Below are 51,439 nucleotides of genomic sequence, written 5' to 3'. Positions count from 1 at the left end.
GCGCCGAGCGGGCGCGAGGCGCTTACCACCAGTGCTCCACCTGCACGCCGAAGTTGTAGCCGTGACGGGCATTGTCGAAGGCGCCGCTGTCGGACAGCGCCGAGCCGGCCGCCAACTGGCTGGCCGCCTGCTGCGCCGCGCGGTTCCAGCTGGCGTAGGTGTAGTACAGGCGAAACTCCGGACGCGCCCAGAAGCCGGGGCCGGCCGGCGACCAGGTGGGGGCGATGGTGAACTTGGTCAGCTTGCGCGTGCCGTCGGTGGCATCGACCTGATCGTGGCCCAGCTCGCCGACCAGCTTGAACTGCTCGGTGAAGGCGTAGCTGGTACGCCCGCCCACCGACAGCCAGTCCTGATCGTCGCCGTCGGGCCGGGTGTCCTTCTGGTAGACGAACTGCACCTGGCCGCCGAGGCGCGGCGTGGCCTGCCAGTCGAAGTACTCCACCAGGCGCCAGCTCTTGTTGTCGCGATCGAGGGTGACGTCGCCGGTATAGCCCAGACCGGTGCCGGGGCCGCGGCCGTACTGCAGGGCGAAGGTGTTGACGCCGCCGAAGAAATCGCTCTGCTTGTGTTGCGCGGTGATCGCCCAGCCGCTGTTGGCGCCGGTGCTGTCGGGCTTGTCGATGTAGCTGACGCCGAACTCCAGCTCGCCGCCCGGGTTGACCTTGAAGCCGGCGACGTTGAAGTCGTGGCGGTTGATGTAGGGCTCCTGGAAGTAGCTGTCCTTGCGCGAGAAGGCGTAGCTGTACTTCAGGCCGCCGTACTCGAAATCCTCGATACCGGCGCCGGTGGCGCTCTGGTTCCAGTAGTAGAAGTCGGTGATATGGATGTCGTTACGCTTGTAGAAGCGGCGGCCGGCCCACAGCGAACCGCCATTGAGCGCGGGCACCTTGCTCCACTCGGCATACATCTGGTTCATCCGCGCGAAACCATAGTCGCCGGTGAACTTCGGTGTGTGGCCGTACTGGTTGTAGAGCTGGGCCATGCCCTCGACGCTCAGCACCGAGCCGTCGTCGAGGGTCAGCAGATCCTGGCGCAGGTCCAGTTCGATGTACTGCTCGCATTCGTTGCCGAGGCGGTACTTGGACTGCGCGCCGGGCAGCTGGAAGCAGGACTGGGTGCCGCCGCTCTCCGAACCGCCGGCGCCACTGCGCATATAGCCGGTGAATTCCAGAGCCTGCACCTGGGGTGCGGCCAGGACCAATGCAAGTAGGCAGGGGGCGCCAAGCGCGCAAGGGAGGTTTTGCTGTGTGGTCTTCATCGTTGCTCCTGATTGTTTTTATTGAGCGAATGCTGCGGATAACCGCCGCAGCGCCGGTTTCTTCCATTGCCAGGGTGCGCACCCTACGGGATAAGGCGCGTCAATACCGCGGTGTGGCTCAACCTCTTTTCAACTGCGCCACCTTGTTGTCAGTGGCTTGACGCTTTCCCGGGCGCAGACGCTCACCGCTGGCCGCGTCGAACAGCAGCACACGCGCCGGATCGAACTGCAGGTCCAGGCTGGCGCCGGCCTGCGGCGCGGCGTCCGGCGCCAGGCGGCAGCACACCTTGGTCTGGTTGAGGCTGACGAACACCAGGGTGTCCGGGCCAGTCGGCTCGACCACCTCGACCTCGGCGCGCAGGCTCGGCAGCGTCGAACCGGCGCCGGCCAGCTGGATCTGCTCGGGACGCACGCCGAGGATCAGCTCGCGTCCTTCCAGTTCGGCCGCCTCGCCCAGGTGCAGCTCGCAGCGCGCCTGCCCGGAGTCGAGCAGGCCGAAGCACTGGCCATCGCGCAGCTGAGTGCGCAACGGGATGAAGTTCATCGGCGGCGATCCGATGAAGCTGGCGACGAACTGATTGGCCGGGTCGTTGTAGATTTCCTGCGGGGTACCGAACTGCTGGATGATGCCGTCCTTCATCACCGCCACCTTGTCACCCAGGGTCATGGCCTCGATCTGGTCGTGGGTGACGTACACCGTGGTGGTCTTCAGACGCTGGTGCATCAGCTTGATTTCGGTGCGCATCTCCACGCGCAGCTTGGCGTCGAGGTTCGACAGCGGTTCGTCGAACAGGTAGATCTTCGGCCGCCGCGCCAGCGCCCGGCCCATGGCCACGCGCTGCTGCTGGCCGCCGGAGAGCTGGCCGGGCTTGCGCGTCAGCAGATGCTCGATCTGCAGCAGCTTGGCCACCCGCGCCACCTCGGCCTCGATCTCGGCTGGCGGCAGCTTGCGCATCTTCAAACCGAAGGCGATGTTGTCCTTCACCGTCATGGTCGGGTACAGCGCATAGGACTGGAACACCATGGCGATGTCGCGATCCTTGGGGCTCATGCCGCTGATGTCGGCGCCGTCGACCAGGATCGCCCCGCCGCTGATGTCTTCCAGGCCGGCGATGCAGTTCATCAAGGTGGATTTGCCGCAGCCGGAGGGACCGACCAGGATCAGGAACTCGCCGGAGTCGATGGCCAGTTCGATGTTCTTCAGGGTGTCCGCCAGGCCGCTGCCGTAGGATTTGTTGACGTTGCGCAGTTCGAGGGTAGCCATGGTTATTACCTCAACCTTTGACGGCGCCGGCCGTCAGGCCGCGCAGGAAGTACTTACCGGCCAGGATGTAGACCAGCAGGGTGGGCAGCCCGGCGATCATCGCCGCGGCCATATCGACGTTGTATTCCTTGGCCCCGGTGCTGGTGTTGACCAGGTTGTTCAGCGCCACGGTGATTGGCTGGGTGTCGCCGCTGGCGAACACCACGCCGAACAGGAAGTCGTTCCAGATCTGGGTGAACTGCCAGATCAGGCAGACCATGATGATCGGCACCGACATCGGCAGCAGGATGCGTCCGAAGATGGTGAAGAACCCCGCGCCGTCGAGGCGCGCGGCGCGCACCAGCGCCTCGGGAATGCTCACGTAGAAGTTGCGGAAGAACAGCGTGGTGAAGGCCAGGCCATAGACCACATGCACCAGCACCAGGCCTTCGGTGGTGTTGGCCAGGCCGAGCTGGCCGAGGGTGAAGGACGCCGGCAGCAGGATCACCTGGAACGGCAGGAAGCAGCCGAACAGCAGCAGGCCGAAGAACAGCTGCGAGCCGCGAAAGCGCCACATGGCCAGCACGTAGCCGTTCAGCGCGCCGAGCAGCGTGGAGATCAGTACTGCCGGGATGGTGATCTTCACCGAGTTCCAGAAGTAGCCGCCGACGCCGTCCCAGGCCTTGACCCAGCCGATCACGGTGAACACGTCCGGGATCGACAGCAGGTTGCCGCTGCGGATGTCGTCGGGGGTCTTGAAGCTGGTCAGCAGCATCACCAGCAACGGTACCAGGTACACCGCGCAGGCCAGGATCAGGGTGGCGTGAATGGCCAGGCGGCTGAGGCTGAAGGCCCTCACCCGGGGTACGGGGCGCGGCGCCAGGCGCACATCGAGCACGGAATCAGTCATGGCGTTTGCCTCGCAGTTCGGAATACAGATACGGCACCAGGATCGCCAGCACTGCGCCGAGCATCAGCATCGCGCTGGCGGCGCCGAGGCCCATCTGGCCGCGGGTGAAGGTGTGGGCGTACATGAACATCGCCGGCAGGTCGGAGGCGTAGCCGGGGCCGCCGGCGGTCATCGAGGCGACCAGGTCGAAACTCTTGATGGCGATATGCGCAAGGATCATCAGCGCGCTGAAGAACACCGGGCCCAGGCTCGGCAGCACGATGCGCAGGTAGATGCTCGGCAGGCTGGCGCCATCGACCTGGGCGGCGCGGATGATCGATTGATCGACGCTGCGCAGCCCGGCGAGAAACAGCGCCATGACGAAGCCCGAGGACTGCCACACGGCAGCCATCACCAGGCAGTAGACGACGCGATCCGGGTCCACCAGCCAGTCGAAGCGAAAGCCTTCCCAGCCCCAGTCGCGCAGCAGCTTGTCCAGGCCCAGGCCGGGGTTGAGCAGCCACTTCCAGGCGGTGCCGGTGACGATCATCGACAGCGCCATGGGGTAGAGAAAGATGGTGCGAATGAAACCTTCGCGGCGGATGCGCTGATCCAGCAGCACCGCCAGCAGCACGCCGATGGCCAGGCTGATGGCGATGAACAGACCGCCGAACACCAGCAGGTTCTGGCTCGCCACCCACCAGCGGTCGTTGTCCCACAGCCGCGCGTACTGCTGCAGCCCAACGAAGTTGTAGCTGGGCATGAAGCGCGAGTTGGTGAACGAGAGCAGGAAGGTCCAGCCGATGTAGCCGTAGAAGCCCACCAGCACGATGACCATGCTCGGCGCCAGCACCAGCTTGGGCAGCCAGCGCTGCAGGGCATCCAGCGGTGAGGCTTTGGCGAAGACTGCGTTTGAACTCATGGATCACTCCGTTGTTGCAGGTTGCGCGGTCGGCCCGTTGCCCCTGAGAGAGGGAAACGCGGCGCGGCCGATCCCATGGCGCCGGCCTGAGGGCATGCGCCAGGGATCGAAGGCTTGAAACCGGCGGGTTACACCCGCCTACGGCAAGGGCCGCCTAGACGGCCCGAACGCTCACTGCACCGCCTGAATCGCCGCCGCCAACTGCTGGGCGGCGCGCTTGGGGTCGGCCTTGGGGTCGTTGAAGAAGTTGGTCACCACGTCGAACACCGCGCCCTGCACGTAGCTGGAAGCGGCCATGCCATGGGCCAGGCTCGGCTGCAGACCGCCACCGGCGGCGGCGTCCTTGAAGTCGGCCATGGACTTCTGCGCGCAGGCGTCGAAGCTGCTCATGTCCTGGTCCATGCGCACCGGGATCGAACCCTTGTTCTGGTTGAAGAACTCCTGGAACTCGTTGCCCATCACCGTGCGCGCCAGGTCTTCCTGGGCCTTGCGGTTCTCGGCGTTGCTCAGCTTGAACATGGCCAGCGAGTCGATGTTGAAGGCGAAGCTGCCTTGGGTGCCGGGGAAGGCCAGGCATTCGTAGTCCTTGCCGGCGACCTTGCCGGCGGCGGTCCACTCGCTCTTGGCCCAGTCGCCCATGATCTGCATGCCGGCCTTGCCGTCGATCACCATGCCGGTGGCGCTATTCCAGTCGCGCCCGGCGGCGTCGGCGTCGATGTAGCCGCGCAGCTTCTGCAGGGCGGCGAACACCTCGACCATCTTGTCGCCGGTCAGGGTGGCGCGGTCCTGCTCGACGAAGGCCTTGCGAAAGCCCTCGGCGCCGAGAATGCTGAAGGCCAGGTCCTCGAACACGGTGCCGTCCTGCCAGGGCTGGCCGCCGTGGGCGATGGCGATGAAGCCGGCCGCCTTGAGCTTGTCGGCGGCGGCGAAGAATTCGTCGAGGGTGGTCGGCGGCGTGGCACCCGCCTTCTCGAACACTTGTGGGTTGATCCACAGCCAGTTGACCCGGTGCACGTTGACCGGTACCGCCACGTAGTCGCCCTGGTACTTCATCACCTCGACCACCTGCGGTGGCAGCAGGGCATCCCATTTCTGCTCGGCGGCGACGCCATTGAGATCGGCGAGCAGGCCCAGCTCGCCCCACTCCTGGATGTCCGGGCCCTTGATCTGCGCGGCGGCGGGCGGGTTGCCGGACACGGCGCGGGTCTTCAGCACGGTCATGGCCGCTTCGCCACCGCCACCGGCAACGGCGAAGTCCTTCCATTTGTGGCCCTGGGCTTCGACCAGCTTCTGCAGGGTATCGGCGGCGCGTTTTTCACCACCGGACGTCCACCAGTGCAGTACTTCGACTTCACCGGCGGTGGCGGACAGGGGCAACAGGACAGCGAGGGAGATGGCGGTGGACAGGCGAGAGATCGCTTTCATGGGATGAGACACCTTGTTGTTGTTATTCGCGAGCAAGTCGTGGTGCTTGCCTGGCGAACGAGTCTACCCAGCCCCACGGACGGTGGGGGTAACAAAGGGTACGGGAAAGTCACCAGACCGTTACAAAGCGGAGCTGGCAGGTTATCCGGGGCACAGCGGCGCAGGCCCCAGGGCACTGCGACCGCTCGCGACGGCAGAGGGTTCAACTGGTATGGCGCGGCAGCCAGAGGGTGACGCGCAACCCGCCTTCACGCAGATTGCGCAGGCTCAGCTCGCCGCCGTGGCTGTGCGCCAGGTTGCGCGCGATGCCCAGGCCCATGCCGTAGCCCTGCTGCTGGCTGGCCAGGCGAAAATGCGGCTCGAACACCTGCTCGAGCTTCTGCTCGGGCACACCCGGCCCCTCGTCATCGACATGCAGGACGAACGCCTCGGCGTCGTCCTCGATGTGCAGGTGCGCGCGCTCGCCATACTTCAGCGCGTTGTCCAGCAGGTTGCCGATGCAACGGCGCAGGGCCAGCGGCTTGCCGGGATAAGGGTAGCGGGCGGCGCCATCGACGGTGACCCGGCCCGTGCCGAGGTAGGGTTCGATCAGCCCGTGCAGCAGGTGATTGAGGTCGACCGGCTCGATGTTCTCGTGGATGTCGGTGTCCTTGACGCACTGCAGGGCGCCCTTGACCAGCACCTCCAGCTCGTCGAGGTCGCGGCTGAACTTGGCCTGCAGCGCTTCGTCGTCGAGCAGTTCGACGCGCAGACGCAGGCGGGTGATGGGCGTGCGCAGATCGTGGGAAATCGCGCTGAACAGCTGACTGCGTTCGCTGAGATAGCGGCTGATGCGCTCGCGCATGCTGTTGAACGCGCGGCGCACCTCCACCACCTCGCTGCCGCCCACCTCGGCCAGCGGCTCGACATCGGCGCCCAGCGACATTTCCCGCGCCGCCAGCGCCAGGCGTTTGAGCGGCTGGCTCTGCCAGTGCACCAGCAGGCCGACGAACAGCAGCAGAAACCCGCTGGTCAGCAGGATGAACCACAGCTGCTGGTGCGGCAGGCCCTGGTCCTCGAGGTTGACATAGGGCTCGGGCAGCAGCGAGGCCAGATACAGCCACTCGCCTTCGCCGATGCGGATCTGGGTGACCAGGATCGGCGGGTTGAGCGGCTCCAGGCTCAGCGCGTAATAGGCCCAGGAACGCGGCAGCTCGTTGAGCAGCAGGCCGCTGTTGAACACCCGCAGATGGTCCGGGCTGACGAAGTGCACCGACAGCTCCAGCTGGCTGCCAAGGCGCTCGCGCAGCACGGCGTCGACCTCGCTGATGACCGCGCGCTTGCGCGGCGTCTCGGCGAGCACCGGCATCTGAAGCGGCTTGTCGTTGAGCGAAACGAAGAAGCGCGTGCCGCCCATGCTGCGCAGCTGGTCGAGCACCAGCGGGCGGTAGCCCACCGGCAGCGAGCGAAAGTAACTGACGCTGGCCACCATCGACTGCGCCAGGCTGCGAGCGGTACTGACCAGCCCCTCCATCTGGCTGGCGCGCAGCTGCGACAGCCAGATCAGGCTGGACAGCACCTGCGCCAGCAGCACCGCCAGCAGGGTCAGCAGCAGCATGCGCCCGAGCAGCGAGCGCGGCACCAGCGAGCGGCGCTTAGCCATGGCTGCCAGGCGTGACGTGGGCCGCCAGCAGGTAACCGGCGCCGCGCACGGTGCGGATCAGCCGCGGCGGTTTGTCGGTGTCACGCAGACGCTGACGCAGCCGGCTGACCGCCATGTCGACGATGCGCTCCAGCGGCATCACCTCGCGACCACGGGTGACGCTGGCGATGGTGTCGCGATCGAGAATCTGCTGGGGGCGGTCGAGAAACAGCTTGAGCAGGGCAAAGTCGGCGCCGGAGAGAATCACTTCCTCGCCGTCCTGGTGAAAGAGGCGGTGGCTGATCATGTCCAGGCGCCACTCGCCGAACGCCAGCACCTCGCTGGCGGCCGGCTCCTTGGCGAAGCTGGCGCGGCGCAGCAGCGCCTTGATCCGCGCCAGCAGCTCGCGCGGGCTGAACGGCTTGCCGAGATAATCGTCGGCGCCCAGCTCCAGGCCGATCACCCGGTCGGCCTCATCGGAGCTGGCGGTGAGCATGATCACCGGTACCGCGGCGAAGCGCTGATGCTCGCGTATCCAGCGGCACAGGCTGAAACCGTCCTCGTCCGGCAGCATCACGTCGAGAATCACCAGATCCGCCGGCTCCTCCACCAGCGCGGCGCGCAGACCTTCACCGTCCGCCACGGCGCGCACGGCGAAGCCCGCGCGGCTCAGGTAGGTGTCGAGCAGTTCGCGAATTTCCTGGTCGTCGTCCACCAGCAGAATGGATTTTCCGGCCTGACTCAAGATGCCTTCCTTCTCGTCTGACGTGCATGGCACGCTCCTGACCGGCAGCGAGCCTCCTAGGTTCTCTCTTGCAAGGCTACCCCCGCGCCCTCCAGGCCGGGATACTCGGCAGTCACCAACCATACCGGCACGCCGTCCAGATAACGGCTCATGCTGCCCTTCTCGGCAAAGCCACGGGCGAAGCCGCTGCTGCGGAAGAAATCGGCGAAGCGCGGCACCACGCCGCCGACGATGTACACCCCACCTCGCGCGCCCAGCGTCAGCACGCAGTTGCCGGCCGCGCGGCCGAGCCAGACGCAGAACTGTTCGAGCACGCTGCTGGCCAGCGCATCGCCCGCCAGCGCGGCGGCGGTAACCTGCGCCGGGGAGCTTAGCAGCGCTGAGTGTCCATCCACAGTGCAGAGCGCACGATACAGGCGCAGCAGGCCGCTGCCACTGAGTACGTCTTCGGCGCGCACATGGCCGAGCTGGGCATGCAGTGCCTGCCACAGCTGCGCCTCGCGCGGGGTGGCGATGGGCAGGTCGACATGCCCGCCCTCGCCCGGCAGCGCGCGCCAGTGCCCGCCACCGAGGGGCAGCAGGGTACCCACGCCCAGACCGGTGCCCGGCCCGATGACCACCGCCGGACAGTCCTCCTCCACCACGCCCGGGCAGATCTCGAGCCGCTCCTGCGGGCGCAGGCGGGTCATGCCCAGGGCCATGGCGGTGAAATCGTTGATCACCAGCAGGTCGGCAGGCTGCAGATGCAGGAAAGCGGCCAGCTCGCTGCGGACGAACTGCCAGTGGTTATTGGTGAAGCGGAAATGCTCGCCCTTCACCGGCCCGGCCACCGCCAGGCAGAGTGCGGCGATGTCGCCCGGGGCCAGGCCCTGTTCGGCCAGATAATGGGCGATGGCCAGTTGCGGATCGGCGAAGTCGGCGGTGACCAGCACCCGCACCGCCTCCAGACGTTCGTCGCGCCACAGCGCGAAGCGTGCATTGGTGCCGCCGATATCCCCTACCAGAGACGGTTTCACGACGATATCTCCAGAGCGAGGCTGAGGCATTGGCAGAAGGGGCGACGGCGTTGCAGCCGTCTTCCGGCGAGCTCGAGCGCACGAGGATGCATGGGTTCAACTCCAGAAATATCTTGTTTTTCTAAAAAATAGCCGTGACATGATCAGCCAACCCACAACCATTATCAATATTTGTTGTTATAAAAAACAACAAACGCCGACCACCCGCCAGCAGCCCGAACAACCACGGGCCTGGCAGTAGAGCAAAGTTCGGCGCTGGCCGAAACCGCGCAGGGACGATCGGCCCGGCAGCGCCAGGCCCGACCATCGGCGCCACCGCAAAAGCACAAGACTTCCCCGGCAAAAGCCGGATAATGGCGCCCCTCGTTTTTTGCTCGCAATGCCGGTAAGCCTCATGGAAATCAAGGTCAACTTTCTCGACAACCTCCGACTCGAAGCCAAGTTCGATGACTTCACGGTGGTGGCCGACCAGCCGATCCGCTACAAGGGCGACGGTTCGGCCCCGGGTCCGTTCGACTATTTCCTGGCCTCCTCGGCGCTGTGCGCGGCCTACTTCGTCAAGCTGTACTGCCAGACACGCGACATTCCCACCGAGAACATCCGCCTGTCGCAGAACAACATCGTCGACCCGGAAAATCGCTACGCGCAGATCTTCAAAATCCAGGTCGAGCTGCCGGCGGACATTTCCGAGAAGGACCGTCAGGGCATCCTGCGCTCCATCGACCGCTGCACCGTGAAGAAGGTGGTGCAGCAGGGCCCCGAGTTCATCATCGAGGAAGTCGACAACCTCGACGCCGATGCCCAGGCGCTGCTGATGCCGGTGAGTGACACCACCACCTACATCCCGGGCAAGGACCTGCCGCTGGAGCAGACCATCGCCAACATGTCGGGCATCCTCGCCGAGCTGGGGATGAAGATCGAGATCGCCTCCTGGCGCAACATCGTGCCCAACGTCTGGTCGCTGCATATCCGCGACGCGCAGTCGAACCTGTGCTTCACCAACGGCAAGGGCGCGACCAAGGAGGCCGCACTGGCCTCGGCCCTCGGCGAGTTCATCGAGCGGCTGAACTGCAACTTCTTCTACAACGACCAGTTCTGGGGCGAGGACATCGCGGGCGCCGAGTTCGTCCACTACCCCAACGAGCGCTGGTTCAAGCCGGGGCCGAAGGATGCGCTGCCCGAGGAGATCCTCGACGAGCACTGCCGGGCCATCTTCGATCCGGACGGCGAGCTGCGCGCCTCGCACCTGTTCGACACCAACTCGGGCAACACCGCGCGCGGCATCTGCTCGCTGCCGTTCGTGCGCCAGAGCGATGGCCAGACGGTGTACTTCCCCAGCAACCTGATCGAGAACCTGTACCTGTCCAACGGCATGAGCGCCGGCAACACCCTGGCCGAAGCGCAGGTGCAGTGCCTGTCGGAGATCTTCGAACGGGCGGTCAAGCGCGAGATTCTGGAGAACGAGCTGTGTCTGCCGGACGTGCCGCAGGACGTACTGGCCAAGTACCCGGGCATCGTCGCCGGCATCCAGGGCCTGGAGGAACAGGGCTTCCCGGTGCTGGTCAAGGATGCCTCGCTCGGGGGCGAATTCCCGGTGATGTGCGTGACCCTGATGAACCCGCGCACCGGTGGCGTGTTCGCCTCCTTCGGCGCCCACCCGAGCTTCGAGGTGGCGCTGGAGCGCAGCCTTACCGAACTGCTCCAGGGCCGCAGTTTCGAGGGCCTCAACGACCTGCCGCAGCCCACCTTCGACAGCCTGGCGCTGACCGAGCCGAACAACTTCGTCGAGCACTTCATCGACTCCAGCGGCGTGGTGTCCTGGCGCTTCTTCAGTGCCAAGGCCGACTTCGAATTCGTCGAGTGGGACTTCTCCGGCGAAGGGGCAGACTCCAACGAGCAGGAAGCCGCGACCCTGTTCGGCATCCTCGAGAACATGGGCAAGGAAGTCTACGTGGCCACCTATGACGACCTCGGCGCCAACGCCTGCCGCATCCTGGTGCCGGGCTACTCGGAGATCTACCCGGTCGAGGACCTGATCTGGGACAACACCAACAAGGCGCTGCTGTTTCGCAAGGACATCCTCAACCTGCACAGCCTGAGCGACCGCGAGCTGAAGTCGCTGCTGCGCAACCTCAACAACACCGAGGTCGACGACTACACCGACATCACCACGCTGATCGGTATCGAGTTTGACGACAACACGGTGTGGGGCCAGCTGACCATTCTCGAGCTGAAGCTCTTGATCAACCTGGCGCTGAAGAAATACGACGACGCCAAGGAGTTGGTCGAGGCCTTCCTGCAGTACAACGACAACACCGTCGAGCGCGGCCTGTTCTACCAGGCGGTCAACGCCGTGCTGGAGATCCAGCTGGACGACGAGCTGGAGCTGGCCGACTACGAGCACAACCTGCGGCGCATGTTCGGCAACGAGCGCATGGACGCGGTGATCGGTTCGGTGGAGGGCAGCGTTCGCTTCCATGGCCTGACGCCGACCAGCATGAAGCTCGAAGGCCTGGACAAGCACCTGCGCCTGATCGACAGCTACAAGAAACTGCACGCCGCCCGCGCCAGGGCGGCGGGCTTGGCCGGCTGAGCAATCGCCCCAACCGAATCGCGGGCCTTCGTTCTAGTCCGCCGCCTGCGCGACTGCCTGCACCTGGCGGCGGAACCAGCTGCGCAACGGGTCGGCGTGGGTGCGTTCGTGCCAGATCTGCATCACCTCGACACGCGGCAACTCCAGCGGTAGCGGATGCATGCGCAGCTCAGGGTCCCGGGCGACCGCCTCCTGCGCCAGCGAGCGCAGGCAGGTGAGCAACAGGTCGCTGCCGCGCAGCAGGCGCGGCGGGGCAACGAAGCTGGACAGCCCGGCAGCGATCCGCCGCTGCAGCCCCAGTTGCTGCAACGCCCTGTCCACCAGTCCCTCGAGATCCCCCGTCAGCGTGGTGATCAGATGCTCGCAGGCGACGAAACTCTGCAGATCCAGGCCGCGCGCGAGGCGTGGGTTGTCATGCGCGGCGAGCACGACGAAGTCCTCGCTGAGCAGACGCTGCTGATGGAAAGTGCCCGGCAGGTCCTTGTAGAAGCCGGCGATGGCCAGGTCGCAGGTGCCCTTCTCCAGCTCGTCACGCGGTAGCTGGCCACGGGTGTTGTGGGTGACCAGCACCAGGTTCGGTGCCTGCTGGCGCAGAATCGGCAGCAGCCTGGGCAGCAGGGTCTGCTCGATGTAGTCGGTGCTGTACAGATGCAAGCGCTCGACGCGCCCGAGAAAGTCCTGCCCATCGCAGCGCTCGTAGAACCCCTCCAGCTCCCCCACCAGGCGCTGAACCTGCGGCGCCAGCTCATGGGCCCGCGGCGTCGGTGTCAACCCTCGCGGCGCGCGCACGAACAGCGGGTCACCGAACTGATGCCGCAGCTTGTTCAGCTTGTGGCTCAGGGCTGGCTGACTCAGCGCCATGCGTTCGGCCGCCAGCGAGGCGTTGCGCTCCTGATAGAGCACATGGAAGACCAGCAGCAGATTCAGGTCCTTCTTGGCGATATTCATTTTTTGAATTCCTGAAATAAGCGCTTTCGAATTTTCGAATCATATCGCCTTGCCTAGGATGGTGCCTGAAAACCCGTTGCCCCATGGAGATCAGCATGACGATCGGCATCTTCGCCACCATCACGCCCCAACCCCAGCACCGTGCAGCGGTGGAGCAGGCGCTGCGCCTGATGGTGCAGCACTCGAGGGCCGAGGCCGGCAACCTGCGTTACGACCTGTTCCTGCGCGACGACGGCCAGGCCTTCGACCTGTTCGAACTCTACGTCGACCAGGCCGCCGTCGATGCCCATCGCCAGAGCGCCCACTACCAGCACTATCGCGCCGCCACAGCCGACTGGCTGAGCGCCCCCACCCAGGTGCGCGTGGTTCACGCCCTGGACCTGGCCCCCTTTTCCCAATCAGGAGAACGATCATGAGCAAGAAGACCACCCTCGCCGTCGCCGTTGCCGGCTCCCTGCTGGCAGGCAGCGCCCTGGCTGCCGGCAAGGGCGAAGTACTGGTGCTGTTGTCGAGCGAAACGCAACTGCCACTCAAGGATGGCAAGCAGTACACCACCGGGTTCTACCTCAACGAGTTCGGCGTCCCCGCCGACCATCTGCTCAAGGCGGGCTACGAACTGGTGCTGGTCACACCCAAGGGCAATGCCCCGCGTGTCGATGAGAACTCGGTAACCCCGCAGTACTTCGGCGGCGACGAGCAGGAGATGCAGCGCATCCGCAGCCTGGTGGAAAACCTGCCGGGCATCGACGACACGCTGTCGCTCAAGGAAGTGCTCGAGGGCGATCTGCAGCGCTACGCCGGCCTGCTGATTCCCGGCGGTCATGCGCCGCTGATCGACCTGGCCAACAACCCCGAGGTCGGCGCCCTGCTGCGTCACTTCCACCAGGCCGGCAAGCCCACTGCCGCCATCTGCCACGGCCCGATCGCCCTGCTCTCGGCGCAGCGCGACCCGGCGGCCTACCAGGCGGCCTTGGCCAATGGCGAAACACCGGCAGCGGCCGACTGGATCTATCAGGGCTACCGCATGACCATCTTCTCCACCCCGGAGGAGCAGGTTTTCGAACAGTCGCTGCAAGGTGAACGCATCCTGTTCTACCCGGCCACCGCGATGGAAAGCGCGGGCGGCGAGCTGAGCTACGCCGAGGCCTGGGCGCCCAACGTGGTCGTGGATCGCGAGCTGATCACCGGGCAGAACCCCTTCTCCGACCATGCGCTGGGGAAGAAGCTGGTGCAGATGCTCGACGCCAAAGGCCAGCAGGCGCAGTGAAGTCCGAACCGCCAGGACGGCGTCGCCGTGCGTCGTCCTAGCGGTTCGCAGATCGCCTCACCGCAAACCGAATTAGTCCTTACAATCGGCGGCATTCACATCCTTCACAGGCGTGACATGCAACCGAACCAGCCGTCCCCCCCCATCGCCGCGCTGATGCTCGCCGCGGGTTACAGCCGCCGCTTCGGTGCCGACAAGCGCCGGCTCGTGCTCGCCGACGGCCGCTCGCTGCTGGCCGCCAGCCTGGCCCTGCCCTGTTCGATGCTCGAAGACGTCTGGCTGGTGCTGCGTCCGGACGAAGCGCTGACAGAGCTTGAGCTGCCACAGGGCGTGCATATCGTGCAGAACCCGGCCACCGCCGAGGGCATGGGCCATAGCCTGGCCGCAGGGGCCGAGCGCCTGCTGGCCGAATCGCGCGCTGACGCCGTGGCGATCTTTCTTGCCGATATGCCGTCGATTCGTCGCCACAGCCTCGAGGCGCTGATGGCCTGCGCCGCCCCGGACCGCATCGTGCTGCCCAGCCATCAGGGCAAACGCGGTCACCCGGTACTGTTCGGCCGCCGCTTCTGGGCGCAGCTCGCCGAGCTGAGCGGCGACACGGGCGCCAGGCCGGTGATCCAGCGCAACCCCGACGCCGTGCAGATCCTCGAACTGGACGACCCCGGCCTGCTGCTGGACGTCGATACCGCCGAGGACTGGCAGCGGCTCTAGTGTGCCGCCTCGGATCGATACTCGTAGGGTGTCGCGGGGCCGCCTAGGCCGTGCGCACCACGCATCCACCTTGCCAGCGGTGCGCACGGCGCACCCTACACAGGCCAGATGCAGCCGCTTGAAGTTCCTCCTAGAGCGGGTGCTGCCCGCCTCCACGCCAGCGGTGGGTTTCACCCGCCCTACGCCTGATAACGCTCTGCCTGACGTAACAGCGTGTCGCTCAACGCCTGCGCCGCGCTGGACAGCTGATGCCCGGCCTGGTGCAGCAGGCCGACACGCCGCGTGACCTGCGGCTCGCCCAGCGGCAGGCAGCGCGCGCCCAACTCCTCCATCTGCTGCCGACACAGCTGCGGCACCGCGCTGACGCCGAGGCCTTCGGCGACCATGCGCCCGACCGTCACCAGCTGATGACTCTCGAACGCCACCGGCAGCCTGCCGTGGCTGGCGATCACGCTGTCTTCCAGCAGCAGGCGCACCGCCGAGGGCCGCTGCAGGGTGATGAAGGGCCGGTCGAGCAGATCCACCCAGCTCAGGGCCTCGCGCTCGGCCAGCTCGCTGTCGGCCGGCACCACGGCGACGAAACGATCCTCGTACAGCGGGGTGAACTGCAGACCATCGAGGGTTGCCGGCTCGAAGGCGATGCCCAGCTCGACGCGGCCGTCGCGGACCATTTCCATCACCTGTTCGTTGATCACGTCGTGCACCGCCACGTTGACCCGTGGGTAGGCGTCGCGAAAGGCACGCAGCGCCGCCGGCAGTCGGTTGCCGGCGAACGACGGCATGGCTGCCACCGCCACCTTGCCCATCTGCAGGGTGAAGTGCTGGCGCAGCAGGTCCTCGGCGTTGTCCCAGTCGGCGAGCAGACGCACGGCGATCGGCAACAGCGTCTCGCCCTCCGGCGTCAGCGCCACGCTGCGGGTGGTGCGCACCAGCAGCTGGCCACCGAGGGATTGCTCGAGGTTCTTGATCGCCAGGCTCAGCGCCGGCTGCGACAGATGCAGGCGCTCGCAGGCCTGGGCGAAGCTCAGGCTTTGCGCCACGGCGAGAAAGGCGCGTAGCTGCTTGACGGTCATTAATTTATTTCTCTGATCAATCGAGAGGAAAAACAAACTTAACAAATAAGCTCGTAGCGCAGAAGCTTGGCCTCACCCCAGATAACAACAAGAGGCAGCCTCGAATGAGCGGACTCGACAAACGCGTCGGCAGCTATGCAGAAGCCCTGGACGGCCTGCAGGACGGCATGACCGTACTGGCCGGCGGTTTCGGCCTGTGCGGCATCCCCGAGAACCTGATCAAGGAGATCCGCCGCCGTGGCGTGCGCGATCTGACCGTGGTGTCCAACAACTGCGGCGTCGATGGCTTCGGCCTCGGCGTGCTGCTGGAAGACCGGCAGATCCGCAAGATGATCGCCTCCTACGTCGGCGAGAACGCCCTGTTCGAGCAGCAACTGCTCTCCGGTGAGCTGGAAGTCGAACTGACCCCGCAGGGCACCCTGGCCGAGAAGCTGCGCGCCGGCGGCGCCGGTATTCCCGCCTTCTTCACCGCCACCGGCTACGGCACCCCGGTCGCCGAGGGCAAGGAGGCCCGCGAGATCAACGGCCGCCACTACATTCTCGAGCCGGCCATCACCGGCGACTTCGCCATCGTCAAGGGCTGGAAGGCCGACCACTTCGGCAACGTGGTCTACCGCCACACCGCGCAGAACTTCAATCCGGTGGTGGCCACCGCCGGGCGCATCACCGTGGTCGAGGTCGAGGAGATCGTCGAGCCCGGTGAACTCGACCCGACGCAGATTCACACCCCCGGCATCTATGTCGACCGGCTGATCTGCGGCAGCTTCGAGAAACGCATCGAAAAACGCACCCTGCGCAGCTGAGGACAAGAGCATGGCACTGACCCGTGAACAAATGGCCCAGCGCGTGGCCCGCGAACTGCAGGACGGCTTCTACGTCAACCTCGGCATCGGCATCCCTACCCTGGTCGCCAACTACGTACCCGAAGGCATGCAGGTGATGCTGCAGTCGGAGAATGGCCTGCTCGGCATGGGCGCCTTCCCCACCGAGGAAGAAGTGGACGCCGACATGATCAACGCCGGCAAGCAGACCGTCACCGCGATCAAGGGCGCAGCGATCTTCGACTCGTCGCAATCCTTCGCCATGATCCGTGGCGGCCACGTCGACCTCACCGTGCTCGGCGCCTTCGAGGTGGACGTGCGCGGCAACATCGCCTCGTGGATGATCCCCGGCAAGCTGATCAAGGGCATGGGCGGCGCCATGGACCTGGTGGCCGGTGCCGACAACATCATCGTCACCATGACCCACGCCTCCAAGGACGGCGAATCCAAGCTGCTGGAGCATTGCAGCCTGCCGCTGACCGGCTGTGGCTGCATCCGCAAGGTGCTGACCGACCTGGCCTACCTGGAGATCGAGAACAACGCCTTCATCCTGCGCGAACGGGCGCCGGGTGTAAGCGTCGAGGAAATCGTGGCCAAGACCGCCGGCAAGCTGATCGTCCCCAAACACGTCCCGGAAATGAGCTTCTAAGTTGTCTACCGTCTCGAAGGCGCCACCACGCACGGCGTCTTCGGGACGTTTTTAGTTCGGCCAGATGGGGCTTGTGGCAGAGGCTTTAGCCGCGACTGGAAACTCGCCGCTAACGCGCCTCCCACGGCTCTGGTATCGCACTGCAGCGTGGAGCGATTCGCTCTCGCCTAGGAGTCAAGCATGCAAGACGTCGTCATCGTCGCCGCCACCCGCACCGCCATCGGCAGCTTCCAGGGCAGCCTGGCGGAGATTCCCGCGCCCGAACTTGGCGCCATCGTCATCAAGCGCCTGCTGGAGCAGACCGGCCTCGATGCCGCCCAGGTCGATGAAGTCATCCTCGGCCAGGTGCTCACTGCTGGCTCCGGGCAGAACCCCGCACGCCAGGCCGCCATCCGCGCCGGCCTGCCCCATGCCGTGCCGGCCATGACCCTGAACAAGGTCTGCGGCTCGGGTTTGAAAGCCCTGCACCTGGCCACCCAGGCCATTCGCTGCGGCGATGCCGAGGTGATCATCGCCGGCGGCATGGAGAACATGAGCCTGGCGCCCTACGTGCTGCCGAAAGCCCGCACCGGCCTGCGCATGGGCCACGCCCAGTTGCAGGACAGCATGATCCTCGACGGCCTGTGGGATGCCTTCAACGACTACCACATGGGCATCACCGCCGAGAACCTGGTGGAGAAATACGGCATCAGCCGTGAAGCCCAGGACGCCTTCGCTGCCGTCTCGCAGCAGAAGGCCGTGGCCGCCATCGAGTCCGGTCGTTTCGACACAGAAATCACCCCGGTGCTGATTCCACAGCGCAAGGGCGACCCCGTCGCCTTCGCCCGTGACGAACAGCCACGCGCCGGCACCACCGCCGAATCCCTGGCCAAGCTCAAGCCGGCGTTCAAAAAGGACGGCAGCGTCACCGCCGGCAACGCCTCCAGCCTCAACGACGGCGCCGCTGCCGTGCTGCTGATGAGCGCGAGCAAGGCGCAATCGCTGGGCCTGCCGGTGCTGGCGAAGATTGCCGGCTACGCCAATGCCGGCGTCGACCCGGCGATCATGGGTATCGCCCCGGTGTCGGCCACCCGCCGCTGCCTGGACAAGGCCGGCTGGAGCCTGGCCGATCTGGACCTGATCGAAGCCAACGAGGCCTTCGCCGCCCAGGCGCTGTCGGTCGGCCAAGAGCTGGGTTGGGATACCGACAAGGTCAACGTCAACGGCGGCGCCATTGCCCTGGGCCATCCCATCGGCGCCTCGGGCTGCCGCGTGCTGGTGACCCTGCTGCACGAGATGATCCGCCGCGACGCCAAGAAAGGTCTGGCCACGCTGTGCATCGGTGGCGGTCAGGGTGTGGCGCTGGCCATCGAGCGCAATTAAGCAACCCGAACACCGTAGCCCGGATGCAATCCGGGGAAACCTGCCACGGAACTCCCGGATTGCATCCGGGCTACGCCAAACAGCTCGGCCTCGTGCCGGGCTTTGTCATTTGTGCTGCAACGGCCAGGCGAAGCCAACCCTCGAATGCCTGGTCAAAGCCCTTACAACCATAAAAAAAGAGGCATCCCCCATGTTCAACACACTCACCCGCATGAGCGTGGGCCTGGTACAGAAGTACCTGCCCTCGCCCTTCGTCTTTTCCACCCTGCTCACCCTGGGCGTGCTGATCGCCGGCATGACCGCCACCGGCCAGTCGCTGCCGGCCATGGTCCAGCACTGGAGCGGCGGCTTCTGGACACTGCTCGGCTTCGCCATGCAGATGGCGCTGATCTTCGTCACCGGCCACGCCCTGGCCAGCGCGCCGATCATCAACCGCCAACTCGACCGCCTGGCCGCGATCGCGCGCACGCCGGGCCAGGCGATCATCATGGTCACCCTGGTGGCGTTGGTGGGCTGCTGGGTCAACTGGGGCTTCGGCCTGGTGATCGGCGCAGTGTTCGCCCGCGCCCTGGCGCGCAAGGTCGCAGGCGTCGACTACCCGTTGCTGGTGGCCTCGGCCTACTCGGGCTTTCTGGTCTGGCACGGCGGCCTCGCCGGTTCGGTGCCGCTGTCCATGGCCACCGGCGGCCCCGATCTGGCACGCATCACCGCCGGTGTACTGACCGAACCGGTGAGCATCACCCAGACCCTGTTCAGCCCGCTGAACCTGACCATCGTCGCGCTTCTGGTGATTGGCCTGCCACTGCTCAACCGCGCCATGCATCCGCGTCAGGGCGCCAAGGTGGCCGACCCGGCCAAGCTGGTGGAATCGCACGCCGAGCTGCCGGCCCGTGACACCCCGGCGCAGCGCCTGGACGACAGCCGCATCCTGGGTCTGGCGCTGGTGGCCATGGCCGGCATCTACCTGTTCAACCACTTCGCCAGCAAGGGCTTCGTGCTCGGCCTGGACGTGGTCATCGCCATCTTCCTGTTCAGCGGCCTGCTGATGCATGGCACCCCGGAGCGCTACATGCGCGCGGTGGACGAGAGCGTGCGCGGCATCGGCGGTATCGTCCTGCTGTTCCCCTTCTATGCCGGGATCATGGGCATGATGATGGGCGCCAACGCCGACGGCGTCTCCCTCGGTCGGCAGATCACCGAGTCCTTCATTTCCTGGTCGTCGGCCGACACCTTCCCGCTGCTGGCCTTCCTCAGCGCCGGTGTGGTCAACGTGTTCGTGCCCTCCGGTGGCGGCCAGTGGGCCGTACAGGGCCCGATCATGCTGCCGGCTGCCCAGGCTCTGGGCGTATCGCCCACCGTCACCGCCATGGCAATCGCCTGGGGCGACGCCTGGACCAACATGATCCAGCCGTTCTGGGCGCTGCCGCTGCTGGGCATCGTCGGCCTTGGCGCGCGAGACATCATGGGCTACTGCCTGATCATGCTGCTGTACTCGGGCGTGGTGATCTGCGGCGCGTTCTATCTGCTCGGCTGAGCGAGCAACGAAGCCTGGTAGGGTGGGCCGGGCAGCGATCTGCTTCGGCCCACACGGACCAACCCGGTGGGCTAAAGCCCACCCTACAAACTGAAGCTAACACCTAGCCGTAGGGTGGGCTTCAGCCCACCAGCAGTCCGACAGCGGCGGCCCATAGAGCTCGCCCCTGAAAGAGCGGGGACCGGCCCATCCGAACATCGCCGGTTCAATCCCCCATCAGACCATACGCCTTGGCCATGGCCACCGCCTGTGTGCGCCGCTGCACGCCGAGCTTGACGTTGATCCGCCGCGCATGGGTCTTGACCGTGTGCAGGGAGATGAACAGGCGATCGGCGATCTCCTGATTGGAACAGCCCTGAGCGATCAGCTGCAGCACCGCCAGCTCACGCGAGCTGAGCAGCGCGGTGCCGGCGCTGGCCGGCTCGTCCAGCGTCGGTGGCGGCTGGAACAGACGCTGGTGCAGGCTCTGCCCGGCCTCCCCCGGCAGCAACCGTTCCAGCCACTGCGGTTGACGCTGCTGCAGCTCCAGCAGCGGACGCAGCAGGCGCAACTGGCGTGCTTCGCCAAGGGCCTGTTGCAGCAGCGTCTCGGCCTGCTCGTCATGCCCCTGCAGCAACAGGCTTTCGGCCAGCGCGACACGGCACTCGCAGCTGAGGCTGCGATGTCCGGCCATCTGGCATTCGTCCAGCAACAGGCGCAGGGCATGCTCGGCAGCGGCATGATGACCGAGCAGCAGGTCGCTGACGGCCAGGTAGCGACGCAGACGCGGCAGCAGGTCATAGAAGCCCGAGGGCGCCAGTTGCTGGCGTTGCTGCAACTGCTGCAGGGTCTGGGCGAACACCTCGCGGGCACGGCCGTACTGTTCCTGGCGCAGCAGCAAGCGCCCGGCCTGCAGCTGCAGCACACCGCGATAACGCACCTCCGGCACGTGCGAGCACTGCATCACCCGCTCGGCCTTCTGCAACCACTGGTAGGCCTCGTCGAGATCGCCGCACGCCTCGGCCAGCTCCACCTGCCCCAGGTAGCCGGAGATGGTGTAGGCATCCTCGCAGAACTCGGCCTCCTGCAACCCCTGGCGATAGGCCTGCCGCGCCGTCTCGTCCAGGCCCTGGCGCGCCAGCAGGCTGGCACGCAGCAGCAGCAGGCGACCGACCACCGGGCTGTGGCTGACCCGCCCACGCAGCAGCGCCAGCGATTGCTCGGCCAGCTCCGCGGCGCGTCCGGCCTCGCCCTGCATCTCCAGCAGCAGGCAGCGGTCGGTGTTGAGCAGCGCCTCGTAGATCAGGCTGCCGTGCAGGCGCGACAGCCGCAGCCCTTCATCCAGCGCCTGCTGCGCCTGGCCCAGGGCGTTTTCCGCCAGGTACTGCTGGGCCAGGGCCTGATAGCAGAGGATGCGCTGCGACCAGCCGCTGTCGTCCAGTGCCTGCAGCGCCTCCAGGCAGTGCTGGCGTGCGTCGCGGCGCCCGCACTGGCGCGCCAGCACGCCGCTGAGCGCCTGCCAGTGAGCGAGCAGCTTGCGCTGGCGGCGGGCATCGGGCTGAGGCAGAAAGTGCGTCAGCGCCTCGGTGCAGGCGCGCGCCTCGTCGAAACGTGCACAGATGATCAGCGCCCAGGCCTGCAATACGACCAGCCGCGGCGAGCTGGCGAACAGCCAGGCCGGCAGCTCTTCGCGCCATTGCAGGAGCTGCGCGACCGAATGCCCCTGTAGCAGCTGCTCCTGGCTGAAGCGCTGCAGGTAGTTGACCGCCACCTCCACCTGCCCCGCCTGCAGGGCGTGCTCGACCGCCTCACGAATATCGCCGTGGCGGGCGAACCATTGGCAGGCACGCACGTGTATCGGCGCAGGCATCGGTCCACTGGGCAGGCTGCGCAGCACGTTGGCCAACGGCCGCCACAGACGGAACCAGGTACCACTGCTGTCGAGACTGCGCACGAACAGTTGGCGTCGCTGCAGCTCGCTCAGCAGCTCGGCGCCGCGGCCTTCCAGCAGGTGCTCACAGAGCGACAGGGCGAACCGTGGCAGCAGAGCCAGCGCATGCAGATCGCTGCGCAGTTCGTTATCCAGATCGGCCAGCACCTCGCGCTGCACGTAGTCGCGCAGCAGCGGGCAGCCGGCCTGCAGGCGCTGGCGCAACGCATCCTCGTCGGCATCGAGCAGCAGCAGGCGAATCGCCGCCAGCCAACCTTCGCTGCTTTGCAACAATCGCTGCCCGAGGTCCTCACCCAGGTTCAGCTGCAGCGCCGTCAGCAGCTCGGCCAGCCCCGCCTCGTCCAGCGCCAGGTCCTGCCCTTCGAGCTCCAGCAGATCGCCCTGCAGCAGCAGGCGCGGCAGGTTCCAGGCCGGCGTGCGGCGGCTGGCCACCCACCAGGTGATCTGCGCCGGCGCCGCAGCGAACAGGCGGTCGAGGCAGGCATCGAGTTCGCCATCGGGCTGGCGCGGGTAATCGTCGAGAAAGATCCACAGCCGCCCCGAATGCGCCTGCAGCATTTCCAGCAGGGCCGCCTCGTTCACTTCCGTCGCAGGCTGCTGCAAGGCCGCCGCCAGACGCGTGCAGAGCTGCGCCGGGGTCAGGCTGCGCCCGCCCAGATCCAGCCACAGCCGCGCCACGGCGGCAGGCGTCTGGCGCGCGCACTGACCAAGCAGCACGCTCTTGCCGGCACCGGCCGGCGCGCAGAGCAGGCGCAAACGGGCATCGCTGGCGAGCAGGCGCTGCTCGAGCGGCAATCGCGCAATCACCGCGGGCGGCAGCCGCGGCAGGTCGGCAGACGGTGCCGGAACCGCATTGGAGCGGGCAAGGGCAAGGGTCGGCATGGCAGCGGTTCTCTCTGCTTGTCATTGTTGAAAACCACCGTTCGATGGTAGCCCGCCAGCAGAGCGCCCGCACCCCGTCGGGCTTATGCCTGAAGATTCACAAGACCATGGCGGCCAGACAGCACGACGCCGCCCGCAGGCGGCGCCGTTGACAAGCACGAGACTCAGCGCACGCCGGCGTTACGCAAGGCGGCCGGGGTGAAGTCCTTGGCCGAGGCCTGGGTGCCGTACTCGATGGAGCGCTTCTCCTCGTTGGCCATGCCGATGGCCAGGTAGCGCCCGGCGATGATGTCGTACAGCGCCTCGAAGGCATACACCGGCACCTTCTGCGCGTACTGCTGCATCAGCATCGCCTCGCCGACCCGCCACAACTGGCCACGGCCATCGTAGTGCTCGGACAGGGCGATCTGCCAGGAGTCCTCGTCGACGTAGAAGCGGCGCTTGGCGTAGATGTTGCGCTCGCCGGACTTCAGCGTCGCCTCCACTTCCCAGACGCGATGCAGCTCGTAGCGCAGCAGGTCCTGATTGACGTGACCGGCCTTGAGGATGTCGGCGTACTTCACCTGCGGCGAGGCCACGCGGTAGTTGTTGTAGGGAATGAACAGCTCGCGCTTGCCCACCAGCTTCCAGTCGTAACGATCCGGCGCGCCGTTGAACATGTCGAAGTTGTCCGAGGTGCGCAGGCCGTCGGCCGCGGTGCCCGGGCCGTCGTAGGCCACCTGCGGGGCGCGACGTACGCGACGCTGGCCGGCATTGTAGAGCCAGGCCATGCGCGGCTCCTTGACCTGATCGAGCGAGTCATGCACCAGCAACACGTTGCCCGCCAGGCGCGACGGCGCGGTGACCCGCTGCTTGAAGAACAGCAGCGCGTTCTCCGCCTTGGCCGGATCGACGTCCGGCATGTTGTCGGGGAACGCCACCTCGTCCTCGAAATGCACCAGGGTGTAGGCGCCGTTGGTCTGCGGCGAGGCCTGCACGATGCTGCGCCTGAGGTTGCCGCCGCGGTAACGGGTGATGTGGTTCCACACCACCTCCAGACCGTTCTGCGGAATGGGGAAGGCGTAGTAGCGACTGTCGGTGAAGTTGGTCAGGCCGTTGCCGCCGGGCATCAGGCCGGTGTTCAGCGCGCTGGTCTTGGCCGCGGCGTAGATGGCGTCCGGCACCGCGGTGCTGCGATGGGTCGGATAGACCGCCATGCGATAGCTTTCCGGGTAGCGCTGGAACATCGCCAGTTGCCCGGCCGACAGTTGGTCGCGGTACTGCGCCAGGTTCTGTGCGGTGATGGTGAACAGCGGCTGCTCGCCCGCGAAGGGGTCACTGAGAAAACCGCGTGCATCGACCTGCCCGGCGTTGGCCGCCAGGCCGCCGGTCCAGGCCGGAATGGTGCCCGCGGCATTGCCTTCCATCTGCGCCCCCAGCGGGGTCAGGCTGGTGCCCAGCTTGGCCGCTTCCTCGGCGCTCACCGCCGCCAGCACGCTGCCGGCCAGCAGGCTCAGGGACAGCGCGCCAAGCATCTTAAGGGTTGTATTCATCTGCATTCCTCAACTGATCCTGATGACCTAGAAGCTCACGCCGAAGCTGAGCGCCAGAAAGTCGCGGTCGACCGCGGTGTTGTACTTGCCGCCGAAGAAGTCGGTGTACGACAGGCTGGCGGTGTAGGTATTGCGGTAGTCGGCATCGACCCCGAAGCTCACCGCCTTGGCACCCTCGTTGAACAGGCCGTTGGGGCCATAGCCGTCGACGTCATGCGACCAGGAGACGTTCGGCCGCAGGTTCACCCCGGCGAACACGTTGCTGTATTCCCAGATGCCGCGCACCCGGTAGCCCCAGGAAGTGCTGGTGACGAAGCCGTGGGTGTCGCCACGGAAGCCGTAGGCTCCGAACAGCGAATCGCGGCCATAGCGCAGGTCCTCGCGGCTCTCCAGCCCACCGACATGGGCCATGCCGATCTCGCCCACCAGGGTGAAGCGCCCGGCGCCCATCACCTGATCGAAGAAATGGGTGAAGGTGGTCTGCACCTGGGTGACTTCCTTGCGCCGGTAGCCGACGTTGTCCTGGCCCGGGCCGGCCGCAACCGGCGCGGTGCCGGGAGCGATGGGATTGAGCAGGCTCAGGGTCATGTCGGTGGTGTTGATCTGCAGCGGCAGGTTCGGCCGGTAGCTGACCTCACCCGCCCAGGCGGTGCCGGTGGGCAGCGTGGTGGAGAAGCTCAGGCCGTAGAGACGGATGTCCTCGGGGTATTCCAGGTAGTAGCGGCCATTGCCGAGCATCACGCTCTGCGCCAGGCCGGCGCCGCTGCCTGGGGCGATGCCGTTGGCGGTGCCGATGATCCCCGGCAGCGCCGCCAGGGTCGCCAGGCCGGCGTTCTGCGTGCTGACGATGGGCGTGCGGCTGTGGTAGTTGATGAAGTAGGCGCCGTACTCGGTCTCGTCACCCAGCCAGCGCAGGGCCAGGCCCCACTGGCCGCTATCACGCGCATCACGATCACCGGCACGCGGCAGGATCACCCCTTCGCTGTCGACCCGGAAACCCTGGCCGAACGCGGCGGCGATCGGCTGCAACGGCGCGATGGCCGGCGAGCCGATGTGGTAGCCGTTGTCGCAGCCATCGGCGGCCACGTCGGCGGTGGAGAAGAAGGTGCCGCAGTTGTCGAGGATGGTCTGGTCCCACTCCAGCTGGTAGAAGGCCTCCATGCTCAGGCGGTCGGTGAGGCTCTGCGACAGGTAGAGCATGTTCACCGGAATCAGGCCTTCCTTGATCTCCGCGCCGGGGCGGCGGAAGGCGGCCACATCGATAGGGTTGATGGCGTTGATGCTGTTGCCGATGAAGGTGCTCTCGCCCCAGCTCACCACCTGCTTGCCGACCCGCACCGTGCCCGGCAGATCGCCAATGGCGTAGTTGTGGTAGAGGAAGGCATCGAGAATTTCCGCCCCCGAAGACTTGGCGCCCTCCTTGCGATTGCTGTCGTCGATATCCTTGAACAGGCGGCTCTCGTCCTTGAGCTCGAAGTCGTACCAGTACTTGCCGCGCACGAAGGCGCCGGTGTCGCCGTACTTCAGCTCCAGATCGTGGATGCCCTTGAAGATCTTCGAGAAGGTCTCGCCCTTCTTGAAGTTCAAGCGCCCATCGTCGCCGGTCTGCGCCTGGCCCTGGCCGCCATTGTTCGGCCCGATCAGGTCGCGGTCCGGGCTGCGCATCGACCAGCTGGCCCCGATCGACAGCGAGCTGTCGAACTGGCCCTCGATCTCGCCGATGTTGAAGTTGATGGCCTGCGCCGGAGCGCTGATGCCAAGGGCGATGGCCAAGGCCAAGGTATGCGGCTGGAATAGTCCGGGCCCTGTTGTTCTTGTCATGCGGGTCTCCTGAGTTGGGGTGCAGCTGTCGTGCCCGTCTGCCGCGTTCGCAACACGGAACGAGGCAGCAGGCCAACTGCACCCTACGCAGCGCCCGACACCGGGATAAGCGCACCAAGGAGGGATTTCACCTGTCGCCCGAAAGGATGAACGACGCCCTGCCACGGGCGGCAGGCCGCGACACTCAGCGTGCTGAATGACGGGGTATCAGGTGGATGGGGAACTTTCTCCGGCGCGTGCGGGTTTCAGCGCCAGCGATCGAGCAGGTTCACCGCCAGCCGGTCCAGCCAGCCCCACAGGCGTTGCTGCGCGCGGCGCCACCAGGGGCGCTGGTGCCAGTCCTGCAGGGTGACTTCGCGACTGTGGCCGAAGTCCTCGATGAAGCTGGCGGCCACCGCCCGGGTGAAGGCCGGGTCGAGCGCTTCGACGTTGGCGTCGAGGTTGAAGCGCAGGTTCCAGTGGTCGAAATTGCACGAGCCGACGCTGACCCAGTCGTCCACCAGCACCATCTTCAGGTGCAGGAAACGCGGCTGGTACTCGAAGATGCGCACGCCGGCCTTGAGCAGCCTGGGGTAGTAGCGCTGCCCGGCGAAGCGCACCGGTGGATGATCGGTGTTGCGCCCGGCCAGCAGCAGGCGCACCTCCACACCCCGTGCGGCGGCCTGGCGCAGGGCGCGGCGGATCTTCCAGGTGGGCAGGAAGTACGGCGTGGCCAGCCACACGCGCTGCCTGGCGCCACGCAGCGCGCGCACCAGCGACAGCAGGATGTCGCGGTGCTGCGCCGCATCGGCATAGGCCACACGGCCCAAGCCCAGCCCCGCGGGCGGACAATCGGGCAGGCGCAGCGGCATGGGCTGGTGACTCGGGCGCCAGGAAAAGCGCGCCAGCCACTGGTGCTCGAACAGCTGCTGCCAGTCACCCACCAGCGGTCCCTCGATCTCCACCATGGCTTCGTGCCAGGGACTGCTCGCCTCGTCCGGCAACCAGAATTCATCGGTCGAACCGGTGCCGCCGACATAGGCCAGACGCCGATCCACCAGCAGCAGCTTGCGATGATCGCGGTGAAAGTTGCGCACGCCGCGGCGCCAGCGCACCGGGTTGTACCAGCGCAGTTGCACACCGGCACCCAGCAGCTGCTGGCGCAGCGCGCTGCCCAGCCCGGCAGCGCCAAAGGCATCGAACAGCCCGCGCACCAGAACGCCACGGGCGCTGGCCCGGCACAGCGCGTCCACCAGGCGTTCGCTGCAGCCTCCGTCCTCGATCAGGTACAGCTCCAGCTCGACCTGGCGCTCGGCGCTGTCGATGGCCGCCAGCATGCGCGGAAAGAACGCCGCCCCATCGAGCAGCAGCTCGAAACGATTGCCCGCACGCCAGGGGAAGATGGTGCCGCGCACGGTCCGCTCAGCGCGCCGTGAAGATCAGCACGGCGCCGACCGGCACCGACAGGCTGATGGCAGGCAGTTCGGCGATCTTGCGCAGCGCCTCGATGCCGCTGGCCAGGCCGAAGTCCTCGGCGTGCAGCACCAGCGGCGCCAGCGTCACCACCTGGAAGCGCCGATCGTCGAGACGGGTGACCAGCAGTTCGGCATTCAGCTCGCGCCTGTGTTCGTTGAGCACCAGTTGCAGCGGCAGGCGCAGTTCCAGCTGGGCACCGGGCGCCAGGTCGGTGAGTTGCGCCAGGTTGACCTGCGCGTTGATACGCGCCTCGGGCAGGCGCGCGGTGTCGAACAGCATGGCGCGCAGGCGCTCGTCACGCAGCGCAATGCCGGTGCTCAGCGAATCCAGGTCGACCCGCAGGCGCGCGCGGCCATCGGCGGCGATCTGTCCGTGCAGGGTGAGAAAGCGATGCACCTCCGACTGGCTGCCGGAATGAGTGGAGATGAACGACAGCCGTGAGGACTCGTTGTCCAGGTACCAGTCGGCGTGAACGGGGAAGGCGACAGCAAGCAGCAGGGCAAACAGCGAACGGCGCATGAGGACTCGAAAACGGCATGACCAGGCGGCAACGATAGTCGCCATGGCCTGCATTGCAAAGCCCGGCGCGCGCAGCACCGTAGGACAGGTGCAACCCGCCGCTTCCGAGGTGGCGGGTTTCACCCGCCCTACTTGCTCGGCAATAACTGACAGCCCTGGCGCTGTCCCAGCCAGACCGCGCTGTGCGTGCGCCCCAGCCCGCTGGCGGTGACGCGTTTGGCGCCTTCGTCATCGTGCAGGCTGCTGATCGGCACGTACTGCTTCACATAGCCTTCGCAGTAGGCCGCCGGGTTGCCGCTGACGTAGCGGCAGGAGCAGTACTCCTTGGCCGTGTAGGCACCGATGATGTCGGGGAAGGCGGCCAGATGGGCGCGATTCGGCCAGGCCCAGGCCAGCAGCAGGACCAACAGCAGTACCAGCACGCTGAGGATCGGATGGCGACGGATCATGGCTGCACCTCTTCGGCGAAGGCCGCACGCACGCGCTTGAGCAGTTCGTTGTGGTTGAAGCTGGCATCGCGGTCATCGGCATAGCGCACCACCACCAGTTTTTCCTCGGGCAGCACGTACAGGCCCTGGCCCCAGTGTCCCAGCGCCGCAATGGTCGCGGCCGGTGCGTCCGGCCAGGGGCGCCGGCTGCCCGGCAGTTCGGCGTTGAGCCACCAATGCCCACCCGGCACGGCATCGCCCGGCTTGGCCAGTTGCGGCTGGTAGCCGGCAAAGGGGGTGCTGACGAACGCCACCCAGGCCTCGGGCAGCAGCTGGCGCTCGCCCCAGCGCCCGCCGCGCTGCATCAGCAGGCCCACGCGGGCCAGATCGCGAGCGCTCATGTAAGCGTAGGAGGAGCCGACGAAGGTACCGGCGCCGTCGCGCTCCCACACCGCACTGTCGATACCCAGCGGCTCGAACAGTGCCGTCCAGGGGTAGTCGGCGTAGGCCTGCTCGCCGACCATGCCGCGCAAGGCCGCCGCCAGCACATTGCTGTCGCCGCTGGAATAACGAAAGCGCGTGCCGGGCGCGGCATCGGCCGCATGCGCGGCGGTAAAGGCCGCCATGTCGCCGCGGCCGCGGGTGTAGAGCATGGCCACCACCGAGGACTTCAGCGGCGCGTATTCGTAGTCTTCTTCCCAAGCCAGGCCCGAGGCCCAATTGAGCAGGTGGCCGATCTTGATCTGCGGATGCCCGGCCATCGCCGGGTAGTACTTGGCCACCGGCGCATCGAGCTTGAAGCGCCCTTCGCCGTAGGCCACACCCAGGGTGGTGGCCAGCAGGCTCTTGGCCATCGACCAGGCCAGGTGCGCGGTTTGCGCCGTGGTCGGCGCCGCGTAGCGCTCGTAGACGATCTGGCCGTCACGCACCACCAGCAGCGCATCGCTGCGCACGCCGATGCGCTGCACCTCATCGCGCGGGGCAAAGGCATAGGCTTCCAGCTCGGCAACGGCGGCAGTCCGGCTGGCGGGCAGCGTCTGCCAATCCGGTTGCGGCCAACTCTCGGCCCGGGCAAGGCCGGCCAGCAGGCCAAGGCCGAGCAGCAGACTCGTATGGCGAAGGGAAAGGATGCTCATGGGCGACCTCGACGGGAAATCGAGGCGCACCCTAGCACGGAGTGGATGACGCCTTGAAGCGGCAGAACAGGGGAGCACCGCGCCCTCGTTCAATGGTGCGCACGGCGCACCCTACCGGTGGTAGCGCCGCCTAGGGTGTCGCGGGGTCACCTAGGTCGTACGTACCAATCCGAGCGACGGGGTCCCGGTATGCGCAGCCCTAGTTCGGCAGGCGGTAATCGTCGGGGCCCATCAGGTCGAGACCGCACTCCAGGTTCTCGATCCAGTAGAGGAAGGCGCTGATCATCTCGGCGCCAACGAAGGGGCGGCCGTGCTGCGGCACGATCATCGCCACGTCCATTTCGCGCACCATCGCCGCCCACAGGCGACAGGCTTTGTTGCCGGCCATGTAGCGGCGGTGGAACCCCTCCATGTTCGGCACGTGGTTGACGAAGTCGCGCACCGGCGAAGCGTCGTCGACCATCGAGGCGCCCATGTCGCCGGAGAAGAGGATCTTGCTCACCGGGTCGTAGACCTGGAAGTTGCCCACCGAGTGCAGGAAGTGCGCCGGCACCGCCTTGAGCGAGCACTTGCCCAGCGGGATGCTCTGGCCGCGGTCGGGCAGCGCGATGATGCGGTCGTAGGTGTTGATGCCGCGGCTCAGCGCCAGGTAGTTGGCCGTCAGATGCGGCAGAAAGCGCGCCCACAACTTGGAGCAGATCACCCGCGCGCGGGTGTGCAGCAGCCACTTATCCAGCGAGGCAATGATGTCCGGGTCCTGGTGCGAGGCGAAGATGTAGGTCATGTCCTGCACCGGGATGTGCTTGGACAGCTCCAGCGACAGCGGCGTATAGGTCAGGTCGCCACCCGGGTCGAGCAGCAGGTACTGCTCGTGGTCGGTGATCAGGAACTGGTTGGATTGCACGCCCTCGCCGCTGACCAGGTCATCGAACATCAGGCATTGGTGGCTGCCGTTATCGAACAGCACGATGGGCTCGCGGCGCATGGAAACCTCGTAGATGAATCGCGAGGTAACCTTATGCGCAGGCGGGCCAGCCGGTACTGATATGGGTCAACGCGCGGCGACAATCTGCCGCGCTTTCTCCAGGCGCTTGGTGCGCGCCGTCTCGGCGATGCGCAGCAGGCCCTGGTCGCGTTGCCACAGCTCGGCCCAGTGCGCCGGGCCGGCGGCGAAGGCCGCCTGCAGCTCGCCGCTCAGTGCCTGCTGCTGGGCGAACAGGCCGGCCAGCAGCAGGTGCGTGGTCGGTGCATTGGGCGCCTGCCGCGCCACCTCCGCACAACCGGCCAGCAGCGCCTGCAGGCGCAACAGCAGAGCGTCCGGCCAGGCACATTCGCGGCCCACGCCGAACTGCCAGGCACAGACCGCCGCAAGCACGTGCACATCCTCCAGGGTGCGGAAGGGCTTCACGTAATCGTCCCAGCCGTCGCCGGCCAGGCGCTCGCCGTGCGCCTGATCCAGATGCAGGCGGGCATGACCGATATCCGGCATCAACGGCAGTGCCGGCAGCGGCTCGATGCGCACGCCCGGCGCGCCCTGGCGCACCACACCCAGGGCCAGGCGCGGCGCCTCGTGCGCCTGCTCCTCGCGCGCCGCCACCAGCAGCCAGTCGGCGCATTCGGCGGCGGTGACGAAATCCTTGCGGCCGCTGATCTGCAGACCATTGATGCGCGTGCTCATGTCGGCCGGGCGGGTGCTGCGATTTTCCGTCACGCACAGCGCACCGGCCGTCCAGGGCGCCGCCGGCCACAGCATGCGCAGCGCCGCCTGGTAACCGGCGAGAAAGGCCAGCCCCGGCGTGGCCGCCTGCAGGCCGCCCGCCAGCGCCAGTTCGAAGGGGTACGGCGCGCCGCCCAGACGCGCCAGCAGGCGGGCGTACCAGTCTTCCAGCCCCGCCTCGGCAGTCAGGCGCTCGATGGGCTGAAACAGGCTCGACCAGGGCATCGCAGACCTCCTCGCGGCAGCGGCGCAGGCGCCGTCACATAAGCATCAAAAAAACGTCACGGTGGTGACACCGCGCGAACCTAGCCTGAGCTTGCCCAACAAGATCGACCGGCTGCAAGCATTCAGCCGGCACACGGAGGATCTGGCATGACTCAACCCGCTCGCCGTCTGCAGGCCGAACGCCTGCAAGGCCCCGCCGCCCTGCGTGAAGCCCAGGCCTTGCGCTACCGCGTATTCAGCGCGGAATTCGACGCCAAGCTCAATGGCGCCGAACTGGGTCTGGACATGGACGACTACGACATTCACTGCCGCCATATCGGCGTCCGCGACATGAACAGCGGCGAGCTGGTAGCCACCACCCGCCTGCTCGACCACCAGGCTGCCGCCGGTCTCGGTCGCTACTACAGCGAAGAGGAATTCGCCCTGCACGGCCTGGCCAAACTCGAAGGCCCGGTGCTGGAGATCGGCCGCACCTGCGTCGATGCCGCCTACCGCAACGGCGCCACCATCGCCGTGCTCTGGGGCGAACTGGCCGAGGTCCTCAACGAGGGCGGCTACCGCTACCTGATGGGCTGCGCCAGCATTTCCATGCGGGACGGCGGCATCCAGGCCCAAGCCATCATGCAGCGCCTGCGCGAACGCTACCTGTGCACCGAGCACCTGCGCGCCGAGCCCAGGCACCCGCTGCCGCCGCTGGACGTACCGGGCAACGTCATCGCCGAAATGCCGCCGCTGCTCAAGGCCTACATGCGCCTGGGCGCGAAGATCTGCGGCGAACCCTGCTGGGACAAGGACTTCCAGGTGGCCGACGTGTTCATCCTGCTCAAGCGCGACGAGCTGTGCCCGCGCTATGCCCGGCACTTCAAGGCCGCGGTCTGAAGGTAGGAGCGCGCTCTGCTCGCGAACGAGACCGCTCGCCATTGGCGAGCAGAGTCGCTTCTGTACAACGCACGACGGCCAGGCATCGCCAAACGCCGCTATCCATGGATAATGCCGGCACTCGTCCACAAGCGGAGGCCTCGATGGCCAAACTGCGTCTATCCCTGCGCCTCTTTCATCTGGCCCTGGTGATCGCCTTCGGCGCACTGCTGGCCGCCATCGTCAGCCTCTGCGAACGAGTGGCCCGGCATGACCTGATGTCCCTGCGTCAGCGCCTGACGCGCTGGTTCCTCGCGCGTCTCGGCGGCGCCCTGCCCTTTCGCGTGCGGGTCGAAGGCGAGTTGCCCGAACAGCCGATGCTCTGGGTCGCCAACCACGTGTCCTGGACCGACATCCCGCTGCTCGGTGCGCTACAGCCGATCTCCTTTCTGTCCAAGGCCGAGGTACGCGCCTGGCCGCTGGCCGGCTGGCTGGCGCACAAGGCCGGGACCCTGTTCATCCGCCGCGGCGCGGGCGACAGCAACCTGGTCGGCCAGCAACTGACCCGCCATCTGCAACTCGGCCGCCACCTGCTGATCTTCCCGGAAGGCACCACTACCGACGGCCTGACCCTGCGCACCTTCCACGGCCGCCTGCTGGCGAGCGCCATCGACAGCGGCGTGGCCGTGCAGCCGGTGGCCATTCGTTACCTGCGCGGTGGCCAGCCCTGCCCGGTGGCGCCCTTCGTCGGCGACGACGACATGCTCTCGCACCTGCTGCGCCTGCTCTCCAGCCCGGCCGGCGAGGTGGAGATACGCCTGCTCTCGCCGATCCCCAGCGAATCGCGCAGCCGCAACGAACTGGCCCGACACAGCCAGGCGATCATCGCCAGCGCCCTGCAGCTGCACGCGCCGCAGGAGCAAGCAGAGGCGGCGTAAAGCACCTCGAGGCTGGGCGTGTTTAGAGGCAGTCGAAGTTGCCCTAAGCTGCCGCCGAACAGCATGGTCCAGCCTCAGAATGGGGGCATCTAAGCAAGGACGCGCTCTTCAATTCATCGATACGCCTGCAAAGCCGAACAAAGCATGGGAAAATCCCGCGCCCGACTCGCCGATGCCCGTTCATGCCCCAGCCGCCGAAACGCCCGCGCAAACCCGCTCCCGCCGCCGTGAAGACCGCACCGGCAAAGGGCGAGCTGCATCCACGCAACCGTCACCAGGGCCGCTACGACTTTCCTGCGCTGATCAAGGTCAGCCCGGAACTGGGCGATTTCGTCATCACCAATCCCTATGGCAAGCCGAGCATCGACTTCGCCAACCCGGCGGCGGTCAAGGTGTTCAATCGCGCGCTGCTGGCGCAGTACTACGGCATCCGGCATTGGGACATTCCAGAGGGCTATCTGTGCCCACCGATTCCCGGCCGCGCCGATTACCTGCACAACCTCGCCGACCTGCTGGCCACTGACAACGACGGGCAGATACCCCGCGGCGCCGGCATCCGCGCGCTGGACATCGGCGTCGGTGCCAACTGCATCTACCCGCTGATCGGCCATTGCGAATACGGCTGGCACTTCATCGGCGCCGATATCGCCCCGGCAGCGCTGGCCTCGGCGCGCGCCATCGTCGCGGCCAATCCGCTGCTGGCCGGCGGTATCGAGCTGCGCCAGCAGGCGAATGCCGAGCATATCTTCCTCGGCCTGTTGCAGGCGGACGAACGCGTCGACCTCACCCTGTGCAACCCGCCCTTCCATGCCAGCGCCGACGAAGCCACCCGTGGCAGCACGCGCAAGTGGCGCAACCTCGGCAAGCTCGACCCCAGGCGCAAGCTGCCGGTGCTCAACTTCGGTGGCCAGGCGGCCGAGCTGTGGTGCCCGGGTGGCGAGGCCGCCTTTCTCAAGCGCATGGCCAGCGAGAGCGCGCAGGTGGCAGGGCAGGTCTTGTGGTTCAGCAGCCTGGTGTCCAAGGGCAGCAACGTCGAGCTGCTGCAGGGCTGGCTGGCCAAGGCCGGCGCGGCGGAGGTACGCATCCTCGGCATGTCCCAGGGGCAGAAGCAGAGCCGCCTGGTGGCCTGGACGTTCAAGGATGGCGAAGCGCGGGGTGCCTGGCGGCAAAACCGTTGGCGCTAGACCAACCGGCCGGAGAACCATTGGTGCGCAGGGCGCACCCTACATGTTGGTCCAGCGCGCCGGGCCGTAGGGTGCGCCGCGCGCCCCGATCGAGCTACCAGGGCAGCCAGCCGCCCAGGCCCAGCCAGAGTCCGGCCAGCGTCATGCTCAGCAGCGTCACCGGCACGCCGCTGCGGGCATAGTCGACGAAGCCGATGCGCACGCCCTGACGCTTCGCCCCTTCGGCGACGATCAGGTTGACCACGCTACCGATCAGCAGCAGGTTGCCGGCCAGCGTCGACATCACCGCCAGACCGATCAGCACGGCGTGCGACAGCTCCGGCATCAGCCCCAGCAGCAGCACCACGAAGGGCACGTTGCCGATCAGGTTGCTCGCCAGCAGCGACGAGGTCGCCAGCGAAATCACGCCCTGCGGCAACAGCCCATGCTCGGCCAGCCACGCCGCGCCCTGCGCCAGCTGCGGCAACTGCAGCGCGGCGCCGCTGACCAGAAACAGCCCGACGAACAGCAGCAGCAGGTTCCAGTCCACCTTGTTCACGTAGTCGCGGCTGTCCACCCGCCGCGACACCATCACCAGCACCGCGATCAGCAGCGCCGACAACTCGCGCGGCAACGCCGTGGCGAACAGCGCCAGCAGCGCCAGGCTGGCCAGCAGCGGTTTCAGATAGCTGTGCGCGCCGTAGATGCGCTCCACCGGCATGTCATCCGCTGGCAGTGGCCTGGGCTCGCCCCAGCGATGTCGCCACTGCAGCCAGATCACCGCATAGACGATGGCCATCGCCGCCAGCGCAGGCATCCCGGCCACGGCGACATAACCCCAGAAATCCAGCCCGCCGGCCTGGCCGATCAGAATGTTCTGCGGATTGCCGATCAGGCTGGCCGCCGAGCCGGCATTGCAGGACAACGCCAGCGCCAGCAGAAACGGTCGGGCATCAAGGCCGCGTAGCTGCAGGCTGCGGCACAGCAGCGGGGTCAGGGCGAAGGCGACGATATCGTTGACCAGAATGGCCGACAGCAGGCCGCCCAGCAGCACCACGCCGGCCAGCAGCACGGCCGGGCGCTCGGCATGATGGGTCAGGTATTCGTTGAGCCAGGCATAGACGCCGGAGAAATCGAACTGGGCGGAAATCAGCATCAGCGCCAGCAGCAGCAACAGCGCACCGGGATCGAGGTGATGGGCGGCGTCCTGCATGCTCAGCGCGCCGCTGACCAGCAGCAGTACCGCCGCGCTGCAGGCGATCCAGCTGCGGTCGATGCGCAGGCCGCGAATACCGCCGGCCGCCATGCCCGCATAGGTGATAACGAACAGGCCGATGGTCAGCCAGGAAGCGAAGGTCATGCTATGCCCGCCAGAACAGACGCGATTTGAGGATGCGGACTCTAGCGAGCATGACGCCACACGGGAATAGTCCGCCGCGGTTTTCCCGCCCCGCTCAGGGACGCGCCAGGTAGGCCGCCACCCGCGCCTGATACTCGGACGACTCGCGCTGGCGCCGCACCTCATCCCAGATCGCTTCGGCAAGGTTCGCTTCGCGCGCCAGCAGGTCCTTGGAAAGCATCAGGTAATAGGCCTTCTCCTCCAGGGGCTGGGGCAACTTCTCCAGCCGCTGCGCCAGCTGCGGATGGGCCTTGAGCAGAAAGTCGCCACGCTGGGTCTGCAACGCCACAGCATCCACGCGCCCGTGAATCAGCATGCGCAGCAAGGCCAGCGGATCGCGACTGGACTCGTCCACTTCCAGACCGTGGGCCAGCAACAGATCACGGATGGAAAATCCGCTCAGCGAGCCGACACGCCGGGTGAAATGGCTGAAACGCTGACCGTCCCAAGCCGCCGCGCTGCCGATACGGCGGTACAGCGCATAGCGGGAGGTGTGCAGTCGCCTAAACTCGTCCACCTGTCCGGCGCCGTCGCTCGGGTAATGCCCCATACTCAGGCGTTCCTGCTTGAAGCTGGCGGCGAAGGCACCGTCGTACAGGCCATGCTCCAGCCCGGCCAGGCAACGCTTCCAGGGCACCGCGACGTAGACGAAGTGCAGCGCCAGGGCGCGCTCCACCAGCCCCAGCAGCTCGAAGTTCAGCCCGGTACCGTCGGTCATCACCCAGGGAAAGGAGTCCTGATCCTCGTGGCACAGGGTCAGGCCCGGCTCCGCCCCGTGACTGGCACAGGCCACCAGCCAGAGCAGACAGCAACACAGAACTTGGCGCAACGACGACGCTCCATGAGCCAGAGCCAGAGCCAGTGCGGCCTGGCCGCAAGCTGTCGGCAGTAATTGACGGGTTATACCTATGCTGCCATCAAGCATAGGCCGGTTCCGCCGATGCGATAGCCACTAGCCATCGCCCCTGCTGCGCCGTCCGTCTCGGGCCGCGCGGCAACAGGGACTTCAGCGAATGAATTCGCGGCTGATCTGGCGGAACAGGTCGTTGCCAGCCTGTTCGAGCCATTCGAAGGCGACCATCTCGCGCGACACGATCACCGCCCCGGCGCGTTCCATCCGCGCCAGGCCCAGGGCCTTGTCGCGTGGCCGACGCGAGCCGACGGCCTCGTCCACCACGAACACCTCGCGCCCGGCCGCCAGCAGACCGAGCACCGTCTGCAGCACGCAGACATGGGTTTCCGTGCCGCAGACGATGAACTGCCGGCGCTCGCCGCCCGGCAGATCGAACAGCCCGGCGCCGGCGGTGGCCGAAAAATGAATCTTCTCGCGCAGCCCCGCGCGCGGCAGCAGCGCACGCAGACCGGCCTCGGTCGCGCCGAGGCCCTTGGGATATTGCTCGGTGGCAATCACCGGCACCTGCAGGTGCTGCGCCACCTGCACCAGCCAGGCGGCCTGCTCGACCACCGCCGCGCCGTCGTCGATGGCCGGCAGCAGCCGCTCCTGCAGGTCGATCACCAGCAGGGTGGAATCCTTCGCTCGCATCAGCATCGCTACGCTCCTTCCTTCACTGCAAAACGCGCGTCGAGCCGGCTGTAGCCGAGGCCGACGCCCTTGTGCACCCGCAGCTGCACGGGAATGCGTTCTTTCATCGCCTCGACGTGACTGATCACGCCGATGGTCTTGCCGCTGGCGTTGAGGTTGTCCAGAGCATCGAGCGCCACCTCCAGGGTTTCGCCATCGAGCGTACCGAAGCCTTCGTCGAGAAACAGCGAGTCGATGCTGGTCTTGTGGCTGACCAGATCCGACAGCGCCAGGGCCAGCGCCAGGCTGACCAGGAAGCTCTCGCCACCGGACAGCGTGCGGCAGTCGCGCGCCACGTCGGCCTGCCAGGTGTCGCACACCTCCAGCTCCAGTTCGCCGCTGCTCTTGCGCGCCAGCTGGTAGCGACCGTGCAGGCGCGTCAGTTGGCGATTGGCCAGGTGGATCAGATGATCGAGAGTCAGGCCCTGGGCGAACTTGCGGAACTTGGCGCCATCGGCCGAACCGATCAGGCCGTTGAGCTGCTGCCACAACGCGTGCTCGCTCTCCTGTGCAGCGATCTCGGCGAACAGCGCCTGCTGGCTGCTGCGCCGCGCATCGTCAGCCTGTAACTGGGCGCGCAGCTCGCCCTGGCGCTGGCTCAGCTCGCGCAAGGTCAGCTGCAGCGCCTGCAGCTGCTCGTCCAGCTCGATCAGCGTCAGCTCGGTCTGCGGTGTCGTGCTCAGTTGCTGCCATTGCGCGTCGGCGGCGGCCAACAATGTCGTGGCCTCGGTAAGGGCTTGCTGCAGACGCGCCTGCAAACTCGTCAGACGCTCACGTTCGTCATCGTCCAGCAGCGCGTCGAGAAATGCCTGCAGGTCAGTGAAGGGGCTGACCGCCAGCGCCTGCTGCCAGCGCTGCTCGGCTTCGCTCAGGCGCTGCTGCAATTGCTGCAGCAGGCTCTGCTGGCTCTGCTGCCGGCCACGCAGGGCATCGCTTTCGCGCTGCGCGCTGGCCAGGCTGTCGATGGCACCTTGCAGGGCCTGCTCGGGCTGCGCCACTGCCTCGGGCTCGATCAGTGCCGGCGCCTGTTCGGCCTGCCAGCGCTGTTGCCATTGCTCGGTCCGGGCCTCGGCTTCGGCGAGCAGACGCTCGGTTGCGCGCAGCTGCTCCTGCAACTGCTGGTCCTGCGCCTGAGCCTGCTGCCAGTCGCGCCAGGCGCTGGCCTGCTTGGCTAGCCAGGTGTCGGCGTCGGCCGGCAACTCCGAGGCGAAGCCATCGAGACTGGCCAGCAGCGCCTGATCGTGATGCCGCAGTTCCTGCTCCAGCCCTTGCAGACGCTCGCCCTGTTCGCGTTGACGCGCCTGCAGGTTTTCTTCATCGCGCGCCTGCAGCGCCAGGCGTTGCTGCATATCGGCCAGCGCTCGTTCGGCAATCTCACGAGCACTGCGCGCCTGCGTCAGCTCGGCCTGACGGGTTTCGACCTGGGCGAGACGCTGCTGCAGCTGCCCCAGATGCTGCTCATGCTCACGCTGCAACTGACGCAGCGCTGCACCATCGGCGATCTGCAGGGCCTGCTCGGCCAGTTGCTGCTGCCACTGCGCGTCCTGTTGGGCGACGCGCTGTTGTGCCTGTTCCAGTTGCTGCTGCAACTGGGCGATCTGCGTGGCCAGACGGGTCAGTTCGTCGCGCAGGGTGCCGCCCTGGCTTTCCAGCTGCGCCAGGTCGCTGCGGCACTGCTCCAGCGCCTGGCGCGTGGCGGAGACATCCAGCGCCTGGTACTGGCTGACCGCCGGATGCTCGTGCGAGCCGCACAATGGGCAGGCTTCGCCCGGCTGCAGCTGGGCACGATAGGCTTCCAGATCCTGAATGCGCTGCTCCTGCTCCAGCAGCTTTTCCTTGTCGGCAACCTGCTGCTTGAGCACTTTGTAGCGCTCGCGCAGGGCGGTGATTTCATCGTTCTTGGCGGCATGCTGCGTTTGCAGCTGCGCCAGGTGCGGGGTCAGCTCGGCGATCTGTTCGGCCGTCTGCTCGCGGCTCTGCACCAGTTGTTCCAGGCGATCCAGCGCCCTTCCCTGCACCTGCAGCTGCTGCCAGCGCTGCCGCAGCCCGGCCTCGTCGTCCGCGCCGAGCAACGCCTGCAGCTCGCTGTGCTGTCCGGCTTCGAGGGCTTGCGCCTGCACCAGCCGCGTCGCCGCGTCCGTCTGCTGCGCGGCGAGCTGATCACGCTGCTGTTCCAAGGCAGCGAGCTGCTCGCGCTCTCGCACCATGCTCTCGCGCAGCGTCTGCTGCCGCATGAGCTGTTGCCCGCGCTGATCGAACTGCGCGCGCCAGCCGCCAAGCAACTCGCCCAGGCGGGCACGTTGCGGGGTAGCACTCAAACGCGCTTGCAGCGTTTCACGCTGCTCGGTCAGACGCTGCTGTTCGCTCTGGTGCAGGCTCAGGCATTGCCGGGCGTAGCGGCTGGCCAGCCAGAGTTGCTGGTGCTCGCGCTCGCTGCTGTGGCGCTGCTGCGCCTGCAGATCGTCCAGCACCTGCTGCGCCTGCTGTCGATCCTGCTGCAGCTGCTGCCAGCTCTGATACAACGGCTGCAGGCGCGCGGCCGGTTCACTGGCGGCCAGACGCTGCAGCTCGCCGGCCGCCTCGTTGCGCGCCTGCTGCGCCTGCTCCAGTCCCATTCGCGCGCGCTCGCATTGCTGCTCGGCCTGTTGCAGGGCTTCGCGCCAGCGGCGCTGGCCTTGCAGGGCCTGTTGCTGCGCCAACAGCGGCGCCTCCTCCTGGTTCAGGCGCTGATGCTCGGCCTGCAATTCGGCACGCTGCGCCTCGTCCAGCAGCTCCATACCCTGAGCGCGGCTCTTCAGCAGATTCAGCGCCTGTTCCGACGCCTTGGTGCGCTCGTAGACCTGCTGCGAGATCAGTCCGTACACCTCGGTACCGGTCAGTTCCTCCAGCAGCTCGGCGCGCTGGTTGGCGTTGGCCTCGAGAAAGGCCGCGAAGCCGCCCTGGGCCAGCAGCATGGATTTGGTGAAACGCTCGAAGTCCAGGCCGGTCAGTTCGGCGGTGAGATGTTCCTTCTCGCGAATCTTGTCGGTGAGGATTTCGCCGTCGGCAATACGCGCCAGCTCGACCTTGGGCGCCTGCAGCGCGCCTTCGACCTTGTCCCGCGCGCGGCGCTGGCTCCAGAAGGCGCGATAGCCCTGTCCTTTCACCTCGAATTCCACCTCGGCCAGGCAGTCGGCAGTGTGCCGGGTCATCAGCTCGTTGCCACTGGCCGACAGCGTGCTCATTCGCGGTGTGCGGTGGTACAGGGCCAGGCAGATGGCATCGAGCAAAGTGGTCTTGCCCGCGCCGGTCGGCCCGGTGATGGCGAACAGGCCGCTGCCGGCGAAGGGCTCGGCGGCAAAATCGATCTTCCATTCGCCCTTGAGCGAGTTGAGGTTCTTGAGGCGCAGGCTGAGGATTTTCATGCACAGGTCGTAAGCCGTTGAAGGCGTTCATTCTGGCATATCCGTGTGGCGTAACGGCTCAATCGCGGCAGTAGCCCTCGCCGCTGCGCACGGTCAGGCAGTTCTGTTTGTCCAGCAGCCATTTCATGCCAGTGGCCCCACCGTCGGTGGCGCGAATGCGCTCCACCACGCCATCGCGCACGAAGACGATCTGCGCTCCCTGCGCACGGCCGACGAAGCGTCGCGGGCCGTCGAGGTTGGCGATGGTCAGCCGGTAGTCGGCGGGCGTTCCGCTGATCTCCAGGTAGGTGCCCTCCGGCCCCGTCCAGCGCCCCAGCCACTGCTCGGTCACGGCGGCATTGGGCGCCGGCGAGCTGCCGCAACCGACCAGACCGGCAAACACGGCCACTGCCGCAATGGGAAGAAAGAAAACTCGCTGCATATCCGACTCCGTTGTCGTGCGCTCAAGGGTGGGGGTTGGCCAGGGTTCGACCGTCGCGCTGCGGTGGCGGTTCAGGCGTGCCCGTGCCCATCAGAGCGCCTCGATGCGGTCGCGGCCACTGGCCTTGGCGCGATACATCGCCTGATCGGCGCGCTCCAGCAGGCTATCAAGGCTCTCGCCCGGGCGATACTCGGCAATGCCGAAGCTGGCCGTCTTGCGCTGCACCCTGTCGAAAGCGAACCCGTTGATGCGCTGCTGCAGCGCCTGTACGGCCTGCTTCGCCTGCGCGGCATCGTTCTCCGGCAGGACGATCAGAAACTCCTCACCGCCCAGCCGCCCCACCTTGTCCAATACCCGCACGCTGTCGCGCAGCAAGGTCGCGAACTGGCGCAGCACGCTGTCACCCACCGCATGGCCGTGGGTATCGTTGACGCTCTTGAAATGGTCGATATCGATCAGCACCACGGAAAACGGCGTGCCATACCGGTTGGCCCTGGCGATTTCCTCGGCCAGGAAGCGCTCCATGCGCGAGCGGTTCCACAGCCCCGTCAGCCCGTCCAGGCTGGCGCTCAGGGCCAGCCGGTCCTGATGCAGGAACATGCGCTTATGCGCTCGCTCCAGCAGGAACGCACTGAGCAGCCCGAAGGAAAACGACGCCAGGATCCAGATCAGGTGAAGCCGCTGCATGCCCGGCTCCAGCGAATGGTCGAGGGTGACGACGAGAATCACCAGTACCGATGCCGAGGCCGTAGCCAGGGCCTGACGCAGGGTGAGGCCGGAGACGGCGAAGGTCCACATCAGGTTGAGGTAGATTTCCGGCGCGAAATGGACGAACAGCGGCGTGCCGAAATTGAAATGGAGATTGGCCGCCGCCGTGCATACGGGCGCCACCGTGAGAATCGTGAACATCGTGCGCTGGCGGCTCGGCTGAAAGCTCAGCACCCCCACCGCCAGCAGCGCCCCGGGCACCATCAGGCCATGAACGATGAAACGGGCCAGCACCTGCTCGCTCGTCACGTTCTGCTCGATGGCGGCGTAGATCAGATACAACGCCATGGTCAGAAAGGCGACGTAACGAATCTGCGGAATCTTCGCCTGACGATACCAGTGGTCGAACGCCTGCCGAGTGGCAGCCTGCACCCCGTGCAACGGATCCAGCGATCGCGCCAATGCATTGAATAACGGCACTTTCGCACCTCTGCCAAATGGCCATCACCCACAGCATAGAACGCCTGCGGCAGGACGGACCACAAGACGAGGCGTCAGGGCTGCGAGGAAGGGAGGAGCGTAGTAAGCCGAATCCAGGCCCCGGCAACTCAAACAGCAACCGGATTGGCCACGACAAAGCGACCGTGGCACTGGCCAGACGGGGCAAAACAGGAGAAAAAAGCGGAGTTCACTACCGGCAATCTGCTTTGATTTAACCGTTGGCCCAAGGTCAGCGATATGGAACAAATGTTGGCGAAGAAAGCGGATTGCCGCCTGCACGGAACGGGTTTCACGGCTTGATGACGATACGTCCGAGCGGCTTCTCCTTCTCGGCATATTCATGGGCTGCGGCAGCCTCCGACAATTTAAACGTCCGGTCAATGACGCTGCGAACACTGCCCGTAGCGACGGCCTTCAACATGTCGTCGACATTCGACCGTATGGCGGATCTTTCGAAAAGCGTCCCCATAAACACTCCCAAGAGTGTTTGGTTGGCCTGCATCGGCGGCCACAGGTCAGCTGTCAGGCTACCGCCACCCGCATTACCGACAAAGACAAGACGGCCCTCATGCGCGAGCGAAGAGAGGGAGGCCTGCAGAGTCTTTCCGACCGGATCGATAACGAGGTCAACGCCTGCGCCCTTTGTGAGTGCATGAACGGTTTCCACCACATCACAGTCAGCGCGGTCTATTACGTGGTGAGCGCCGAGCTCAAGCAGGCGACCTCTGCGTTGCGCGCCGCTTGCTACCGCGATTACCGTCGCCCCCGATTGTGCAGCGAGCTGAAGAGCAGCCACCCCTACTCCGCCGGCAGCCGCCTGGATGAGAACAGTCTCTCCCCGTTCAAGCGCGCCTCGCGTGAAAAGACAGTGGTAAGCGGTTCCAAATGAGATCGGCACAACTGCAGCATCCGACGCATCCAGGCCATCAGGTATGCGCCATGTTCGCGCCTCCGGCACCGACCAGAGTTCCGCGTGCGATCCCTGCATATTGAACGCTACGACCCTGTCCCCGACCTTGCGGCTTGTAACGCCCGAGCCGATCTCCATCACGGTGCCGGCTGCCGCATAACCGACGACCCATGATGGATGGGGCGGCGGGGTAGAGCGACGGTTTATCAGATCGCCACCCTCAAGCGAAATGGCCTCGACGGCAATCAGCACATCGCCTGGTTCAATAGCGGGTGTTGGAAGATCGATGTACTTCAGAACACTAGGGGCGCCGGCTGTATCGTAGACTGCTGCTTTCACAATTTATCTACTCCTCGTCCGCATCAAGCTGTGGATTGGTGCGCCCAACTTGCGTCGACTGAGGCAATTTATCGGCACGAAGTCGGTCTCAAGATCTGCTCCAGCCCCCGCATTCCCGGGAGCGAAACGACAATGATTGAGAGCGTCGATCTATCGGCGTTGTTCCATCGAATTCGCCAAGGGCTGCGCTGGAGGAGATCCGTCGATTTGAAGCGGCGGTCTGATCAGAAAAGGTGGGCAAATGTCTCCCACTGCACCGAATTCTTCGCCAAACGCACGGAAGTGCGTCGGCGCATCTGGCGTTTGATCACCCGGAACGGGGGCTCACCCTGGCACCGAACCGCGCCATGGTCTTCTCAATCTTGCGCTTGGCTTTGATAGGCGCATGTACCTAGTCATAAGCGCATTGTGGGCACCTAGGCTCTTGGCAGCGTTTCCAGCACCTGCCGATACAGGTCCTGCAAGCGCTGGCTATCGTCCTCATCCAGCGTTTCCTGTTGCAGCCTGCGTGAAAAGACGTCCTCCACCGACAGCTCATCCAGGGTTTCCCGTGCTTCGCTGGCCAGACTTGCGCTGGCCGCGCCGCGCTCGCGGCGAATGCGTAGCACCTCGACAGGCAGCCCCTCGCACAGGGCATTGATGCGGCTTTGCAGATCACTCAGGTAATCGTCGCTGCTGACCTGTACCTCGAGCCACACAGGCCGCTCGGGCGTGCCCTGGGCGGCCTGTTCGGCGATGGCGCCGGCCAGTTCCTTGAGCGAGCCGCGCAGGCTGGCCATGGGCTGGAACACCGGCACGGGCAGGGGGGTGATCGATTGCAGCGAGCCATCGCCGAAGGTCAGGAGTAGCACTTCCTTCTGCTGCCGCGCTTCATCGAAGGACAGCGCGATGGGCGAGCCGCTGTAGCGTATGTGCTCCAGACCGCCGACCTTCTGCGGCCTGTGGATATGACCGAGGGCGATGTAATCGGCGGGCGGGAAGGCGCTGGTGGGGAAGGCCTCCAGGCTGCCGACGTAGATTTCCCGCACCGACTCGCTGGCACTGGCGCCCACGGTGGTCAGGTGACCGGTGGCGATGATCGGCAGCCCCAGGCCCAGCTCGTCGCGCTTGCGCTGCGCCAGCTCGTGAAGGGCTCGGTAGTGCTCGGCGATGGCCTGCTGCAGCGACTGCTGCTTGTCCTGCGCGCTCTGCCCGGCCTGGCTGGCCGTGACATCACGCGGGCGGATGAAGGGTACCGCGCAGAGAATGGCGCCAGGCACACCCTCGCGGTCATGCAGCACCCGCACCTGCTCGGCGAGATCGACACCGACACCCGGCACCACCTGGGTACCCAGTTGCGCCAGCAGGCTGCGGCTCTCGCCGAGCATGGCCGGCGAGTCGTGATTGCCGCCGAGTACCACCAGCGCGCAGCCGGCGTCGCGCAGCTCCACCACCAGGCGGTAGTACTGCTCACGGGCATAGCTGGGCGGCGCACCGGTGTCGAACACGTCGCCGGCTATCAGCAGCACATCCACGGCATGGCTGCGGACCTGCTCCAGCAGCCAGGCGCAGAAGGCCTGATGCTCGGCCTGACGGGTCTTGCCCATGAAGTGCTGGCCCAGATGCCAGTCGGAGGTGTGCAGGATGCGCATGGAGGGAATTCTCGAAAAGCCGGGCCTTTAATCCCGGATGCCTGTGGAACGCAGAAAATCAAAGCAATAATTTCAAATGGCCACTACTCCAAGCCCTACTCCTTCTCTATGATGCTTTCGCCCGGAATGGGCACACACATAGGACCAACTACTTGGAAGTAGTAACGGAATGAATAATAAGTTTGCCATCCCTCTAGCTCCGCTTGCTTTGATCCTCGGCATCAGCGGGTGCGCCAGCATCGTGAGTGACTCGTCCTACCCGGTAAGCGTAACTAGCGCGCCGGAAGGGGCAGATTTCGAGATCCGCAATCGCTCGGGAAAGGTTGTACATACCGGTATGACGCCTGGCACCGTGTCACTGAGAGCAGGTGCCGGCTACTTTAAGGGCGAACAGTACACCGTCAGCTACAAGAAGGATGGTTATACCTCGCAGGTCTCCACCTTGGACAGCAGCCTGGACGGTTGGTACTGGGGCAACATTCTGTTTGGCGGCCTTATCGGCCTTTTCGCAGTCGACCCAGCTACCGGGGCAATGTTCAAACTGCCGGAAAGTGCGTCGGTTTCGCTGCCTGCAGCAATCACTGAGCAAAAATCGCCAGCGGTACCACTGACTAGCCAAGCTGAGTAGTCAAACCCCTGGCTTGATGGGATGGCAGAGCGATTGCCATCCCTGCATGACTTCTTAGCCATCAAGTGCTGCAGGGAATTTTTCAACCTCAATCCCCAAGCTACCTAAGCGCGCCTCTGGAATATCTCGATATCACTGCGGGCGACCCCGTGATTAGCAGAGCGAATATGCTCGCCTCACAAAGCGCTCTACGAGCACGTGCGGCTTCGCCCAAGTAGCCAGGTCAAACGAGGCGTAGACAAGTCTTGCCCATGAAGTGCTGGCCCAGATGCCAGTCGGAGGTGTGCAGGATGCGCATGCGGGAAACGACCAAAGCGGATAACCCGCCTACAGTGCCTGCGCGCCTGCGCCAAGGCAACGTCGGCGCTTGCGCGGCGTGCGTTAACATCCGCTTACACAGCCACAGGCAAGGCCGCCACTGGCCTGCCGGGCATTCTTGCCCAATCCCGCAAGGCCTCAGTACGAACCTTGGCCAGCCCCGTCAGTCGGACCAAAATCGCCCCCCTGTGAGGAGATTCCACCGATGAGCGCTGCATCCGTTCGTACCTTCTCGTCCCTCACCCTGTCCGCCGGGCTGCTGGCCGGACTGCTGATCGACACGGCGCAGGCGCAACCGCCGCGACTCGACGTGCCCTACGTGCCAACCCCCGAACCGGTGGTGGCGCACATGCTGGAACTGGCCGAGATCGGCCCGGACGACTACGTCATCGACCTCGGTTCGGGCGATGGGCGCATCGCCATTTCCGCCGTGCAGGATCACGGCGCCCGAGCGGCCTATGGCATCGACCTGGACCCCGAGCGCGTCAGCGCGGCGCGGGAGAACGCCGAACGCGAAGGCGTGGCGGACAGGGTCACCTTCGAGCAGGGCGATCTGTTCGAGAAGGACATTTCCCAGGCCGACGTGCTGACCATGTATCTGCTCTCCACCGTCAACATGCGCCTGCGACCGGTCATCTTCGACACCCTCAAGCCAGGCACCCGCGTGGTGTCGCATGCCTTCAACCTGGGCGACTGGGAGCCGGATCGCAGCGATGTGATCAACGGCAACGCGGTGTTCCTGTGGATAGTGCCGGCCAAGGTCGCCGGCCAGTGGACCATCGAGGCGGACGGTCAGCGCTATCAGGTGGAGCTGGACCAGCACTTCCAGAAGGTGGTGGGCAGCGTGGACGGTCAGTACGGCGGGTTGAGCGGCCAGCTCAGGGGCAACGAGCTGAGCTTTACCCTCAATGACCGGCTGTACGTGGGCCAGGTCAATGGCCGCAGCATCGAGGCGGTACCGGGCAAGGGGGCGGTGCAGGACTGGGTCGCCCGCAGGAGCTGAGCCATGACTGCGCAGGCCTCATCGCGGGCCGGCCTGTCGGTCGTCGATGGCGTGGCCATGCTCGCCGGCGTGGTGATCGGGGTGGGCATCTTCGGCCTGCCGCCCCTGGTCGCCCAGCATGCCAGCAGCGCCGAACTGTATCTGGCGCTGTGGCTGGCCGGAGGCCTGGTCATGCTGATCGGCGCGCTGTGCTACGGCGAGCTGGGCGCCGCGCACCCGGATCAGGGCGGCGAATACCACTATCTGAGTCTGGCCTGGGGGCCGCAGGTCGGCCTGCTGTTCGCCTGGGCGCGCGGCACGGTGATCCAGACCGGCGCCATCGCCGTGGTCGCCTTCATCTATGGCGACTATGCCCAGCGCCTGCTGCCCCTCGAGCCGTACGGCAGTGCCTGGCATGCCGCCTCGGTGGTGGTGGCGCTGACCCTGCTCAACCTGCTCGGCACCCGTGAATCGCGCCGCGCCCAGGTGTTCTTCAGCGCGGCCACGGTGGCGTCGATCCTGCTGGTGATACTGGCCGGCCTGGCCCTGGCCGAGCCACAGCAGGCAGCGGCCGCGCCGCCGCAGGCGAGCGGCAGTACGGCGGCCATGCTCGGCATGGGCATGGTGTTCGTGCTGCTCACCTATGGCGGCTGGAACGAGGCGGCCTACCTCTCCGGCGAACTGCGCGATCCGGCGCGCAACATGAGCCGCGTGCTGCTGATCGGCACGGCGCTGGTGACCGCCCTGTACCTGCTGGCGAACCTGGTGTTCCTCGATATCTTCGGCCTCGACGGCCTGCGCCAGACCGATGCGGTTGCCGCCGACCTGATGCACATGGTCGCCGGGCCGCGGGCCGAGGCCATGCTCGCGCTGTTCGTCTGCCTGACTGCCCTGAGCACGCTCAACGCCACCATCTTCACCGGCTCGCGGGTGTACTACGCGCTGGGCCGCGATGTACCGCAGCTGGCCTTTCTCGGTCGCTGGAACGAACGTGGCGCCACGCCTCTGCGCGCGCTGCTGCTGCAATGCGCGATCACCCTGCCGCTGATTCTGTTCGGCGCGCTGAGCGAGAACGGCGTGCAGACCATGGTGGCCTACACCGCGCCGGTATTCTGGTTGTTCATGTCGCTCACCGCCCTGGCGCTGATCCGCCTGCGCCGCAGCCAGCCCTGGGTACGGCGCCCGTTCAGCGTGCCGCTGTATCCCCTGACGCCGATCCTGTTCGCCCTGACCTGCCTGGGCCTGTTCTATTCCAGCACCCTGTATGCCGGCAGCGGCGCGCTGCTCGGCCTGCTGGTGCTGGCAGCCGGAGCGCCACTGCTGCTGTTGCAGCGCACGGCCCTGCAGGAGCAGCCCGACACGGCGGAGTGAAGGCGCCGACTCACATGGCCCAGTCGGTCACCACCACATGGGTCTTGACCTTCTGCATGCCGGGAAACTGCTCGATGGCGCCGCGCACCTCGCTCAGGCGCGCCATGCTCGGCGCCTCGACCAGCACCAGCATGTCGGTCTCGCCGCTGATCCCACTGCAATGGCGCACCTCGGGAAAGGCCCGCATGCGTTCGACGAACTCCTCGCAGCGACGCCCCTGATAGAAGAGTTCGAGAAAGGCCTTCACCCCACCCTCGCCCGGCTCGGCAACCCGGGCGTGATAGCCGCGAATCACCCCGCTGCTCTCCAGTTGGCGAATGCGCTCGCTGACCGCCGAACGCGACAGGTTGATCTCGCGGGCAATCTGGCTGACGGTGGTACGCGCATCGGCGCGCAGCAGGGCGAGGATCTGGCGATCGAACTTGTCCACGGGGTTCTCGGGCACTAGGCAGTTTGACGGGAAGAACCGCCATTTCGACGGCAAAAGGCGACAGCCTGAACCTGGCCTGCGCCCTTACCATGGCGGTTCGTGCAACGGCGTGAGCATACCCCATGAGTCGACTGAACAAGGAATTGGGCCTGCTGCAGGGCATCGCCCTGCTCAGCACCTCGCTGCTGGGCACCGGCATCTTCGTGGTGCCGGCACTGGCCGCCACCGCCGCCGGGGCGGCCTCGCTGTGGGCCTGGCTGCTGCTGATCGCCCTGGTGCTGCCGGTGGCCTTCACCTTCGCCCAGCTGGGCCGACGCTTTCCCCACGCCGGCGGCGCCCCGCACCTGATCGGGCGCGCCTTCGGCCTGCGCCTGGAAGGCGTCAGCGCCCTGCTGTTTCTCGCCGTGCTGCCGGTCGGTCTGCCCGCCGCGCTGCACATCGCCAGCGGCTTCTGGCTGGCGCTGTTCGATCTCGACGCCACTGGCCTGCTGCTGATCCAGCTGGCCACGCTGGCCGCCATCCTTCTGCTCGGCCAGCGTCCGGCGCGTGCCTCCGGCGTGCTGCAGGGGGTCATCGCCCTGGCCATCGTCGGCAGCGTGGCGCTGATCTGGTGGATCGGCGATCTGCCGCGCGCCAGCCAGCCGTTGCTGCCGCCCATGACGGGCCAGTGGCACTTGCTGCCGGCTGCGCTGGGGGTGATGTTCTGGTGCTTCGTCGGCATCGAGGCCTTCACCCACCTGGGCGAGGAGTTCAGGCGCCCCGAGCGCGACTTCCCCCTGGCCCTGCTGCTCGGGGTGCTGCTGGCCGGCCTGGTGTACTGGGCCTGCTCGGTCGCGGTGCTGACCTTCGCCACCTATGGCGACATCCACAGCGACGCCACCGCCCTGCCGCGGCTGTTCGAAGTGCTGCTGGGGGACAAGGCCCGCGTGCTGGTGGCGGTGCTCGGCTACCTGGCCTGCTTCGCCTCGATGAACGTCTACATCCAGGGCTTCGCCAGGCTGATCTGGAGCCTCGCCGACGAAGGCCGCCTGCCGGCGCCGCTGGCGGTGCGCAATGGCCATGGCGTACCGGGACGCGCCTTGCTCCTGGTGGTGATCAGTTGCGCCGTCTGCGCGCTGCTGACCGGGGCGCTGACGCTCTCGGTGGATGATCTGATCCGCTACGCCAATGGCAACTTCGTGCTCATCTACCTGCTCAGCATGGCCGCGGGCGCGGTACTGCTGCATGGCATCTGGCGCTGGCTGGCTGCACTGGCGACGCTGCTGTGCGCGGCGGTGCTGGTCATGCTCGGTGGCGATGCGCTGTATGCCCTGGGCCTGCTCGGCCTGCTGCTGGCGCTGGATCAGCTGCGGGTCAGGCACAAGGCCCTCACCTAGCAGGCCGGCGACGGCTGCATGGAGGCAGGAAGCCAAAGCCGAGGTTTTCAACGGCCGGCTGAGCGCGACCATCGGAGGTGCCAATGCGCCATCGGTGACCCCAACGGCGATGGGGTTCTATCCTTGCTATGAACCCGTCTGCCCCGATCCGGCGCTGCGCGCCAGGCTCTCCCATGCGGGAGAGGGAAAGGGCAGACGTCGCTTCGCATTTTTCATCGCCAAGGAAGCCTCATGCGCCGCGTACTGCACGACCTGAAGATCATGATCCTGGCCAACCTGTGGATAGTTCCGGTGGTGGCCGCCCTGGTCTGGGCACTGTTCCAGTTTGTCGCTCCGCCACCGCCGATGAGCGCCAGCATGGCCACCGGCACCCAGGGCGGCGCCTACCGGATGTTTGCCGAGCGCCTGAAGGAGGAGCTGGCCAAGGAAGGCTTCGAGCTGAACCTGGTGCCGACCTCCGGCTCGCGCGACAACCTGCAGCGCCTGCTGGCAGACGACCCCGATGTGCAGATCGCCCTGGTGCAGAGCGGGCTGGAACGTCAGCTCGCGCCTGACCAGCAGGCGCGCCTGCAGAGCCTCGGGGCGATCTATCAGGAACCGCTGTGGCTGTTCTACCGGCGCGAGGTCAGCCTCGACCGCATCGCCGATCTGCTGCCGCTGCGCCTCGGCCTGGGCGGCGAAGGCAGCGGAACCCGCGCCGCCAGCGAGGCCATCCTCGAAGCCAACGGCATCGCTGCCGAGCAGTATCCACCCGCCTG

At 66.3% G+C, this 51,439-nt stretch carries 44 protein-coding genes; 16 read left to right on the top strand and 28 right to left on the bottom strand.

Features of this window, described 5'->3' with window-relative positions:
• Positions 1-22: 22 nt before the first annotated feature.
• The 8 genes from N7333_RS13675 to N7333_RS13640 all read right to left on the bottom strand — a co-directional run bounded on the left by N7333_RS13675 (position 23) and on the right by N7333_RS13640 (position 9,119).
• Positions 23-1,153 carry a carbohydrate porin gene (locus tag N7333_RS13675; RefSeq protein ID WP_252576773.1) on the bottom strand — a complete coding sequence of 377 codons (1,131 nt, stop codon included), beginning with the start codon at positions 1,151-1,153 and terminating at the stop codon, positions 23-25.
• A 223-nt stretch (positions 1,154-1,376) separates the two neighbouring features.
• Positions 1,377-2,522 carry an ABC transporter ATP-binding protein gene (locus tag N7333_RS13670; RefSeq protein ID WP_129484190.1) on the bottom strand — a complete coding sequence of 382 codons (1,146 nt, stop codon included), beginning with the start codon at positions 2,520-2,522 and terminating at the stop codon, positions 1,377-1,379.
• A gap of 10 nt (positions 2,523-2,532) precedes the next feature.
• A complete protein-coding gene (locus N7333_RS13665; protein ID WP_129484192.1) occupies positions 2,533-3,411 on the bottom strand; it encodes a carbohydrate ABC transporter permease in 879 nt (292 codons plus the stop codon).
• Entirely contained in the window at positions 3,404-4,312 is a 909-nt protein-coding gene (locus N7333_RS13660; protein WP_003241451.1) for a sugar ABC transporter permease, read from the bottom strand. The genes N7333_RS13665 and N7333_RS13660 overlap by 8 nt, the downstream gene beginning before the upstream one ends.
• Before the next feature lie 171 nt (positions 4,313-4,483).
• A complete protein-coding gene (locus N7333_RS13655; RefSeq protein WP_003241449.1) occupies positions 4,484-5,737 on the bottom strand; it encodes an ABC transporter substrate-binding protein in 1,254 nt (417 codons plus the stop codon).
• 202 nt (positions 5,738-5,939) lie between these two features.
• Entirely contained in the window at positions 5,940-7,379 is a 1,440-nt protein-coding gene (locus N7333_RS13650) for an ATP-binding protein (protein WP_129484194.1), read from the bottom strand.
• Positions 7,372-8,103: a response regulator transcription factor gene (locus N7333_RS13645; protein ID WP_003241445.1), complete on the bottom strand. Its 732-nt coding sequence runs from the start codon at positions 8,101-8,103 to the stop codon at positions 7,372-7,374. Before N7333_RS13645 ends, N7333_RS13650 begins: the two co-directional genes overlap by 8 nt.
• A 56-nt stretch (positions 8,104-8,159) precedes the next feature.
• The gene (locus N7333_RS13640) at positions 8,160-9,119 is read right to left on the bottom strand and encodes a glucokinase (protein WP_129484195.1); all 960 of its coding nucleotides are present in this window, start codon (positions 9,117-9,119) and stop codon (positions 8,160-8,162) included.
• Positions 9,120-9,513: 394 nt separating this feature from the next.
• Here N7333_RS13640 and N7333_RS13635 point away from each other — a divergent pair, with 394 nt between their 5' ends.
• Complete coding sequence (locus N7333_RS13635) at positions 9,514-11,712, top strand: OsmC domain/YcaO domain-containing protein (RefSeq protein ID WP_129484196.1); 2,199 nt, start codon at positions 9,514-9,516, stop codon at positions 11,710-11,712.
• A 33-nt stretch (positions 11,713-11,745) separates the two neighbouring features.
• Here the strand turns inward: N7333_RS13635 and N7333_RS13630 are convergent, their stop codons facing one another.
• Positions 11,746-12,660 carry a LysR family transcriptional regulator gene (locus N7333_RS13630; RefSeq protein WP_129484197.1) on the bottom strand — a complete coding sequence of 305 codons (915 nt, stop codon included), beginning with the start codon at positions 12,658-12,660 and terminating at the stop codon, positions 11,746-11,748.
• 95 nt (positions 12,661-12,755) lie between these two features.
• On the opposite strand from N7333_RS13630, the gene N7333_RS13625 reads away from it, so the two are divergent.
• From N7333_RS13625 to N7333_RS13615, 3 genes are all read left to right on the top strand, one after another.
• Positions 12,756-13,076 (top strand): putative quinol monooxygenase, encoded by a 321-nt coding sequence (locus N7333_RS13625; protein ID WP_036986939.1) that lies wholly within the window; start codon positions 12,756-12,758, stop codon positions 13,074-13,076.
• Positions 13,073-13,927, top strand: coding sequence for a type 1 glutamine amidotransferase domain-containing protein (locus N7333_RS13620; RefSeq protein WP_129484198.1), 855 nt, complete (start codon positions 13,073-13,075; stop codon positions 13,925-13,927). The genes N7333_RS13625 and N7333_RS13620 overlap by 4 nt, the downstream gene beginning before the upstream one ends.
• Positions 13,928-14,044: 117 nt before the next feature.
• Positions 14,045-14,638 carry a nucleotidyltransferase family protein gene (locus N7333_RS13615; protein ID WP_129484199.1) on the top strand — a complete coding sequence of 198 codons (594 nt, stop codon included), beginning with the start codon at positions 14,045-14,047 and terminating at the stop codon, positions 14,636-14,638.
• A gap of 179 nt (positions 14,639-14,817) precedes the next feature.
• Here N7333_RS13615 and N7333_RS13610 read toward each other — a convergent pair whose 3' ends face one another.
• Positions 14,818-15,711, bottom strand: coding sequence for a LysR family transcriptional regulator (locus N7333_RS13610; RefSeq protein ID WP_129484200.1), 894 nt, complete (start codon positions 15,709-15,711; stop codon positions 14,818-14,820).
• Positions 15,712-15,815: 104 nt separating this feature from the next.
• On the opposite strand from N7333_RS13610, the gene N7333_RS13605 reads away from it, so the two are divergent.
• From N7333_RS13605 to N7333_RS13590, 4 genes are all read left to right on the top strand, one after another.
• Positions 15,816-16,514: a CoA transferase subunit A gene (locus tag N7333_RS13605; RefSeq protein WP_129484201.1), complete on the top strand. Its 699-nt coding sequence runs from the start codon at positions 15,816-15,818 to the stop codon at positions 16,512-16,514.
• Between the two features lie 10 nt (positions 16,515-16,524).
• Entirely contained in the window at positions 16,525-17,181 is a 657-nt protein-coding gene (locus N7333_RS13600; protein WP_129484202.1) for a CoA transferase subunit B, read from the top strand.
• Positions 17,182-17,361: 180 nt separating this feature from the next.
• Positions 17,362-18,543, top strand: a complete 1,182-nt coding sequence (locus N7333_RS13595; protein WP_252576737.1) for an acetyl-CoA C-acetyltransferase — start codon at positions 17,362-17,364, stop codon at positions 18,541-18,543.
• Positions 18,544-18,733: 190 nt separating this feature from the next.
• Positions 18,734-20,077 (top strand): short-chain fatty acid transporter, encoded by a 1,344-nt coding sequence (locus N7333_RS13590; protein ID WP_041772821.1) that lies wholly within the window; start codon positions 18,734-18,736, stop codon positions 20,075-20,077.
• A gap of 205 nt (positions 20,078-20,282) precedes the next feature.
• Here N7333_RS13590 and N7333_RS13585 read toward each other — a convergent pair whose 3' ends face one another.
• The 9 genes from N7333_RS13585 to N7333_RS13545 all read right to left on the bottom strand — a co-directional run bounded on the left by N7333_RS13585 (position 20,283) and on the right by N7333_RS13545 (position 31,722).
• Positions 20,283-22,889, bottom strand: coding sequence for a LuxR C-terminal-related transcriptional regulator (locus tag N7333_RS13585; RefSeq protein ID WP_129483919.1), 2,607 nt, complete (start codon positions 22,887-22,889; stop codon positions 20,283-20,285).
• Positions 22,890-23,053: 164 nt separating this feature from the next.
• Positions 23,054-24,421, bottom strand: coding sequence for a DUF1329 domain-containing protein (locus N7333_RS13580; RefSeq protein WP_036987346.1), 1,368 nt, complete (start codon positions 24,419-24,421; stop codon positions 23,054-23,056).
• Between the two features lie 27 nt (positions 24,422-24,448).
• Positions 24,449-26,242: a DUF1302 domain-containing protein gene (locus N7333_RS13575; protein ID WP_129483918.1), complete on the bottom strand. Its 1,794-nt coding sequence runs from the start codon at positions 26,240-26,242 to the stop codon at positions 24,449-24,451.
• A 245-nt stretch (positions 26,243-26,487) separates the two neighbouring features.
• Positions 26,488-27,636, bottom strand: a complete 1,149-nt coding sequence (locus N7333_RS13570; RefSeq protein ID WP_129483917.1) for a phosphatidylserine/phosphatidylglycerophosphate/cardiolipin synthase family protein — start codon at positions 27,634-27,636, stop codon at positions 26,488-26,490.
• Positions 27,637-27,643: 7 nt separating this feature from the next.
• Positions 27,644-28,216, bottom strand: a complete 573-nt coding sequence (locus tag N7333_RS13565) for a YceI family protein (protein ID WP_129483916.1) — start codon at positions 28,214-28,216, stop codon at positions 27,644-27,646.
• A 128-nt stretch (positions 28,217-28,344) separates the two neighbouring features.
• The gene (locus N7333_RS13560) at positions 28,345-28,665 is read right to left on the bottom strand and encodes a hypothetical protein (protein WP_012017806.1); all 321 of its coding nucleotides are present in this window, start codon (positions 28,663-28,665) and stop codon (positions 28,345-28,347) included.
• Complete coding sequence (locus N7333_RS13555; RefSeq protein ID WP_129483915.1) at positions 28,662-29,780, bottom strand: serine hydrolase; 1,119 nt, start codon at positions 29,778-29,780, stop codon at positions 28,662-28,664. The genes N7333_RS13560 and N7333_RS13555 overlap by 4 nt, the downstream gene beginning before the upstream one ends.
• A gap of 199 nt (positions 29,781-29,979) precedes the next feature.
• Positions 29,980-30,765: an MBL fold metallo-hydrolase gene (locus N7333_RS13550; RefSeq protein WP_129483914.1), complete on the bottom strand. Its 786-nt coding sequence runs from the start codon at positions 30,763-30,765 to the stop codon at positions 29,980-29,982.
• Between the two features lie 66 nt (positions 30,766-30,831).
• Complete coding sequence (locus N7333_RS13545) at positions 30,832-31,722, bottom strand: acyl-CoA dehydrogenase family protein (protein WP_096827222.1); 891 nt, start codon at positions 31,720-31,722, stop codon at positions 30,832-30,834.
• Positions 31,723-31,869: 147 nt separating this feature from the next.
• Between N7333_RS13545 and olsB the strand changes: the two genes are divergently transcribed.
• The 3 genes from olsB to rlmF all read left to right on the top strand — a co-directional run bounded on the left by olsB (position 31,870) and on the right by rlmF (position 34,702).
• The gene (gene olsB, locus N7333_RS13540) at positions 31,870-32,601 is read left to right on the top strand and encodes an L-ornithine N(alpha)-acyltransferase (protein WP_129483913.1); all 732 of its coding nucleotides are present in this window, start codon (positions 31,870-31,872) and stop codon (positions 32,599-32,601) included.
• 143 nt (positions 32,602-32,744) lie between these two features.
• Positions 32,745-33,518 (top strand): lysophospholipid acyltransferase family protein, encoded by a 774-nt coding sequence (locus N7333_RS13535; RefSeq protein WP_003246474.1) that lies wholly within the window; start codon positions 32,745-32,747, stop codon positions 33,516-33,518.
• A gap of 182 nt (positions 33,519-33,700) precedes the next feature.
• Positions 33,701-34,702, top strand: coding sequence for a 23S rRNA (adenine(1618)-N(6))-methyltransferase RlmF (rlmF, locus tag N7333_RS13530; RefSeq protein ID WP_129483912.1), 1,002 nt, complete (start codon positions 33,701-33,703; stop codon positions 34,700-34,702).
• Between the two features lie 94 nt (positions 34,703-34,796).
• On the opposite strand, the gene N7333_RS13525 is transcribed toward rlmF, so the two are convergent.
• The 8 genes from N7333_RS13525 to sbcD form a co-directional block, all read right to left on the bottom strand.
• Positions 34,797-36,041: an SLC13 family permease gene (locus tag N7333_RS13525; RefSeq protein WP_129483911.1), complete on the bottom strand. Its 1,245-nt coding sequence runs from the start codon at positions 36,039-36,041 to the stop codon at positions 34,797-34,799.
• Positions 36,042-36,135: 94 nt separating this feature from the next.
• Complete coding sequence (locus tag N7333_RS13520) at positions 36,136-36,909, bottom strand: transporter substrate-binding domain-containing protein (protein ID WP_129483910.1); 774 nt, start codon at positions 36,907-36,909, stop codon at positions 36,136-36,138.
• Positions 36,910-37,086: 177 nt separating this feature from the next.
• A complete protein-coding gene (locus N7333_RS13515) occupies positions 37,087-37,629 on the bottom strand; it encodes a hydrolase (protein WP_129483909.1) in 543 nt (180 codons plus the stop codon).
• A 2-nt stretch (positions 37,630-37,631) separates the two neighbouring features.
• Positions 37,632-41,066, bottom strand: a complete 3,435-nt coding sequence (locus N7333_RS13510; protein ID WP_129483908.1) for an AAA family ATPase — start codon at positions 41,064-41,066, stop codon at positions 37,632-37,634.
• A 58-nt stretch (positions 41,067-41,124) separates the two neighbouring features.
• Entirely contained in the window at positions 41,125-41,487 is a 363-nt protein-coding gene (locus N7333_RS13505) for a hypothetical protein (protein WP_129483907.1), read from the bottom strand.
• Between the two features lie 90 nt (positions 41,488-41,577).
• On the bottom strand, positions 41,578-42,675 hold the full coding sequence (locus tag N7333_RS13500) for a GGDEF domain-containing protein (protein ID WP_252576736.1): 1,098 nt from the start codon (positions 42,673-42,675) through the stop codon (positions 41,578-41,580).
• Positions 42,676-42,985: 310 nt separating this feature from the next.
• Positions 42,986-43,945: a zinc-binding dehydrogenase gene (locus N7333_RS13495; protein ID WP_129483906.1), complete on the bottom strand. Its 960-nt coding sequence runs from the start codon at positions 43,943-43,945 to the stop codon at positions 42,986-42,988.
• A gap of 416 nt (positions 43,946-44,361) precedes the next feature.
• Positions 44,362-45,576 (bottom strand): exonuclease subunit SbcD, encoded by a 1,215-nt coding sequence (gene sbcD, locus N7333_RS13490; protein ID WP_129483905.1) that lies wholly within the window; start codon positions 45,574-45,576, stop codon positions 44,362-44,364.
• A gap of 169 nt (positions 45,577-45,745) precedes the next feature.
• Here sbcD and N7333_RS13485 point away from each other — a divergent pair, with 169 nt between their 5' ends.
• The 3 genes from N7333_RS13485 (at position 45,746) to N7333_RS13475 (ending at position 48,875) form a co-directional block, all read left to right on the top strand.
• The gene (locus N7333_RS13485) at positions 45,746-46,204 is read left to right on the top strand and encodes a hypothetical protein (protein ID WP_129483904.1); all 459 of its coding nucleotides are present in this window, start codon (positions 45,746-45,748) and stop codon (positions 46,202-46,204) included.
• Between the two features lie 523 nt (positions 46,205-46,727).
• Complete coding sequence (locus N7333_RS13480) at positions 46,728-47,525, top strand: 50S ribosomal protein L11 methyltransferase (protein ID WP_129483903.1); 798 nt, start codon at positions 46,728-46,730, stop codon at positions 47,523-47,525.
• A gap of 3 nt (positions 47,526-47,528) precedes the next feature.
• A complete protein-coding gene (locus N7333_RS13475) occupies positions 47,529-48,875 on the top strand; it encodes an amino acid permease (protein ID WP_129483902.1) in 1,347 nt (448 codons plus the stop codon).
• 10 nt (positions 48,876-48,885) lie between these two features.
• On the opposite strand, the gene N7333_RS13470 is transcribed toward N7333_RS13475, so the two are convergent.
• Complete coding sequence (locus N7333_RS13470; RefSeq protein WP_041772959.1) at positions 48,886-49,305, bottom strand: Lrp/AsnC family transcriptional regulator; 420 nt, start codon at positions 49,303-49,305, stop codon at positions 48,886-48,888.
• A gap of 122 nt (positions 49,306-49,427) precedes the next feature.
• Here N7333_RS13470 and yjeH point away from each other — a divergent pair, with 122 nt between their 5' ends.
• Entirely contained in the window at positions 49,428-50,681 is a 1,254-nt protein-coding gene (gene yjeH, locus N7333_RS13465; RefSeq protein ID WP_129483901.1) for an L-methionine/branched-chain amino acid transporter, read from the top strand.
• A gap of 231 nt (positions 50,682-50,912) precedes the next feature.
• Positions 50,913-51,439 (top strand): TAXI family TRAP transporter solute-binding subunit (locus N7333_RS13460; RefSeq protein ID WP_279858986.1); only part of this gene is annotated, 527 nt, incomplete at its 3' end.

The sequence above is a fragment of the Pseudomonas sp. GD04158 genome (assembly GCF_029834875.1).
GTDB classification, from domain to species: Bacteria; Pseudomonadota; Gammaproteobacteria; order Pseudomonadales; family Pseudomonadaceae; genus Aquipseudomonas; species Aquipseudomonas hydrolytica.
This window is presented reverse-complemented; position numbering and strand designations above follow the sequence as displayed.

Coding starts and splice junctions, on each gene's coding strand:
- N7333_RS13675 (WP_252576773.1), bottom strand. CDS start 1,153: ATGCGCAGTGGCGCCGGCGGTTCGGAGAGCGGCGGCACCCAGTCCTGC.
- N7333_RS13670 (WP_129484190.1), bottom strand. CDS start 2,522: ATGGCTACCCTCGAACTGCGCAACGTCAACAAATCCTACGGCAGCGGC.
- N7333_RS13665 (WP_129484192.1), bottom strand. CDS start 3,411: ATGACTGATTCCGTGCTCGATGTGCGCCTGGCGCCGCGCCCCGTACCC.
- N7333_RS13660 (WP_003241451.1), bottom strand. CDS start 4,312: ATGAGTTCAAACGCAGTCTTCGCCAAAGCCTCACCGCTGGATGCCCTG.
- N7333_RS13655 (WP_003241449.1), bottom strand. CDS start 5,737: ATGAAAGCGATCTCTCGCCTGTCCACCGCCATCTCCCTCGCTGTCCTG.
- N7333_RS13650 (WP_129484194.1), bottom strand. CDS start 7,379: ATGGCTAAGCGCCGCTCGCTGGTGCCGCGCTCGCTGCTCGGGCGCATG.
- N7333_RS13635 (WP_129484196.1), top strand. CDS start 9,514: ATGGAAATCAAGGTCAACTTTCTCGACAACCTCCGACTCGAAGCCAAG.
- N7333_RS13630 (WP_129484197.1), bottom strand. CDS start 12,660: ATGAATATCGCCAAGAAGGACCTGAATCTGCTGCTGGTCTTCCATGTG.
- N7333_RS13625 (WP_036986939.1), top strand. CDS start 12,756: ATGACGATCGGCATCTTCGCCACCATCACGCCCCAACCCCAGCACCGT.
- N7333_RS13620 (WP_129484198.1), top strand. CDS start 13,073: ATGAGCAAGAAGACCACCCTCGCCGTCGCCGTTGCCGGCTCCCTGCTG.
- N7333_RS13615 (WP_129484199.1), top strand. CDS start 14,045: ATGCAACCGAACCAGCCGTCCCCCCCCATCGCCGCGCTGATGCTCGCC.
- N7333_RS13610 (WP_129484200.1), bottom strand. CDS start 15,711: ATGACCGTCAAGCAGCTACGCGCCTTTCTCGCCGTGGCGCAAAGCCTG.
- N7333_RS13605 (WP_129484201.1), top strand. CDS start 15,816: ATGAGCGGACTCGACAAACGCGTCGGCAGCTATGCAGAAGCCCTGGAC.
- N7333_RS13600 (WP_129484202.1), top strand. CDS start 16,525: ATGGCACTGACCCGTGAACAAATGGCCCAGCGCGTGGCCCGCGAACTG.
- N7333_RS13595 (WP_252576737.1), top strand. CDS start 17,362: ATGCAAGACGTCGTCATCGTCGCCGCCACCCGCACCGCCATCGGCAGC.
- N7333_RS13590 (WP_041772821.1), top strand. CDS start 18,734: ATGTTCAACACACTCACCCGCATGAGCGTGGGCCTGGTACAGAAGTAC.
- N7333_RS13585 (WP_129483919.1), bottom strand. CDS start 22,889: ATGCCGACCCTTGCCCTTGCCCGCTCCAATGCGGTTCCGGCACCGTCT.
- N7333_RS13580 (WP_036987346.1), bottom strand. CDS start 24,421: ATGAATACAACCCTTAAGATGCTTGGCGCGCTGTCCCTGAGCCTGCTG.
- N7333_RS13575 (WP_129483918.1), bottom strand. CDS start 26,242: ATGACAAGAACAACAGGGCCCGGACTATTCCAGCCGCATACCTTGGCC.
- N7333_RS13565 (WP_129483916.1), bottom strand. CDS start 28,216: ATGCGCCGTTCGCTGTTTGCCCTGCTGCTTGCTGTCGCCTTCCCCGTT.
- N7333_RS13560 (WP_012017806.1), bottom strand. CDS start 28,665: ATGATCCGTCGCCATCCGATCCTCAGCGTGCTGGTACTGCTGTTGGTC.
- N7333_RS13555 (WP_129483915.1), bottom strand. CDS start 29,780: ATGAGCATCCTTTCCCTTCGCCATACGAGTCTGCTGCTCGGCCTTGGC.
- N7333_RS13550 (WP_129483914.1), bottom strand. CDS start 30,765: ATGCGCCGCGAGCCCATCGTGCTGTTCGATAACGGCAGCCACCAATGC.
- N7333_RS13545 (WP_096827222.1), bottom strand. CDS start 31,722: ATGCCCTGGTCGAGCCTGTTTCAGCCCATCGAGCGCCTGACTGCCGAG.
- olsB (WP_129483913.1), top strand. CDS start 31,870: ATGACTCAACCCGCTCGCCGTCTGCAGGCCGAACGCCTGCAAGGCCCC.
- N7333_RS13535 (WP_003246474.1), top strand. CDS start 32,745: ATGGCCAAACTGCGTCTATCCCTGCGCCTCTTTCATCTGGCCCTGGTG.
- rlmF (WP_129483912.1), top strand. CDS start 33,701: ATGCCCCAGCCGCCGAAACGCCCGCGCAAACCCGCTCCCGCCGCCGTG.
- N7333_RS13525 (WP_129483911.1), bottom strand. CDS start 36,041: ATGACCTTCGCTTCCTGGCTGACCATCGGCCTGTTCGTTATCACCTAT.
- N7333_RS13515 (WP_129483909.1), bottom strand. CDS start 37,629: ATGCTGATGCGAGCGAAGGATTCCACCCTGCTGGTGATCGACCTGCAG.
- N7333_RS13510 (WP_129483908.1), bottom strand. CDS start 41,066: ATGAAAATCCTCAGCCTGCGCCTCAAGAACCTCAACTCGCTCAAGGGC.
- N7333_RS13505 (WP_129483907.1), bottom strand. CDS start 41,487: ATGCAGCGAGTTTTCTTTCTTCCCATTGCGGCAGTGGCCGTGTTTGCC.
- sbcD (WP_129483905.1), bottom strand. CDS start 45,576: ATGCGCATCCTGCACACCTCCGACTGGCATCTGGGCCAGCACTTCATG.
- N7333_RS13485 (WP_129483904.1), top strand. CDS start 45,746: ATGAATAATAAGTTTGCCATCCCTCTAGCTCCGCTTGCTTTGATCCTC.
- N7333_RS13480 (WP_129483903.1), top strand. CDS start 46,728: ATGAGCGCTGCATCCGTTCGTACCTTCTCGTCCCTCACCCTGTCCGCC.
- N7333_RS13475 (WP_129483902.1), top strand. CDS start 47,529: ATGACTGCGCAGGCCTCATCGCGGGCCGGCCTGTCGGTCGTCGATGGC.
- yjeH (WP_129483901.1), top strand. CDS start 49,428: ATGAGTCGACTGAACAAGGAATTGGGCCTGCTGCAGGGCATCGCCCTG.